Annotated in this window: 53 protein-coding genes and 4 pseudogenes (1 of these 57 only partly in view); 31 read left to right on the plus strand and 26 right to left on the minus strand. The window is 73.0% G+C overall.

Annotated features, from left to right (window positions below; all coding sequences use genetic code 11):
* Positions 1-398: 398 nt before the first annotated feature.
* From BN2279_RS02300 to BN2279_RS02315, 4 genes are all read left to right on the plus strand, one after another.
* Positions 399-635: an MbtH family protein gene (locus tag BN2279_RS02300; protein WP_059006019.1), complete on the plus strand. Its 237-nt coding sequence runs from the start codon at positions 399-401 to the stop codon at positions 633-635.
* A 280-nt stretch (positions 636-915) separates the two neighbouring features.
* Complete coding sequence (locus BN2279_RS02305) at positions 916-2151, plus strand: cysteate synthase (protein ID WP_059006020.1); 1236 nt, start codon at positions 916-918, stop codon at positions 2149-2151.
* A 143-nt stretch (positions 2152-2294) separates the two neighbouring features.
* Positions 2295-3167: an ATP-binding cassette domain-containing protein gene (locus tag BN2279_RS02310; protein WP_059006021.1), complete on the plus strand. Its 873-nt coding sequence runs from the start codon at positions 2295-2297 to the stop codon at positions 3165-3167.
* Complete coding sequence (locus tag BN2279_RS02315; protein ID WP_059006022.1) at positions 3164-3823, plus strand: hypothetical protein; 660 nt, start codon at positions 3164-3166, stop codon at positions 3821-3823. Before BN2279_RS02310 ends, BN2279_RS02315 begins: the two co-directional genes overlap by 4 nt.
* A gap of 63 nt (positions 3824-3886) precedes the next feature.
* Here BN2279_RS02315 and BN2279_RS02320 read toward each other — a convergent pair whose 3' ends face one another.
* The 5 genes from BN2279_RS02320 to BN2279_RS02335 all read right to left on the minus strand — a co-directional run bounded on the left by BN2279_RS02320 (position 3887) and on the right by BN2279_RS02335 (position 7533).
* The gene (locus BN2279_RS02320; RefSeq protein ID WP_159037021.1) at positions 3887-4408 is read right to left on the minus strand and encodes a hypothetical protein; all 522 of its coding nucleotides are present in this window, start codon (positions 4406-4408) and stop codon (positions 3887-3889) included.
* A gap of 174 nt (positions 4409-4582) precedes the next feature.
* Complete coding sequence (locus tag BN2279_RS02325; RefSeq protein WP_059006024.1) at positions 4583-5272, minus strand: pentapeptide repeat-containing protein; 690 nt, start codon at positions 5270-5272, stop codon at positions 4583-4585.
* 36 nt (positions 5273-5308) lie between these two features.
* Entirely contained in the window at positions 5309-5482 is a 174-nt protein-coding gene (gene amcA, locus BN2279_RS29010; protein WP_159037022.1) for a multiple cyclophane-containing RiPP AmcA, read from the minus strand.
* Complete coding sequence (gene amcB, locus BN2279_RS02330) at positions 5479-6630, minus strand: cyclophane-forming radical SAM peptide maturase AmcB (protein ID WP_059006025.1); 1152 nt, start codon at positions 6628-6630, stop codon at positions 5479-5481. The genes amcA and amcB overlap by 4 nt, the downstream gene beginning before the upstream one ends.
* A 237-nt stretch (positions 6631-6867) precedes the next feature.
* On the minus strand, positions 6868-7533 hold the full coding sequence (locus tag BN2279_RS02335; protein ID WP_059006026.1) for a hypothetical protein: 666 nt from the start codon (positions 7531-7533) through the stop codon (positions 6868-6870).
* Positions 7534-7712: 179 nt separating this feature from the next.
* Here BN2279_RS02335 and BN2279_RS02340 point away from each other — a divergent pair, with 179 nt between their 5' ends.
* The 6 genes from BN2279_RS02340 (at position 7713) to BN2279_RS02365 (ending at position 12990) form a co-directional block, all read left to right on the plus strand.
* The gene (locus BN2279_RS02340; RefSeq protein ID WP_234347310.1) at positions 7713-9158 is read left to right on the plus strand and encodes an NsdA family TPR-like regulatory protein; all 1446 of its coding nucleotides are present in this window, start codon (positions 7713-7715) and stop codon (positions 9156-9158) included.
* The gene (locus BN2279_RS02345) at positions 9155-9502 is read left to right on the plus strand and encodes an ASCH domain-containing protein (protein WP_059006027.1); all 348 of its coding nucleotides are present in this window, start codon (positions 9155-9157) and stop codon (positions 9500-9502) included. Before BN2279_RS02340 ends, BN2279_RS02345 begins: the two co-directional genes overlap by 4 nt.
* Positions 9503-9683: 181 nt before the next feature.
* On the plus strand, positions 9684-10205 hold the full coding sequence (locus BN2279_RS02350; protein ID WP_059006028.1) for an NUDIX domain-containing protein: 522 nt from the start codon (positions 9684-9686) through the stop codon (positions 10203-10205).
* Positions 10206-10260: 55 nt separating this feature from the next.
* Entirely contained in the window at positions 10261-11085 is an 825-nt protein-coding gene (locus tag BN2279_RS02355; RefSeq protein WP_234347312.1) for an aminoglycoside phosphotransferase family protein, read from the plus strand.
* A gap of 148 nt (positions 11086-11233) precedes the next feature.
* On the plus strand, positions 11234-12646 hold the full coding sequence (locus BN2279_RS02360) for an NsdA family TPR-like regulatory protein (protein WP_234347313.1): 1413 nt from the start codon (positions 11234-11236) through the stop codon (positions 12644-12646).
* Positions 12643-12990, plus strand: coding sequence for an ASCH domain-containing protein (locus BN2279_RS02365; RefSeq protein ID WP_059006030.1), 348 nt, complete (start codon positions 12643-12645; stop codon positions 12988-12990). The genes BN2279_RS02360 and BN2279_RS02365 overlap by 4 nt, the downstream gene beginning before the upstream one ends.
* A gap of 6 nt (positions 12991-12996) precedes the next feature.
* Here the strand turns inward: BN2279_RS02365 and BN2279_RS02370 are convergent, their stop codons facing one another.
* Together BN2279_RS02370 and BN2279_RS02375 are read right to left on the minus strand one after the other, a co-directional pair.
* Positions 12997-13284: a hypothetical protein gene (locus BN2279_RS02370; protein ID WP_059006031.1), complete on the minus strand. Its 288-nt coding sequence runs from the start codon at positions 13282-13284 to the stop codon at positions 12997-12999.
* Positions 13285-13397: 113 nt separating this feature from the next.
* The gene (locus BN2279_RS02375; protein ID WP_059006032.1) at positions 13398-15422 is read right to left on the minus strand and encodes a glycoside hydrolase family 31 protein; all 2025 of its coding nucleotides are present in this window, start codon (positions 15420-15422) and stop codon (positions 13398-13400) included.
* Positions 15423-15627: 205 nt separating this feature from the next.
* On the opposite strand from BN2279_RS02375, the gene BN2279_RS02380 reads away from it, so the two are divergent.
* The 4 genes from BN2279_RS02380 to BN2279_RS02395 all read left to right on the plus strand — a co-directional run bounded on the left by BN2279_RS02380 (position 15628) and on the right by BN2279_RS02395 (position 19064).
* Positions 15628-16980 (plus strand): hemolysin family protein, encoded by a 1353-nt coding sequence (locus BN2279_RS02380; RefSeq protein WP_079031768.1) that lies wholly within the window; start codon positions 15628-15630, stop codon positions 16978-16980.
* Positions 16977-18011, plus strand: a complete 1035-nt coding sequence (locus tag BN2279_RS02385; protein ID WP_059006033.1) for a hemolysin family protein — start codon at positions 16977-16979, stop codon at positions 18009-18011. The genes BN2279_RS02380 and BN2279_RS02385 overlap by 4 nt, the downstream gene beginning before the upstream one ends.
* Before the next feature lie 76 nt (positions 18012-18087).
* On the plus strand, positions 18088-18276 hold the full coding sequence (locus tag BN2279_RS02390) for a DUF2795 domain-containing protein (RefSeq protein ID WP_059006034.1): 189 nt from the start codon (positions 18088-18090) through the stop codon (positions 18274-18276).
* On the plus strand, positions 18273-19064 hold the full coding sequence (locus BN2279_RS02395) for an SDR family oxidoreductase (protein ID WP_059006035.1): 792 nt from the start codon (positions 18273-18275) through the stop codon (positions 19062-19064). The genes BN2279_RS02390 and BN2279_RS02395 overlap by 4 nt, the downstream gene beginning before the upstream one ends.
* 80 nt (positions 19065-19144) lie before the next feature.
* On the opposite strand, the gene BN2279_RS02400 is transcribed toward BN2279_RS02395, so the two are convergent.
* From BN2279_RS02400 to BN2279_RS02445, 10 genes and pseudogenes are all read right to left on the minus strand, one after another.
* Positions 19145-20323 carry a zinc-dependent alcohol dehydrogenase gene (locus tag BN2279_RS02400; protein ID WP_059006036.1) on the minus strand — a complete coding sequence of 393 codons (1179 nt, stop codon included), beginning with the start codon at positions 20321-20323 and terminating at the stop codon, positions 19145-19147.
* Positions 20324-20407: 84 nt separating this feature from the next.
* Positions 20408-20767, minus strand: coding sequence for a hypothetical protein (locus BN2279_RS02405; protein WP_199827605.1), 360 nt, complete (start codon positions 20765-20767; stop codon positions 20408-20410).
* Between the two features lies 1 nt (position 20768).
* Complete coding sequence (gene ctaD, locus BN2279_RS02410) at positions 20769-22487, minus strand: aa3-type cytochrome oxidase subunit I (protein ID WP_059006037.1); 1719 nt, start codon at positions 22485-22487, stop codon at positions 20769-20771.
* A gap of 133 nt (positions 22488-22620) precedes the next feature.
* Entirely contained in the window at positions 22621-23214 is a 594-nt protein-coding gene (locus tag BN2279_RS02415; protein ID WP_059006038.1) for a hemerythrin domain-containing protein, read from the minus strand.
* Positions 23215-23243: 29 nt separating this feature from the next.
* A complete protein-coding gene (locus tag BN2279_RS02420; RefSeq protein WP_059006039.1) occupies positions 23244-24443 on the minus strand; it encodes a hypothetical protein in 1200 nt (399 codons plus the stop codon).
* 73 nt (positions 24444-24516) lie between these two features.
* The gene (locus BN2279_RS02425) at positions 24517-24984 is read right to left on the minus strand and encodes an SRPBCC family protein (protein WP_059006040.1); all 468 of its coding nucleotides are present in this window, start codon (positions 24982-24984) and stop codon (positions 24517-24519) included.
* A pseudogene (locus BN2279_RS02430) lies at positions 24963-26584 on the minus strand (phytoene desaturase family protein). The gene BN2279_RS02425 and the pseudogene BN2279_RS02430 overlap by 22 nt, the downstream one beginning before the upstream one ends.
* A gap of 138 nt (positions 26585-26722) precedes the next feature.
* On the minus strand, positions 26723-27757 hold the full coding sequence (locus tag BN2279_RS02435; protein ID WP_324612806.1) for an NAD-dependent epimerase/dehydratase family protein: 1035 nt from the start codon (positions 27755-27757) through the stop codon (positions 26723-26725).
* A 41-nt stretch (positions 27758-27798) separates the two neighbouring features.
* Positions 27799-28182 carry a DUF2267 domain-containing protein gene (locus tag BN2279_RS02440; RefSeq protein WP_059006042.1) on the minus strand — a complete coding sequence of 128 codons (384 nt, stop codon included), beginning with the start codon at positions 28180-28182 and terminating at the stop codon, positions 27799-27801.
* A 26-nt stretch (positions 28183-28208) separates the two neighbouring features.
* A complete protein-coding gene (locus BN2279_RS02445) occupies positions 28209-28628 on the minus strand; it encodes a CBS domain-containing protein (RefSeq protein ID WP_059006043.1) in 420 nt (139 codons plus the stop codon).
* Between the two features lie 257 nt (positions 28629-28885).
* Between BN2279_RS02445 and BN2279_RS02450 the strand changes: the two genes are divergently transcribed.
* The 3 genes and pseudogenes from BN2279_RS02450 to BN2279_RS30110 form a co-directional block, all read left to right on the plus strand.
* A complete protein-coding gene (locus tag BN2279_RS02450) occupies positions 28886-29842 on the plus strand; it encodes a SigB/SigF/SigG family RNA polymerase sigma factor (RefSeq protein ID WP_079031757.1) in 957 nt (318 codons plus the stop codon).
* A 50-nt stretch (positions 29843-29892) separates the two neighbouring features.
* Complete coding sequence (locus BN2279_RS02455) at positions 29893-31263, plus strand: cytochrome P450 (RefSeq protein ID WP_079031758.1); 1371 nt, start codon at positions 29893-29895, stop codon at positions 31261-31263.
* A gap of 16 nt (positions 31264-31279) precedes the next feature.
* Positions 31280-31783: pseudogene (locus BN2279_RS30110) on the plus strand (DUF2165 domain-containing protein); the annotation flags it as partial.
* Between the two features lie 349 nt (positions 31784-32132).
* Here the strand turns inward: BN2279_RS30110 and BN2279_RS02465 are convergent.
* The 3 genes from BN2279_RS02465 to BN2279_RS02475 are packed head-to-tail and all read right to left on the minus strand — an operon-like array spanning position 32133 to position 36032.
* Positions 32133-33011, minus strand: coding sequence for an SDR family oxidoreductase (locus BN2279_RS02465; protein WP_079031760.1), 879 nt, complete (start codon positions 33009-33011; stop codon positions 32133-32135).
* Positions 33012-33043: 32 nt separating this feature from the next.
* Positions 33044-34882: a thiamine pyrophosphate-requiring protein gene (locus tag BN2279_RS02470; protein ID WP_059006045.1), complete on the minus strand. Its 1839-nt coding sequence runs from the start codon at positions 34880-34882 to the stop codon at positions 33044-33046.
* 40 nt (positions 34883-34922) lie between these two features.
* Positions 34923-36032 (minus strand): NAD-dependent epimerase/dehydratase family protein, encoded by a 1110-nt coding sequence (locus BN2279_RS02475; protein ID WP_079031761.1) that lies wholly within the window; start codon positions 36030-36032, stop codon positions 34923-34925.
* 174 nt (positions 36033-36206) lie between these two features.
* Between BN2279_RS02475 and BN2279_RS02480 the strand changes: the two genes are divergently transcribed.
* From BN2279_RS02480 to BN2279_RS02530, 11 genes and pseudogenes are all read left to right on the plus strand, one after another.
* The gene (locus tag BN2279_RS02480) at positions 36207-37151 is read left to right on the plus strand and encodes an NAD-dependent epimerase/dehydratase family protein (RefSeq protein WP_059006046.1); all 945 of its coding nucleotides are present in this window, start codon (positions 36207-36209) and stop codon (positions 37149-37151) included.
* A gap of 52 nt (positions 37152-37203) precedes the next feature.
* Positions 37204-38898, plus strand: coding sequence for a carbamoyltransferase family protein (locus BN2279_RS02485; protein ID WP_059006047.1), 1695 nt, complete (start codon positions 37204-37206; stop codon positions 38896-38898).
* On the plus strand, positions 38895-40013 hold the full coding sequence (locus BN2279_RS02490) for a glycosyltransferase family 2 protein (RefSeq protein ID WP_104530909.1): 1119 nt from the start codon (positions 38895-38897) through the stop codon (positions 40011-40013). The genes BN2279_RS02485 and BN2279_RS02490 overlap by 4 nt, the downstream gene beginning before the upstream one ends.
* Entirely contained in the window at positions 40006-40656 is a 651-nt protein-coding gene (locus BN2279_RS02495; RefSeq protein ID WP_079031763.1) for a D-glycero-alpha-D-manno-heptose-1,7-bisphosphate 7-phosphatase, read from the plus strand. The genes BN2279_RS02490 and BN2279_RS02495 overlap by 8 nt, the downstream gene beginning before the upstream one ends.
* Positions 40653-41705 carry a glycosyltransferase family 9 protein gene (locus BN2279_RS02500; protein WP_059006048.1) on the plus strand — a complete coding sequence of 351 codons (1053 nt, stop codon included), beginning with the start codon at positions 40653-40655 and terminating at the stop codon, positions 41703-41705. Before BN2279_RS02495 ends, BN2279_RS02500 begins: the two co-directional genes overlap by 4 nt.
* A complete protein-coding gene (locus BN2279_RS02505) occupies positions 41702-42667 on the plus strand; it encodes a glycosyltransferase (RefSeq protein ID WP_059006049.1) in 966 nt (321 codons plus the stop codon). Before BN2279_RS02500 ends, BN2279_RS02505 begins: the two co-directional genes overlap by 4 nt.
* The gene (locus BN2279_RS02510; protein WP_059006050.1) at positions 42667-43938 is read left to right on the plus strand and encodes a glycosyltransferase; all 1272 of its coding nucleotides are present in this window, start codon (positions 42667-42669) and stop codon (positions 43936-43938) included. The genes BN2279_RS02505 and BN2279_RS02510 overlap by 1 nt, the downstream gene beginning before the upstream one ends.
* 83 nt (positions 43939-44021) lie before the next feature.
* Positions 44022-44648 carry a D-sedoheptulose-7-phosphate isomerase gene (locus BN2279_RS02515; protein WP_059006051.1) on the plus strand — a complete coding sequence of 209 codons (627 nt, stop codon included), beginning with the start codon at positions 44022-44024 and terminating at the stop codon, positions 44646-44648.
* Positions 44645-46038 (plus strand): annotated as a pseudogene (gene rfaE2 / locus BN2279_RS02520) (D-glycero-beta-D-manno-heptose 1-phosphate adenylyltransferase). The gene BN2279_RS02515 and the pseudogene rfaE2 overlap by 4 nt, the downstream one beginning before the upstream one ends.
* Positions 46035-47123, plus strand: a complete 1089-nt coding sequence (locus BN2279_RS02525; RefSeq protein ID WP_059006052.1) for a glycosyltransferase family 9 protein — start codon at positions 46035-46037, stop codon at positions 47121-47123. The pseudogene rfaE2 and the gene BN2279_RS02525 overlap by 4 nt, the downstream one beginning before the upstream one ends.
* Before the next feature lie 167 nt (positions 47124-47290).
* Entirely contained in the window at positions 47291-48304 is a 1014-nt protein-coding gene (locus BN2279_RS02530) for a porin PorA family protein (RefSeq protein ID WP_059006053.1), read from the plus strand.
* A 53-nt stretch (positions 48305-48357) separates the two neighbouring features.
* On the opposite strand, the gene BN2279_RS02535 is transcribed toward BN2279_RS02530, so the two are convergent.
* The 3 genes from BN2279_RS02535 to BN2279_RS02545 all read right to left on the minus strand — a co-directional run bounded on the left by BN2279_RS02535 (position 48358) and on the right by BN2279_RS02545 (position 51261).
* Entirely contained in the window at positions 48358-48630 is a 273-nt protein-coding gene (locus tag BN2279_RS02535) for a hypothetical protein (protein WP_059006054.1), read from the minus strand.
* 72 nt (positions 48631-48702) lie between these two features.
* Complete coding sequence (locus BN2279_RS02540) at positions 48703-50148, minus strand: MFS transporter (RefSeq protein WP_059006055.1); 1446 nt, start codon at positions 50146-50148, stop codon at positions 48703-48705.
* A gap of 213 nt (positions 50149-50361) precedes the next feature.
* Positions 50362-51261, minus strand: coding sequence for a class I SAM-dependent methyltransferase (locus BN2279_RS02545; protein WP_059006056.1), 900 nt, complete (start codon positions 51259-51261; stop codon positions 50362-50364).
* A 79-nt stretch (positions 51262-51340) separates the two neighbouring features.
* Between BN2279_RS02545 and BN2279_RS02550 the strand changes: the two genes are divergently transcribed.
* Positions 51341-51925, plus strand: coding sequence for a helix-turn-helix domain-containing protein (locus tag BN2279_RS02550; RefSeq protein ID WP_059006057.1), 585 nt, complete (start codon positions 51341-51343; stop codon positions 51923-51925).
* A gap of 195 nt (positions 51926-52120) precedes the next feature.
* Here BN2279_RS02550 and BN2279_RS30115 read toward each other — a convergent pair.
* A pseudogene (locus BN2279_RS30115) lies at positions 52121-52534 on the minus strand (hypothetical protein); the annotation flags it as partial.
* Positions 52456-53691: a DUF418 domain-containing protein gene (locus tag BN2279_RS02560; RefSeq protein ID WP_059006059.1), complete on the minus strand. Its 1236-nt coding sequence runs from the start codon at positions 53689-53691 to the stop codon at positions 52456-52458. The gene BN2279_RS02560 and the pseudogene BN2279_RS30115, both read right to left, overlap by 79 nt.
* 151 nt (positions 53692-53842) lie before the next feature.
* Between BN2279_RS02560 and BN2279_RS02565 the strand changes: the two genes are divergently transcribed.
* Both BN2279_RS02565 and BN2279_RS02570 read left to right on the plus strand, forming a co-directional pair.
* Positions 53843-54541, plus strand: a complete 699-nt coding sequence (locus BN2279_RS02565) for a response regulator (protein WP_059006060.1) — start codon at positions 53843-53845, stop codon at positions 54539-54541.
* Positions 54541-55641: a sensor histidine kinase gene (locus tag BN2279_RS02570; protein WP_059006061.1), complete on the plus strand. Its 1101-nt coding sequence runs from the start codon at positions 54541-54543 to the stop codon at positions 55639-55641. The genes BN2279_RS02565 and BN2279_RS02570 overlap by 1 nt, the downstream gene beginning before the upstream one ends.
* Before the next feature lie 125 nt (positions 55642-55766).
* Here the strand turns inward: BN2279_RS02570 and BN2279_RS02575 are convergent, their stop codons facing one another.
* A protein-coding gene (locus BN2279_RS02575) for an NAD(P)-dependent oxidoreductase (protein WP_324612807.1) crosses the window boundary here: on the minus strand, positions 55767-56067 show its final stretch. It continues 611 nt past the right edge of the window; 301 of the gene's 912 nt are visible here — the last part of the coding sequence; its start codon lies off the right edge, out of view — the gene reads right to left on this strand; its stop codon occupies positions 55767-55769.

The following is a 56067-nucleotide window of genomic DNA, read 5'->3' on the forward strand; positions in this document are numbered from 1 at the left end:
TCGTGGTTCCGGTCTGCCCGCAGTCTGCCCCCGAGCCGACAGCACAGCCGGACGACTTCCGTACCGGCTCGGGGGCAGACTGCGGGCAGACCGGAACCACGACGCTGACAGACAGCGCACCCCCCGTACGCGACCGGCCTGGCGCCCCGCGATCCGCGTGGCGCCAGTCGACCGCCGGAAATGCTTCCCCACGGTTCGGATCCGGGTCAACCGCATTTTTCGAGCCGAGAGATCAATTCCGGCCAGACCTGTGGGGGCTGTACCGAGCCCCCGCCCGGCAGGGCAGTATGGGGTACGCGCGCCACACGTCGCGGCCCGGAGCGGGCGGTCGGCGATCCCCGCGCGGAGGGAACAGTCGGGCCGCCTCGCAGCGCGCCCGGTCACCGGGAGGAAAAGCGATGACCAACCCGTTCGATGACGTTGACGGACGCTTTCTGGTGCTGGTGAACGACGAGCGCCAGTACTCGCTCTGGCCGAGCTTCGCCGAGGTGCCCGAGGGCTGGTCGGTCGAACTCGAAGAGAGCGATCACCAGACCTGCGTCGATTACATTGAGCGAAACTGGACAGACATGCGACCGCAAAGCCTGGTGGACGCCATGGAGGCGGACGCCGCCGCCCGGTCCACCACCACCTGACCTCGGCCATCGCTCCGAGGCCGCCCCCCGGGCGCCCCGGAGCGGGACACGCCGACCTCATGGCGGCGGCACACGGTCCGCGAGCGGAGCTGCCCGCGGACCGGTACGGCGGTCGCCGAACGTCGGCGCCGGGCTCTCTCCTCGGCCGCCGTGAGCCGGCCGCGCGACATCCGGACCCTTCGTCCGGCATGCCCTGACACGTGGCGCCATCACACCGCGGGGGAACCCTGTGCCCAGTGAGGCACTTCTGAACACACCACACCACAGCCTGATCTGTCCGGTGTGCGCTTGGCGGACCGACGATGACGGCCTGCTGCTCGACTGTCCGGGCGCGCATGAGCGGGCACTCCTGCAAGTCGAGTACAGGGCACGGAGATTCACACCCGACCCGGCCCGGACGGGCCTCTTCCGCTATCGCGACTGGCTGCCGGTGCGGCGGGAGTTCCCCGAGGCGGGGGGAACGGTCACCTACCGCAGTACCGGACTCGCCGGATCTCTCCGCCTGCGCGACCTGTGGATCGCGTTCAACGGCTACTGGCCGGAACGGGCCTGCGCCCTGGAGACGGGAACGTTCAAGGAGCTGGAGGCGTTCTGCGTGCTGGCCCGGCTGCCGGACGACCCGCCGCCCCTGGTCCTGTCCTCGGCCGGCAACACCGCGGCGGCCTTCGCCGTTCTCGCCTCCCGCTACCGTGTGCCGTGCGTCATCGTCGTCCCCGCGTCCGGTCTCGGCACGCTCGCGCTGCGCGAGCCGCTGGCGCCGTGCGTGCGGCTGGTCGCGCTCGAACAGGCCGACTACTCCGACGCGATCCTGTTCGCCGACGCGCTCTCCGGCGCGCTCGGCGGCGCGCTCGAAGGCGGCACCAGGAACGTCGCCCGGCGGGCCGGACTCGCCACGGTGCTGCTGTCGGCGATCGAGGCCATGCCGGGGATGCCCGACTTCTACTTCCAGGCGGTCGGCAGCGGCGCGGGCGCGATCGGCGTCCACGAGGCGGCGCGCAGACTGGTGGACGCCGGTACCGGTCAGGTCCCGCCACGGCTGATGCTATGCCAGAACGCGTTCCCGGCGCCGCTGTACGACGCCTGGCGGGGCAACCGGCCCCGGCAGGCCGCCCCGTCCGCCCCGCTGAGGGCGTTCGCGCCCGAACTGACCAACCGGCACCCGCCGTACGCGGCGTCCGGCGGGGTGCGCGACTGCCTCGTCGAGAGCGGCGGGGACCTGATGATCGCCGATCACGCGGCTGCCGACGCGGCCAGGGACCTGTTCGCCGACGTCGAGCACATCGACATCGAACCGGCCGCCGCCGTCGCCGTCGCCTGCCTGCGCGAGGCGGTGGGCGACGGGACCGTGCCCCGCGACGCGACGGTGCTCCTCAACATCACCGGAGGCGGCCGACGCAGGATCGCGCAGCACGCCGCGCTGTCCCCGGCCGATCCGGTGACCGTCGTCCCGGCCGCCGACTGGCACGCCGGTGAACTCCCGACCGACCTGCTGCGCACCTGCGCGGTGCTGCGGTGAACGTCAACCGGCGCACCGGGGAACCGCCCCCGGTCACACGCTGACATGTGGCTAGACTGAGCGGCGCGTCACCGTACAGCTACCGCTCGACATCCTGCGCAGGACGCTTGACGCCCTGCGCTGACGAGGGGAGAGGACCGGGCGTGAGACTGCGCGGCATTGGCAAGCGCTACCAACGGCAGGCATGGGTCCTCGCCGATGTGGACGTGGATCTGCCCCCCGGCGAGCTGATCGCGTTCAGCGGCGGCAACGGATCGGGGAAGTCGACACTGCTGAGAATCCTCGTCGGTGTCACGCGGCCGACCACGGGCCAGGTGCTGGACCGCCCGGCCCGCGTCGGTTACGTTCCCGACCGCTTCCCGCCCGACGAGCGGATGTCGGCGCACAGCTACCTGACCCATATGGGGCGTGTCAGCGGCCTGCGGAGCGCGGCGGCGAGCCGACGCGCCGAGGAGCTGCTGGAGCGGCTCGCCCTCGTCGGCGGCGCCGACACGGCGCTGCGCACGCTGTCCAAGGGAAACGCGCAGAAGGTCGCCCTGGCCCAGGCGCTGATGATCCCGCCGCGACTGCTCGTCCTGGACGAGCCCTGGTCCGGGCTGGACAGCTCGGCGCACGGCGTCCTGGCGGAGATCATGGCCGAGACCACCAGGGCCGGCGGCACCGTCGTGTTCACCGACCACCGTGAGTCGGTGGTCCAGGCGAACGCGACACGGATCTACCGGGTCGCCCGGGGAAAGGTGACCGCCGACCCGGAGTCCGCGAGCGCGGCGCGGCCGGAGGAGACCCGGATCGTGTTCCGAGCACCGGTGAACGAGTACGGGATTCCCCGCACCGCGGACTGGCACGCGTTCGCCGGCGTCCTCACCGCGCGGGCCGACGGCGCGTCCGTGACGGTCCACGTCACCAGCGCACGCGCCGACGAGCTGGTCCTGGCGGCGCTGCACGACGGTTGGTCGCTGGTGGAAGCTGGCCAGGTGAACACTCCACGGGCCGCTGTCCTCGGTGGTGCCTCATGATCGCGCTGTTCCGCTACACCATGGCGGCCATGCTGCATTCGCAGCGCTACATCCCCCCGCTGCTGCTGTTCGTCGGCGTGGCGTTCGTCTTCACCGGGAGTTCCGGTTCATTGCCGGTGGCGGCGATCTACGGCCCCGTCTCGGGGGCGCTTTTCGTCTCCTCGGTCTGGCTGACCGTCACACTGGTCAACGCCGAGGACCCCGTACGGCGTGTCATCGCCGTGGTCCACGCCGGCCGGTCTCGTTCGGTGCTCGTCGCGACCGTACTGGCCGCCCTGGCCACGAGCCTGCTGGTCTCCGCCCTGATGCTCTTCCTGCCACTGGTGGTGGGCGACCACGCCATCACCCTCGACGACATCCTGGTCGGCGTCCTGGCCATGCTGACGGGCGCGAGCACCGGCGTGGCGATCGGCCTGATCGTCTCCCGCCTGGTGATCCGCCGCACCGGCCACGCGGTCATCGCGGCCCTGATCCTCATGTCGGTCGTGAGCTTCCCCCAGGACCTCCCCCCGATCAACCGGCTGATCCGCCTCCTGGCGCACACGCCGGACGCCCCCGACCTGCTCCTCGGCACGGCAGGCTGCGCGGCCGTCGCACTGGCGGCACTGACGGCGAGCACCCTGATCACCGACGCCGTAGCCGACCGCCGAGACTGACCACCGCCCCGGCAGGGCCGTCCATCCGGCAGATCCGCTGATCCGATGCGGTGCCCCAGGGGCTCATACGAGGGAGCGCAGGATCCCCCGTGGCCAGTGGCCGAGCCAGAAGGCGACAGTGGAGGGCTGGTCCTGGTGCTGGGTGGATCCGTCGTGGGGGTGGAGTTCGGTCGGTGCGAGGTAACCCTCGCCGGGGTCGAGGCGGATCCGGACGCAGCGCAGCGGATGATCGGCCGCGTAGGCGCGGAGGTCGTCGGTGTGAGGGTGGCGGGCGCGGGCGATGGTACGTATATCGGCGTCGCCGAGGATCAGGTAGCGGGCCCCTGGGCCGAGGTTGTAGCAGAGGCGCCGCCGGGCCTGATGCCGGGTGGAGCAGGGAAGTTTGTCCCAGTTGTCGATGTGAAGGCCGATACGGCGACCGGTGGCACGGTTCAGCGTGGTGGTCAGCGCGCCGGGCGGACTCTGGGCATGGCCGAGGTACTGGGCATGCGAGTCCCCAAGGGACTCAGGCAGCCCGGCGAGGGCAGCGGGGGCCGGTGCGTCGGGAAGGGCGACGAGTTCGGTGAGGGTACCGACGGGCCCCATGCCATCCGCTGCGAAAGCTTCGGCATGATCTCCCGTGAGGGGCTGCCAGGGCTCGGTGGGGATGACGGCCCCGTCTTCGTATTCGGGGTGGCCCCATACTGGTCGGGCGATGGCGGTTTCGCAGCGTTGCCTCAGAGCGGTGAAGCGCGTGAACGCGATTCTCAGACCCATGGGCTACTCCGGATCGTCAAGGGTGTCGGCGAAGACGATGCCCAGTTCGGCGGTCAAAGCGTGGGCGAGTTCCGCCTGCTGGGGGCGGTCGATGATGACCTCCTTCAGGGCGGGAATCCCACGGAGGGCGGACAGATCGTTCCCGCGCAGGTCCGTGTCGCGGTAGGTACCCGCGTCGAACTCGGTCAGGTGCAGCCCGCATCCCTCGAAGTGGCTGCCGGAAAGATCGCATCGGTGGAACGCGGCTTCGGTGAGGGTGCACTTGACGAAGGCCAGGGGGCCCGACGCCCGCACCTGATCGAAGGTGGCGTAGTCGAGCCTGCACCCTTCGAAGAGAACGTTGTCGAGGGTGAGTTGTTCGAGCGCGGCGCCCATGAGCCGACAGTTGCGGAAGACGATGCGGGACAGCTTGCTCCCGGACCAGTGCAGAGAGCCGAGATCACAGCCGTCGAACTCGACGGAGTCCACCCGCAAGCCGTCGAGGCGGACGCGCTGCGCGGAGAGGCCGCTGATGCGGCCGGTGACGAGATGGGCCTGGGTGAGGTCGAGTTCACGCAGACTGGCGTCGGCGTACCGGAAGTCCTGAACGGTTCCCCTGCCGCCTTCGAGGGAAGCGACGTTGGACAGATACAGGTCCGGGTCGTCCAGGGCAGGCAGGGAGACTGTGATGCGGCCGAGAGTGCGGCTGTCCATGCGGGGTGCACGCTTCCTGACGGTGTGGGTGGTCGGTCACTTGGTTTTGTTCCAGTTGTCCCAGGTGGGGCGGTTGTCGAAGCCGATCCCGATGTTGTCCCACGTGGGCCGATTGTCGAACGAGTTCCCGGCGATCCGGTCGTGGCTGTGGGCGGTGAGATGGTCGATGACCGGGGCATCGGCGGTCGCGAGGAGTTCCAGCAGGTTCATGGTGTTTCTTCCTTCCGGACGGTATCGGACAGTGCCGTGATGAGGGCTTGCCGTGAGGTACGGCAGTAATCGGTTTCGGTGGTGTCGAGGCGACCGTTCTCGAAGTAGCGGTTGCCGGCCTGTGCCCCCCGGCAGAAGTCGAAGAACTGGCAGGTCGCTTCGCAGGCTTGCAGGCCCGTGACGAACTCCCGGACGTACCGCAAGCGGTGAGCACCGGCGAGGATCGCGGTCAACGACTCGTCAAGGATGTTCCCGGCTTTGAAGTCGCCGTAGGGCGGGGCTTCGGTGCCCGCCAGCTCCGGGGAAAGGAGGGTGACGTCGCCGGTAACGGAGATCGTGGGGATGGGGTCGATGAGCCGGGCGGCCCACCGTTCGCCTTGCCCGGTGCGTGTGAGGTGGAGGTAGTCACCGAGGCGAGCCAGCTCGCGGATGGAGACCTCGGGATTTCGGCGGCTCCAGGCGAGAGTGCGCCGCCAGAACGTCACGGAGCGGGTCATGACCGGAGTCACCCGGTGGACGTTGACTCCCTCGGCCTCCTCGACGTTCAGGCCGATGGTGCGGCAGCCGAGACCGGCGAGGAAGTCGAGTAACGCTTCGGGCTGCTCGATGCTTTCCGCGGTCACCACGGCGATGACGGAGAAGGGGATCCCGGCATGCCGGAGCCGGGCGATACCCCGGGTGATCCGTGTGAAGGCCGGATGTCCCTTCCGGTCGATCCGTTGCGCGTTCAGCGTGGCCGGGCCGTCGATGCTCACGCCCACGCGGAACCCGTAGCGGTTGAGGAACGCGCACCAGGCGTCGGTGATGAGCGTGGCGTTGGTCTGCACATAGTGGTGCAGCCGCTCTTGGCGCCTCAAGTCCTCGAAGGGCACGACCAGTTCGGTGAACCGGCGCAAACCGACCGCCAGGGGTTCCCCCGCGTGCCACACGAGATCCAGCCGATGTCCCGGGGAGCTTCCCGTCAACTCCACGGCCGATTTTTCCAGGGCCGTGATCACCTCGCCGGGCATGTGAGTCCTGCGGTCCCGGTTCGGGAGATAACAGTAAGTGCAATCCAGATTGCAGAAGCTGGTGGGCTGGACGACCACCGTCCGCGGCAAGGCCGCGATCCAGCGGTCGTGGGCCGATTTCGTGCTCGACCGACGCACGTCGTTCAATTCCTCACACCTCCACAGATCTCGCAGGCCAGTACCCGGAACCGCCACGGGCGGGCGTAGATGTGGCTGGAGACGATGGTTCCCGCCTCCACCGGGGAAGATCGACCCGTGGCGAACGGGCGGTGGCAGTATCGGCACGCCAGGCCGAGGAGAACCTCGGGCGGTGTACGGCTGGTGGTCCCCACCGAGTCCTCCGGACAGCGGTGTCCTGCCGCGACTGAGCGGGGCTTACCGGGCGAGTTCTGCATCGAGATCGACCACCGTGCAACGGCGTAGTTCAACGACGAGTTGGGACGCGAGGAACCACGGCCTGTCCCGGTGTCCGTAGGGGATGCAGCCGTCCGACCGGGCGACCAGTGACCCGGTGGCGTCCGGACTGTAGAAGTCCCCGAAGACACCGCGCGGCCGGGGCTTGCGGGACCTGACGGCAACCGTCCGCGTCAGATGCGGACAGTGCCGCAACGCGATGGCCGCGCACCCGAGGCAGACCGGCGGCTTCATGCAGTGCACGCCCTCGGGCCAGTCCCACGCCTCGACAACCGGGGTGGGCCGCCGAAAGAGAAAGAGCCATCCCCGGTCGGTACGACTGGCCGGGCCCGCGCACACCTGGCACAGCTTCTCCAGAAGGGCCCGGCGCTGACGGAGAGGATGGACCGAGCGGAAGTTCGGCGTGCCCCGCCCAGGTGCTTCGTCCAGCCGACTCCACAGCACGCCGTGAGCGTCGCGGTCGGCCGGTGTCTCGTCGCTGTAGCACAGTCCCGTTCCGTCACGGCGCACGGTGAGGGTGCGGACGGAGATCCGTTCCCCGCTCCAGGGCGTGATGTACGGGACGGGAATGCCCTTGGATCCCCACGCCAATGGCGGCGCCAGGAGCTTGGGGCTGTGGCCATACACGTCGTCAACCTCCGAGGGACGCTCACGTCGCACGCGAGTCCGTGCCGTCTCAGAAGCTTCGAACGCGGCGTGGCGTGGTGGAGCGGCGGATGGGGATCCCCGTTCGCCGTTCGGGGAACCTTGCCCCCTCGCGCGGACTACGCTGAGCGTGATCACTTTCCGTGCCTGCGAGGTTGCTGATGGACGATCGCCAACGCCTGCGGCGTGGTTACCCACTCACGATCCCCGACACGTTGCTGCACAGCCCCGCCATGCGGCACGCCTGCGCCGCACGCGACTTCCGCGAGATCTTCCGTCTCGTCAACCGGCGGACAGGCTCCAGCCACGCCGACATGGCAGCCGCCATCGGCAAGATGACCAGTTCACGCATCAGCGACGTCATCCGCGGCGCCCGTGGCATTCGCGGTCAGAATGTGATCGAACGTATCGCGGACGGTTTCGGTATTCCCGGCGACATGCTCGACCTGCCGCCACGACCTTGGGAGCGCTCCCCGGACAGCGTGAACCAACCGGGTGGTTCGGCTTACGCTGAAGAGAGTGAAGACACGGAAGCCATCGCGTCTTTCGCGCCAGCAACTGGCGAGGAGGTGGAGACGACGAAGCGTCGCAGCGCCGTGAGGCTCGCCGGACTGGCCTTTGCCACTCCCGCCGCAGCGGCACAAATCCTGGAGCAGGCTGCCACCGAGGCGGCCGAGTTCACCCGGCAGGCCGAGGCGAGCGCGCTGGTCCCCGAGACGCTCAGCCACCTCGATCTAGCGGTCACCGAGTTCGACCGTGCCTACTCGCTCAAACCGCCGCAGCAGGTCTTCGAGGCTGTGCTCGACTACCGACGCAAGGTGGGCGCCCTGCTCGCGACCCGGCACACTCACCGGCAGGGCCGGGAACTGTTCGTCTACGCCGCTTGGTTGTCGGAACTGCTGGCCTGGCTCGCCCATGACCTCGGCCACGCACGCACCGGCCTCGCGTTCGCCACGGATGCCTTTGTCCACGGTCGGGAGGCTGGACACGGACAGCTTTGCGCCTGGGCCATGGACGCCGCCGCGTCGATCAACCTCTACGAGCACCGCCCTGCCGACGCTCTGGCCGCCGCACACAAGGGCCTTGCCGAGGCCCCGCCCGACCATCCCCTGAGCGTGCGCCTGCACGCCCAGGCCGCCCGCGCCTGCGCGGCGGACGGGGACGCCGAGGGCTTCTCGGCCGCCTTCCGTGCTGCGGAAGACGCCTATGACCGGCTCCCCCCGCGTCCGCCATACCGGTTCGGCATGGACGTACTGCCGTTGGCGGAGTATGCGCTCACGTCCTATCCGGCGACCTCATGCGTCTGGCTTGGCCGAGCCGACCAGGCCCGGCAGTACGCCGAACGCGCCCTCGCCACTTACCAGGCAGCCCCGGAAGCCTCCCGATCACCAAGTAGGGAGGCCATCGCGCGGATCGACTTGGCTCTCGCCCACGCCCAACTCGGCGACCCCGACGATGCAGTGGCCCTTGGCCACCAGGCCCTCGGCTCCGCCCGCGTAGTCGACTCCGTACGCAACCGCGCCGGTGACCTCACCGGCTACCTCGCCCGCCGCTATCCCGGCAACGCGGCGGCCGACGGTCTGCGTGAACGGCTGGCCGCCGCGTGAGCGACGACCGCCGCGAACACAGCCTGAACATCCGCAAGCCCTACCTGGACCTCATCACGCGGGGCACCAAGACCGTCGAGGTCCGCGTCGGTTACCCCAAGATCCGCCGGATGGCCGCCGGCGACCTGCTGCGCTTCACCTCCGGCGACACCACCCTCCTCACCCGCGTCACCAAGATCGTGGAATACGACTCGTTCGAGGCGATGCTCGACGCCGAGGACAACGACGCGATCGGCGACGAGTCCATGACCCGCAACGAACTCCTCACCGCCATCCGCGACATCTACCCGGCGGACAAGGAAGCACTGGGCGTCTTCGCGATCCACACCGAACTCACCGCCTGAGCGACGACCAGCATCCCGGCCTCCGGTACCCGAAGCCGCACCCCGCCGAAGACCTTCCTCACCCTGTCAGGTGCGCGGTGCCGCCGGGCGCGTCCGGTGTGCCTTCGCTCTTCGACGCGGCGAGGACCAGAATGCTGTTGCTCGCCGACGTCATCAGCACGCCTTCGGAAGGATCCTGCCGATGAGGCCCAGCCCCTCCGACCCGGCCGCGTGGCACGCCCACCTCGCCGAGGGCAACGCCAAGCAGGCACGCAAGCGCGTCGCCGCCGATGTTCTCCTGCGCGACGCGACCGGCCGGGTTCTTCTGGTCAACCCCACCTACAAGCCTGGCTGGGACCTCCCCGGCGGCATGGCCGAGGCCAATGAGGCGCCGCACGAGGCGGCGATACGTGAACTGCGGGAAGAACTCGGGCTCACCGTCACGCTCGGCTCGCTCCTCGTCATCGACTGGGTGCCGGCACACGGCCCCTGGGACGACCTCCTCGCCTTCATCTTCGACGGCGGCACCCTCACCGACATCGAGACCGCCGACCTGATGCCCCGCGACACCGAACTCTCCGAGGCGGCCTTCCTGCCACCGGACACCGCCCGCGCCCTGCTCCCCCCAAGACTCCGCCACAGACTCGCCGCCGCCCTCCACGCGACCGAAACCGGACACCCGGCCTACCTCCACGACGGCGCGACCAACTGGGACCCCCTCTGAGCCCCCGGTTCCGGCTGCCGTCGAATCACCCACCGTGCGGCCCGGGATATGTCCCGTGAACGACATCGCCGAGGCGGACCGCCGCTTCCGTGTCTGGATGTGCGGGAATCTGGAGCGCGCCGCCGAGCATTTCGGGCTGACCGTCGTCGCCGAGCCCGTGCACGGTTGGCGTGACCGGTCCATCGGGGCCGCCGCCCAGGGACCGGACGGTTCGCGCTGGCTCCGGGTCGTCTCCGAGCAGACCCGGTGGGCCCAGGGTCATGCCTGGACCGGGAACGCGGACGCCAACCAGATCCACGGGCTGTCCAAGCCGCGCGTGCTCGGGGTCCACGAGTGGGCCGAAGGCGACTGGCGCCGGCAGCGCGCCGAGGTCATGACCTCTCTGCCCGGAGCGCCGTGCTCACCCACCGACACGGCCCGGTCGGACCCCCGCCTGTCCGAGGATTGGTGGAACGGTCTCCACCACAGCCTGCGGCGTCTGGCCGCCACGCCCACCCGGCGCGTCAGCACCGACCAGGACAAAGTCGACCGCCGTGTGCGTGCCGCCTTCGGCGACCAGGCCGAGGTCCGCATCCAGCGGTGGGAGACCGTGCACGGTGACCTTCACTGGTCGAACCTCCTCAGCCCACTCGGCTTCCTGGACTGGGAGTTGTGGGGCCGTGGTCCCGCCGGCACCGACGCGGCCACCCTCTACTGCTACAGCCTGCCCGTCCCCGGCCTGGCCCGGAAGGTGCGCGACCACTTCCCTGTTCTCGGCACCCCCGACGGACGCCGCGCCCAACTCTACGTCGCGGCCCGTCTGCTGCACCGCGCCGAACTCGGCGATCACCCTGATCTCGTCGGGCCCCTCCGCGACCTGGCCGCGAAGCTCCTGCGCTGAGGCACGGCACCGCCTGGGCGCGCAGATCCGTTCCGGGCGTGGCGTGGTGGAGTGGCGGATGGGGATCCCCGTTCGCCGTTCGGGGAACCTTGCCCCCTCGCGCGGACTACGCTGAGCGTGATCACTTTCCGTGCCTGCGAGGTTGCTGATGGACGATCGCCAACGCCTGCGGCGTGGTTACCCACTCACGATCCCCGATACGCTGCTGCACAGTCCCGCCATGCGGCACGCCTGCGCCGCACGCGACTTCCGCGAGATCTTCCGTCTCGTCAACCGGCGGACAGGCTCCAGCCACGCCGACATGGCAGCCGCCATCGGCAAGATGACCAGTTCACGCATCAGCGACGTCATCCGTGGCGCCCGTGGCATTCGCGGTCAGAATGTGATCGAACGTATCGCGGACGGTTTCGGTATTCCCGGCGACATGCTCGACCTGCCGCCACGACCTTGGGAGGTCCCGCCGACGAGCGGCGACCTTTCGGGGAATCCGGCTTACGCTGGAGACAGCGGCAGCGGTGGGGAGGTGGACAGGACGAAGCGTCGGAGCGCGGTGGCACTCGGTGGGTTGGCGCTGGCCACTCCGGGTGTCGCCGCACAGATTCTGGAACAGGCCGCCGCCGAGGCGGCCGAGTTCACCCGGCAGGCCGAGGCGAGCATGCTCGCGTCCGACACCCTGGCCCATCTGGACCTGGCGGTCGCGGAGTTGGATCGTGCCTACTCCCAGGCGCCGCCGCGAAGGCTGTTCGACGCCGTACTCGACTACCGACGCAAGGTCGGCGCGCTGCTCAGGGCGAGGCACACTCACCGGCAGGGCCGGGAGTTGCTCGCCTCCGCCGGGCGGCTGTCCCAGATGCTGGCCTGGCTAGCCCACGACCTCGGCGACGCCCGTACCGGCCTGGCCTTCGCCGACGACGCCTTCGTGCACAGCAGGCAGGCCGGGCACGGCCTGCTCTGTGCGACGTCGATGTACGCCGCCGCCTCGATCAACCTCTACGAGCACCGTCCCGCCGACGCCCTGGCCGCCGCGCGCCGGGGACTTGCCGAGGCCCCTATCGATCACCCGTGGACCGTGCGTCTGCACGCCCAGGCCGCACGCGCCTGCGCGGCCGACAGGGACATCGAGGGCTTCGAGGCGACCTTCCGCGCCGCGCGGGACACGTACGACCGGCTTCCGTCACGCCCGCCCCGCCTGTTCGGCGTGGATGTCCTCCGGCTGGCGGACTACACGCTCACGTCCTACCCGGCGACCGCGTACATCTGGCTCGGCCGCCCGGACCGGGCCCGTGAGTACGCCGAACGGACTCTCGCCACCTACCGAGCGGCGCCGGAAGCGACCCGGTCACCCAGCCGCGAGGCCATCGCCCGTATCGACTTGGCTCTCGCCCATGCCCAACTCGGCGACCCCGACGACGCGGTGGCCCTCGGGCACCAGGCCCTCGGCTCCGCCCGCGTGGTCAACTCCGTGCGTAACCGCGCCGGTGACCTCACCGGCTACCTCGCCCGCCGTTACCCCGGCAACGCGGCGGTGGACGGTCTGCGTGAACGGCTGGCCGCCGCGTGACCGACGACCGCCGTGAACACAGCCTGAACATCCGCAAGCCGTATCTGGACCTCATCGCGCGGGGCACCAAGACCGTCGAGGTCCGCGTCGGTTACCCCAAGATCCGCCGGATGGCCGCCGGCGACCTGCTGCGCTTCACCTCCGGCGACACCACCCTCCTCACCCGCGTCATCCGAATCGTGGAGTACGACTCGTTCGAAGCGATGCTCGACGCCGAGGACAACGACGCGATCGGCGCCGAATCCATGACCCACGACGAACTCCTCACCGCCATCCGCGACATCTACCCGGCGGACAAGGAAGCACTGGGCGTGTTCGCGATCCACATCGAACTCACCGTCTGAGCGCTCTCAGTCCGCGCGGGCCCGGCCGCAGGCCGCGACGGCGTCGCCGGAGATCACGCCGAGCCCGCCCAGGAGACTCACGCAAGGGCCCTGGTAGGCCGCTCCCTTGGCGCCGATCTCACACGCCTGGGTCACCCTCGGACCGACGTCGTAGCCCCTGGACTCCAGATACTGCTGACAGTCGTACACCCCGGCCTGCGCCGGGGCGGCGACGACCACCGACCCCGCCACCAGCGCACCGGCCCCCACGCACGAGGCCGCGACCCCGGCGAACAACGTCCTCAACCCCGTCATGACCGTTCCCTTTTCGTGAACCCCGCATCCGACACCCCCACCCTGCCTCGCCCCGCGCCCGGGGGCGCTGACCAAGAGTCCACAGATGCCCGACGTTCCGTCCCCGGCCGGTGTCAGTCCCGCAGGACCGATTCCGGGCCGTGGTCCGCTCGGACGTAGGCGGGGAACTCGGCCGGGGTGCAGTGGACTTCGTGCCAGCCGGGGCCGGTCAGGGGTGGGGGGCCGAGGAGGGGGGTCCACTCTCCGGCGGGGACGTAGAGCGTGCGGTGGCCGGAGGGTTCGAGGATCGGGGCCACCAGGATGTCGTCGCCGAACATGTACTGGAGGTCGGCGTCGCGGGCCGCCCGGTCGCCGGGGAAGGCCAGGGGCATCGGCCGCATCAGCGGCAGTCCCCCGGCGGCGGACTCCGCGACGTAGCCGCGCAACCGGGTGCGCAGGCGGCAGGCCGCGATGGCGGCGCCGCGGAACGGTTCGGGGTAGGCGGTGGGTTCGCGGCGGCCCACGCCGTGGAACCTCATGATCGGGGTGAACGCGGCCCACTGCGCCCACCGGCCGTACAACTCCGGATCGACGTCCGCGAAAACGGCGTCCGGCGTCATGGACGAGCGGAGCTTGGTGGCCAGTTGGTACGACTCCGGCGTCCAGTAGCCGCCCGCGTCGTGCGTCACGATCGACACGCCGCTGAGCGACATCGACAGCACGCCGCGCAGCGTGGAGACCATGCCGCTCCAGGTGGACGGCAGGTCGCCGGCCCAGTGGGCCGGGTCGCGCTGCGAGCCGGCCGTGCCGGAGCGCGAGATGGAGACGAAGTCGCCCTCGCGGGCGCGGAGTCCGGCCGCCCGTACGGCGTCCTGGTAGATCAGGCCGTAGCTGTTGCGGCGTTCGACGCCGCGGCTGCCGTCGGAGAAGACGGCGTGGTCGGGGATCTCCTCGCCGAAGTCGGCGAGGACCGCCGCGTTGCCCTCCTGCCGGAGGGTTGCGGTCAGGCGGTCGCTCCACCACGCCCGCGCCTGGGGGCTGGTGAAGTCCACGACGTACGTGTCGGGGTTGTCGGCGGTGGCGATGGGGCCGCCGTCGGGGTCGCGCACCAGGTAGCCGCGCTCGGCCAGGTCTTCCGCCAGCGGGGTGCCGGCCTTGATGTAGGGGTTGATCCACAGGCTGGCCCGTACGCCGCGCTCGGTGAGCGCGCGGGTCCACCCCTCGGGGAAACGGGTCCGGTCAGGTCCGGCCGTCCACGCCGCGTCGTCGAGCACGGATTCGGCCATCCACTCGTCCACGTGGATCACGTCCACCGGGCAGCCGGCTTCCTGGAGCTCGTCCACCGTGCGCACCACCTCGTCGGCGGTGAAGTAGGACGAACGGCTCATCCAGACCCCGTACGCCCATTCGGGCAGGGTGCGGGGGCGGCCGGTCAGCGCCTGGTAGCGGTGCAGGACCGTCATCGCGTCGCCGGAGATGAGGAACAGGTCCAGGCTCTCGCCGCCGATCCGCACGCACGCCGCCTCGGAGTGGGTGGCGCCCAGGTCGGCGACCACCGTGCCGCCGGTGTGCGCGAAGAGTCCCCAGCCCGCGTCGGACCACAGCAGCGGCACGTTGAGGTAGGCGGAGTCGCGCCCGGCGTCGCGGCTCTCCTCGGTGTTGCGCAGCCTGCGGCGCCGCCCGCGCAGGTTGATGCCCTGGTAGCTCTCGCCGCCGCCGTAGACGGCCGCGTCGGGGGCGAGGTGGATCGTCTCCACCCAGCATCCGCCGGGGTGGCCGGGTGACGGCGCCTCGAAGCCCGCGCGGAAGGGCACGGTGTCGGCCTCGGGGTCGGGGAAGCGGCGGTAGGCGCCGAACCGCAGGCCCTGACCGCTGCCCTTCGCGCCGTCCGAGTCCCACACGGCCCGCACGCCGGGCCCGCTGATCTCGGTGCCGCCGGGCACCCGGGCCAGCCGGGCGGGGCGGTGTTCCAGGCCGAGCAGCACGGGCGAGTCGTTGTCGGGCGTACCGGCCGGGGACTCCTGCCGCAGCCGCAGCACGCCCTCCACGGGCACGGTGCACGACAGCCGGATCGTCCGGCCGGACGCGAGCGTGACCCGCAGGTACTCGCTGTCGCCCTCCGGGTCCGCCGCCACGTACGGATCGAAGTCCGCCGCCATCCGTCTCTCCCTGTCCACCTGCTGGCCGGCCAGTCGAACCCGCCCCGGGTACCCGTCGCCCCGGCGGGGAAAACGGCGGACCCGGACGTTCTCAAGCCACGCCCGGCCGCCGCCGATGAGTGGGGCGGGTCGCGGGCACGACCGCACGCACATCCACAGGAATGCCGGCCGATCGCCGGGATAGGGGTGACAGAGGGGTGACATGGTGACCGAACTGCTGCTTCTGCTGCTGGCGCTGCTGCTGACACTGGCCTGCGCGGTGTTCGTGGCCGCCGAGTTCTCGCTGACCACGGTGGAGCGCGGCCAACTGGAACGGGCCGCCGCCGCGGGCGAGAAGGGGGCCGGCGGGGCGCTGCGCGCCGCGCGGGCGCTGACGTTCCAGCTCTCCGGCGCGCAGTTGGGGATCACGGTGACGTCGCTGGTGATCGGCATGCTGGCCGAGCCGTCGCTGGCGGAGCTGCTGCGCGGCCCGCTGCGCTCGGCGGGGCTGCCGGAGGGCGTGGCGTCGTCGCTGGCGGTGGCGCTGGGGGTGGCGGCGTCCACGGTGGTGCTGATGGTGGTCGGCGAGCTGGTCCCGAAGAACTGGGCGATCTCCCGGCCACTGGTCGTGGCGCGGACGGTCGCGGGGCCGCTGCGCACGTTCACCGCCGCGTTCGCGCCGTTCATCCGGCACCTCAACGAGACGGCCAACCGGCTGGTGCGCCTCCTGGGCCTCGAACCGACCGAGGAACTGGCCTCGGCCCGCACCCCGCAGGAGCTGATGGCCCTGGCGCAGCACTCGGCGGCCGAGGGCGTGCTGCCGCCGGACTCCGCCGAGCTGTTCGTGCGGACCCTGCACCTGGGGGAGCTGACGGCGGAGAACGTGATGACGCCGCGCGTGGACGTGCACGCGCTGGCGGCGGACGCGACGGCCGCCGACGCGGCGAACCTGACGCTGGCGACCGGCCTGTCCCGGTTCCCGGTGTACCGCGACGGGCTGGACGACGTGATCGGCGTCGTCCACATCAAGGCGGTGCTCGCCCTGGACGAGTCGGCGCGGCCGGACACGCCGGTGGCGTCGCTGGCGGCGGAGCCGCTGCTGGTGCCGGACAGCCTGCCGGTGGACCGGCTGCTGGAGCGGCGGCGGGGCACCGGGTCGCTGGCGGTGGTCGTGGACGAGTACGGCGGGACCGCCGGGGTGGTGACGCTGGAGGACATCGTGGAGGAGGTCGTCGGCGAGGTCCGCGACGAGCACGATCCGGCCGAGCAGCCGGGCCTGGCGAGGACCGGGGCGCGGACGTGGGAGGCCGACGGCAGCCTGCGGGTGGACCGGCTCGCGGCGGTCGGCATGCCGGTGCCGGAGGGCCCGTACGAGACGGTGGCCGGGCTGGTGGCGGCGGAGCTGGCGCGCATCCCGCTGGCCGGTGACCGGATCCGTGTGGCGGACTGGGGGCTGACGGTGCTGCTGACCGCCCGGCACCGCGCGGAGCGGGTACGGATCACCGCCCCCGGCAACGGCAACGGCAACGGCAACGGCAATCATGGCGGTCACGGCGGTCACGGGGAGGGCGCGTCGTGACCGTCGCGCAGCTCGCCCTCGGGGTGCTGACCCTGTTCACCAACGCGTTCTTCGTCGGCGCCGAGTTCGCGCTGATCTCCGTGCGCCGGGACCAGATCGAGCCGCGGGCGGAGGCCGGGGAGCGTTCCGCCCGTACCGTGCTGTGGGCGCTGCGCCACCTGTCGCCGATGATGGCCACCGCGCAGCTCGGCGTCACCGCCTCCTCGCTGGTGCTGGGCGCGGTGGCGGAGCCGGCCATCGCGCACCTGCTGGAGCCCGTGCTGCACCGGGCCGGGATGCCGGGGGCGCTGGTGCACCCGATCGCGTTCGCGGTCGCGCTGTCGCTGGCGACCTATCTGCACATGCTGATCGGCGAGATGGTGCCCAAGAATCTCGCCCTGGCCGCGCCCGACCGGGCGGCGCTGCTGCTGGGCCCGGCGCTGGTGGGGGTGACCCGGGCGCTGCGGCCGGTGATCTTCGGCATCAACGCGATAGCCAACGGTCTGCTGCGGCTGCTGCGCGTGGAGACGAGGGACGAGGTGCCGTCGGTCTTCACCGACGATGAGCTGGTGCGGCTGGTGCAGGACTCCAGCGACGCGGGGCTGCTGGAGGCGGGTGAGAGCGAGCGGCTGCGGGACGCGCTGGAGCTGGGCACCCGGACGGTCGCGGAGATCGTGGTGCCGGTCGCCCGCATGGTGACGGTGGACCACCGGATCACCCCGAGGCAGTTGGAACGGGTGTCGGCGGTCTCCGGCTACTCCCGCTTCCCCGTGACCGGCCCCGGCGGGACCGTGCTGGGCTTCCTGCACGTGAAGGACGCGCTGGACCTGGTGGACCGCGACCGGCCGTTCCCCCGCGAGGCCGCGCACCCGGTGGTGCGGGTGCGGCTGGAGACGCTGCTGGACGACGCGCTGACCGCCATGCGGCGCGCCCACACCCATCTGGCGGCCGTGACGAGCGCCAGGGGAACGCTGCTCGGCTTCGTCGCCATGGAGGACGTCCTGGCGGAGCTGGTCGGCCCCACGGCGCCCGATTCCTCCCGTACCTCCTGATTGCCCCGACCGGTCGTCGGGTACGCGGAGGCGGACAGCGGAACGATCGAGAACCGAGCACGATCGGAGGACCGTCATGGGCAAGCCGAACCCCATCGAGGTGCAGAAAGCCCTCAAGAACATCAACTACCCGACCGACAAGGACACGGTGGTCGAGCAGGCCAAGAAGAACGGCGCCGACAAGGAGCTGGTGGACAAGTTCGCCGGCCTGAAGAAGGACAGCTTCGACGGGCCGAACGACGTCGAGAAGGCGATCTTCAGGTGACCGCTCCCGTCGCCGTGGTGACGGGATCCGACTCCGGCATCGGCCGGGCCACCGCCGCGCGGCTGGCCCGGCTCGGCATGGATGTCGGCGTCACCTGGAACACCGACCGGGCCGGGGCGGAGGCCACCGCCGCCGAGGTGGAGAAGGCGGGCGGGCGCGCCGCGGTCGAGCACGTGGACCTGACGCGGCTGCCAGAGGCGGCCGACGCGGTGGACCGCCTCGCCGAGCGCCTCGGCGGCATCGACGTGCTGGTCAACAACGCCGGCACGGGCACCGCGACCCCGTTCACCGACATCGGCCTGGACACCTTCCGGCAGGTGCTGGACGTGGACCTGACCGGCCCGTTCCTGTGCGGGCAGCACGCGGCTCGGCGCATGATCGCCCAGGGCCGCGGCGGGCGCATCGTGAACGTGACCAGCGTCCACGAGCACCAGCCGAAGGTCGGCGCCGCGCCGTACTGCGCGGCCAAGGGCGGTCTGGGGCTGCTCACGCAGGTGATGGCGCTGGAGCTGGCCGAGCACGGCATCCTGGTGAACTCGGTGGCTCCCGGCGAGATCGCCACCCCCATGACCGGCCAGGAGGACACCGACGTGACGGACGAGTCCCGCCCCGGTGTCCCCCTGGGCCGGCCCGGGGACGCCCGGGAGGTCGCCGAGGTGATCGCGTTCCTGGCGGGCGGCACCGGCTCGTACGTCACCGGCGCCTCATGGACGGTGGACGGCGGGATGACCCGGATGGGCCCGATGGCCGACTCCCACCTGCGCGACGGGTCCTGGCGCCGCGTCTGACCGCGCCGCGAGCAGAAGAAAGCGGCCCCCGCCGGGGACGAACACCGGCGGGGGCCGCTTGTGCTCTTCTCAGGCTCCGCTCACGGCCGCAGGACGACCTTGCCCGTCTCCTTCTCCTGGAACATCTTGTACGCGTCGGCCGCCTCCGCCAGCGGCAGGTGGTGGGTGGCGAAGCCGTCCACGCCCAGTGGGTCGTCGTCGCCCGCCAGCAGCGGCAGGATGTCCGGCACCCAGCGCCGTACGTTGGCCTGGCCCATGCGGAGCTGGACCTGCTTGTCGAACATGGTCAGCATCGGCATCGGGTCGGCCATGCCGCCGTAGACGCCGCTGAGGGAGATCGTGCCGCCGCGCCGGACCAGGTCGATCGCGGTGTACAGGGCGGACAGCCGGTCCACGCCGGCCCGGGAGGCGATCTTCTCGGCGAGCTTCCCCGGCATCAGGCCGGCGAGGTCCTGGAGCACCTTGTTGGCGGTGCTGCCGTGCGCCTCCATGCCGACCGCGTCGATCACGGAGTCCGCGCCGCGCCCGGCCGTACGGTCCCGGACGGCGGTGGCGATGTCGTCGTGCTCGGTCAGGTCCAGCGTCGTCACGCCCCGGGAACGGGCGCGGGCGAGCCGTTCGGGCACCAGATCGATGCCGATGACCTGCGCGGCGCCCTGGTGCAGCGCGATGCGGCAGCACATGTCGCCGATCGGGCCGAGGCCCAGGACGACGAGTGTCCCGTCCTTCGGGACGTCGGCGTAGGCGACGGCCTGCCACGCGGTGGGCAGCACGTCGGACAGGTACACGTACCGGTCGTCGGGAACGCCGTCGGGGACCTTGACCGGGCCGTAGTGGGCCTGCGGCACCCGCAGGTACTCGGCCTGGGCGCCGGGCACGGCCCCGTACAGCTTGGTGTAGCCGAACAGGCGGGCGCCCATGCCGTGCTCCCTGACCTGCGTCGTCTCGCACTGGGTCTGGAGCCCGCGCTCGCACATGAAGCACGAGCCGCAGGCGATCTGGAACGGCACGACGACGCGGTCGCCGGGCGCCAGGTCGGTCACCTCCGGGCCGACCTCCTCCACGACGCCCATCGGCTCGTGGCCGAGGATGTCGCCGGGTGTCATGAACGGTGACAGCACCTCGTACAGGTGCAGGTCGGAACCGCACAGACCGGTGGACGTGACGCGGATCACCGCGTCCGTGGGCTCCTGGATCACCGGGTCGGGCACGTCCTCGACCCGCACGTCACGCTTGCCGTGCCACACCACAGCCTTCATGGGGACTCACCTCCGGTTCGATAGGGACGCGGGTACCCGGCCGGCGCGGGTCACACCCCTTACGGTCGCGACGGACCGCCGCGTTCAGCCCCGGACGGCGAGCGACAGCAGCCCGGCGGTCAGGGCGGCGGCGGCCAGCAGCACGCAGCCGGTGGCGCACAGCAGGCGGTGCCGCAGCTCCCGGTAGCGCGCGGTGTACTCCGACTCCAGGGCACGGCAGCGGGCCGCGACGCCGGTGAGGACGCGGCGGGCGAGACGGACGCGTTCCTCGGCGTACCGGGCGGTCAGCTCGGCTCGCTGGCCGTCGGTGAGCCACGGCAGCGTGTCGGCGAACGCCTCTGCCTCGGCGCGGGCGGTGCTCAGCTCGGACTGCCAGAGCAGGTAGCCCTCCAGTTGGGCGATGCCCTCGGCGGCCTCGTCCCGGGGCGGGCGCACGGCACGCATATCAGCTCTCCCGGGGGCCGGGCGCGTCGGAAACGGACTCGGCGACGTCGCGGCGCCCGGTCTGCCGGGCCTGGTCCAGCGCGGCGACGCCCGGGTGGTGCAGGTCGAACGCGGGCGACTCGGAGCGGATCTTCGGCAGCGCGACGAAGTTGTGCCGGGGCGGCGGGCAGGAGGTGGCCCACTCCAGGGAGCGGCCGTAGCCCCACGGGTCGTCCACCTCGACCTTCGGCGCGTACCGGGCCGTTCGCCAGACGTTGTAGACGAACGGCAGCGTGGACAGGCCCAGCAGGAACGCCCCGATGCTGGAGACCATGTTCAGCGCGGTGAATCCGTCGGAGTCCAGGTAGTCGGCGTAGCGGCGGGGCATGCCCTCGGCGCCGAGCCAGTGGTGGACGAGGAAGGTGCCGTGGAAGCCGATGAACAGGGTCCAGAAGTGGATCTTCCCCAGGCGCTCGTCGAGCATGGTGCCGGTGAACTTGGGCCACCAGAAGTGGAATCCGGCGAACATCGCGAAGACGACCGTGCCGAAGACGACGTAGTGGAAGTGGGCCACGACGAAGTAGCTGTCGTGGACGTGGAAGTCCAGCGGCGGGGAGGCCAGGATGACGCCGGTCAGGCCGCCGAAGAGGAAGGTGACGAGGAAGCCGACGACCCACAGCATCGGCGTCTCGAAGGACAGCGAGCCCTTCCACATCGTGCCGATCCAGTTGAAGAACTTCACGCCCGTGGGGACGGCGATGAGGAACGACAGCAGGGAGAAGAACGGCAGCAGCACCGCGCCGGTGGCGAACATGTGGTGCGCCCACACGGTCACCGACAGACCGGTGATCGCGATGGTGGCGCCGACGAGACCGATGTAGCCGAAGATCGGCTTCCGCGCGAACACCGGGATGATCTCGGTGATCACGCCGAAGAACGGCAGCGCGATGATGTACACCTCGGGGTGACCGAAGAACCAGAACAGGTGCAGCCACAGCAGCGAACCGCCGCTGGACGCGTCGAAGATGTGCGCCCCGAAGGTGCGGTCCGCCTGGAGCGCGAAGAGCGCGGCGGCCAGCACCGGGAACGCGATCAGCACCAGCACGCTGGTCAGCAGCACGTTCCAGGTGAAGATCGGCATGCGGAACATCGTCATGCCGGGCGCGCGCATGCAGATGATGGTGGCGATGAAGTTGACCGCGCCGAGGATGGTCCCGAAGCCGCCGAGGGCCAGGCCCATGATCCACATGTCGTGGCCGATGCCCGGGGAGTACACCCGGCTGTTCAGCGGCGCGTCGGAGAACCAGCCGAAGTGGGCGGCGCCGCCGGGGATGATCAGCGAGGAGACGACGATGAGCCCGCCGAGCAGGTACAGCCAGTAGGCCAGCATGTTGAGCCGGGGGAACGCCACGTCCGGGGCGCCGATCTGGAGCGGCATGATCGCGTTGGCGAAACCGGCGAACAGCGGGGTGGCGAACAGCAGCATCATGATCGTGCCGTGCATCGTGAACGCCTGGTTGTACTGCTCGCTGGAGAGCAACTGCATGCCGGGACGCGCCAGTTCGATCCGCATGACCAGGGCGAGCCCACCGCCGACGATGAAGAAGAGGAAGGAGGTGATCAGGTACAGCGAGCCGATCTTCTTGTGGTCGGTGGTGGTCAGCCACGCGACGATGATCTGCCCGGTGGTCCTGGGCTCTTGAGGGGGCTTGAGGGCGCGCGGTGCGGTGAGGGTCGCCATGGTCGGTCCTTTCGGTGACTCGCGGCCCGTTGTACCGACGCGGACGCGCGGCGCGCGGTTATGACCCCTTCGTGGGCGTGTATCCGCGCGCCGCGCTCTCTTCCCTGTCCGCCTGTGGTGCCGGCCCTTCCGGTCAGCCCTTCTTGCCCATGGCCTTCCGCACGGCGTCCCGGGTGCGGTCCATGAGCGCGGCGACCGGACCGGCCGCCATGTTCGCGGCGGCGCCCTGCACGCCCGGGTGCGGGCGGGTCGGGGCCATCGACTCGGCGGCCCGCACGGCCTTGGCCATGGAGGCGAGCTTCTCCGGGTCGGCGCGGCGGCGGAGCTGGAGGAACTCGTAGCGCTCCTCGGCGCGGGCGTGCCGCTGGACGTCGGTGCGCAACTCCCGCAGGCGCGGCATGAATCCGGGGTCCTCCGGGTCCATGCCGTCGAGTTCGGCGAGCATCTCCTTGGCGGCCTTCTCCTCGGCGAGACGGTCGGCCACCATGTCCTTCGCGCCGTCGAACAGGCGCCCCGCGTACGGGTGCACGACCTCCTGCTCGGCCGTCTCGTGGACGGCGAGCAGCCGCACGAGGCTGCGGAACGCTTCGCGACGCTCGTCGCCCGAGGTGCGCTCGACCTCGTCGAAGAGGTTCCTGATGTCGCCGTGCTGGCGCATGAGGAGCGCGACGACATCGTCGTCACGCGCGTTCCCCGCGTCGTGGGCGGTCTGATCGGTCTGGGCCATCGGTGAGCCTCTCCTGGGCTGTGGACTCGTCATTGCTCGCGCAGCGCGGGGACGGGGTGCTCGCCCTCCGTCTGCAGCCGGTACTCACGGCCGAACATCTCGCGGTGCCGGTCGAGAACCTGGTCGCTGGGCGCCTTGCCGTCGCCGTTGAGCTGCTGCTGCATCCGCTCGAACCGCTCGTGCGCCTCCCGGACATAGCCGGTGCCGAGGGTCGTGAGGTCGAGCTGGTCGGCGATCAGCTCCCGCAGGTACTGCTTGTTGGGCTCGAAGGTGAGCACGTTGGGCAGCTCCGGCGCGAGAACCTGCTCCGGGTCGCGGCCGTCGTGGCGGCGCATCAAGTCGCAGGCGAGGTGGAGGTGTTCGAGCTCCATGTTGAGGTGCAGCTCCCAGATCCGCTTGATGCGGGGGTCGCTCTCCTGCTCCATGAACGAGTGGTACAGGTAGCATTCGTTGTACTCGTGGTGGACGAGCTGCTCCCACCAGGTCTCGCCGGGATCGACCAGCGATTCGTAGTGGGTGACGTGCTCCTCCTCGATCAGGCCGATTTCCTGGTAGAGGTCCCGCGCGATGGGCTCCATGTACGTCGGGCCGACGTTCATGTAGAAATTCATCGTCTGCTGTTCGGCCGACATGATGGTCAGCGCGTGCAGTTTCGACAGCGGACTCGCGGTCTGCCGGTCGTACGGGTCACGGACATTGTCCATGGGGTCGCGGTGGTGCAGCGGGGTGGGCCGGCCGGGCATCACCTCGGTGAGATTGTCGACGATCTCCTCCGCCTTGCGGTGCTCGATCATCTCGTAGAGATTCGCGTACCGGTAGAGGTGGTCGAAGTCCTCCAGCACACCGAATTGGTACGCCTGCTTGAGATACGGGTCGGGCTCCATCCGGGCCACCCAGGCGGTCAGGTCCACGGCCACCTGCTCGTAGCCGATCGTCGTCTCCAGGACCGAGGAGACGCCCGGGAGCAGCCAGTTCACGGCCTTCTGCTGCTGCGCCTCGATGTAGCGGACCTCGGCGAGCTGCCGCTTGACGTCCATGTCGGGACAGTGGCGGGCGAATTGGTGGCTGAAGAGGATCGCCTCGACCTCGATGCCGTTCATGGTGATGATCCGGCAGCGGGTGTAGGGGTCGCAGCGGTCGGGGTCGATCGGCATGACGGACAGTTCCCGCCAATTGCGCCGCTGCCGGTCGAGGGGAATGCCCCGCTGTTCCAGCGGATTGAACGCCATGTGGCCTCCAGGGTCAGGATGAGGGTTTCCATTGGTACCCGTGGCGCGCGGAAGCATTCCGCTGACCCGCCGTTCATTCCGGCGACGATGCCCGTTCGGACTCCGGCTCGGTGGCGGATTCCACGACGTGGGCAAGTTTTCTCAACATGCGCCGGTGCCGCAATTGGATCAGGGCATCCGAGGCCATGTTGTGGAGCGTCCCGCCGGGCCCGGTGAGCGGGTGCTCGTCCACCGTGACCAGGGTGTGCTCGCCCCACGGCCGGGTCTGGATGCCGATGCGGGCGGTGCCCAACGGCCCGCTCTTCGCCTCCAGTTCGAGGCGCCGTCCGGGCTCGGCGTCGCGGACCACGGTCCGGCCGCTCAGGCTCCAGGGGCCGGCCTTCACCGTGTACCTGATGGCCGAGCCGACCTCGGGCCAGGCGCCGTCGAGCGGCTCGGAGGAGTGAGTGCCCACCACCCAGTCGCCGTAGCGGCGGCCGTCGCACAGGACGGCCCACACGGCGTGGGGTGGGCGCTTGATCAGGACTGATCTGATGGCCATGTCCGGGTCCTTTCCCGTGGGTTCGGCTCGGTGCGGAACGCGGCCCCGGCGCGGCGGAGGTGCCGTACCACGGGCCACTGGCTTCTGAGGGCGGCGCGGGCCGCGTTGGCCCCGCAGGCGCCGTGCACCCCGCCGCCCGGGTGGGCCGAGGAGGACGCCAGGAACAGCCCGGCGACGGGGGTGTCGGGGCGGCCGGTGCCGGGCACGGGCCGGAAGAAGAGCTGCTGGTGGGGGGCCGCGGTGCCGCCGTTCAGCGCGCCGCCGACCAAGCCCCGGTCGAGCCGTTCCAGGTCGGTGGGGGCCAGGACGCGCCGGTCGAGGATCGTGTCGCGGAAGCCGGGCGCGACCCGTTCCACCGACGCCTCCAGACGGTCGGCCATCGTTCCGCGCAGCACGGCCGGCGGGATGCCCCGGGGCACGTGGACGTACGCCCAGGCCGATTCGGTGCCGGCCGGGGAACGGGTCGGGTCGGCGGTGGTCATCTGCCCCAGCACGGCGGCGGGGTGCTCGGGGAGGACACCGGTGGTCAGGTCGGCGGAGTGGCGCGTCAGGTGGTCCACGCTGTCGGCGATGTGCACGGTGCCGCCGTGGGCGGCCTCGGGAGCCGCCCACGGGATCGGGCGGGACAGGGCCCAGTCGACCTTGAGGGTGGCGTGGTCCCAGTGGAAGCGGCGGATGTCCTCGCGCAGTCGCGCCGGCAGGTGGTCCCAGCCGACGAGGCCGCCGTACAGGGCGGGCGCGGGCACGTCGGCCAGGACGGCGCGGGCGGCGAGCAGCGGCTCGCCCTCGGCGGGGCGCACGCCCCGGCCGCGGCCGTCGCGGACCATGACCTGGCTCACCGGCGTGCCCAGCCGCAGCGTGCCGCCGCGCGCTTCGAGGCGGCGGACCAGCGCGGCCGTGAGCTGCCCGGCGCCCCCGACCGGCACGGGCCAGCCGTGGCGCTGGCCGAGCATGACCAGCAGCCAGCCGAAGAGGCCGCTGCCGAACGACTCGGGGAAGAAGTCGGCGTGCAGCGCGCAGCCGGTGAGCAGCAGCGGGGCGCCGGGCCCGTTGAACTCCTCCTCGCCGAGGCGGCGGGCCGACAGGGTCAGGGACCGCAGCAGCCGCAGGCCGCCCGCCGCGGGAGCCGGCGCAGCAGGCCGGCGGCGGGGCGGACCGGCGGGAACGGGCCGAGGAGGGTGTGCAGCAGGTCGGGATCGAGCCGGTCCCAGCGGTCCAGCAGCCGCAGGTACGCGTCGCCGTCGCCGGGCGCGAACGTCTCCAGGTTGGCGGCGGTCCGCTCCGCGTCGCGGTACAGGACGGCGCAGCGGCCGTCGGGCAGCGGGTTGGCGAGCACGGCGGGGGCGTGGCTCCAGGCCAGGCCCCAGCGTTCGAGCTGGAGCCCGGCGAGGGCCGGGGAGGCGACGGCCAGCGGGTAGAAGGCGCTGAACATGTCACTGACGAAGTCCGGGTGAACGCCCCGGTCGCTGCGGACCGCGCCGCCCGGCTCGTCCTCGGCCTCCAGCACGAGCACCTGCCACCCCGCGTCGGCCAGCAGATTGGCGGCCACCAGCCCATTGGGCCCGGCCCCCACCACGATGGCATCAGGCGCACCGCTCACTGGATCCCCCTCCCGTTCACTCTTCCGCCGCCCGCCGCCCGCCGCCCACCGGGCGGAGCTTCCGCCGTTCGCTTGACCGCTTATCGGCGGGCGAACCCTCCGCCGTGCGGTTTTCCGCCCGCGCCGAGGCGGTGGTGCTCACTGGCGTTCTCCTGTTCCGGTCGCCGCCTCGCGGAGGCGGCCGCCGTGAGGGATGGTGCGGCGCAGGGGTGGGGTGTCGGTGCCGCCGCCCTGGCGCAGGCCCGCGAGGAACTCCGTGATGGCGTCGCTCGCCGAGTGGCGCGGGGTCCAGCCCAGTTCCAGACGGGCGCGGCTGGTGTCCATCAGCGGCAGGGCCAGGACCGCGTCGAACATGTCGGCCGACGTGGCGAGCAGCCGCGCGCGCCACGCGAGATCGACGGCGGCGCGGGCGGCGCGGTAGGGCAGGGGGAACGTGCGGGCGCCGGTCAGTTCGGCGACGAGCCCGGCGTCCACGACGGGGTCGGCCGCCAGGTTGAACGGCCCGTGGACCGGCCGCAGCACCGCGCGGTGGAACGCGTCGGCCGCGTCGTCCCGGTGCAGGGCCTGGAACCGCATCCGGGGCACCGACGGCACCAGGCGCAGCGCCCCGGGCGGGCGGCGGCCGGGCAGGTACGGGCCGACGAACACGCGGCGTTGCTGCGGCGCCGACTCGGCGGCGATGACGATGCCGGGGCGGAGCCGGACCACGCGGACGCCCGGGTGGCGGTGCTCGAAGATGTCGAGGAGCCGTTCGAGGTACGCCTTCTCGCGCGGGTAGGGCGCGGTGGGCCAGCCGTCGGTCGGCCAGTTCTCGTCCACCGGCCGGTCCTTGGGGCCGGGCCCGTAGGCGACGACGGACGAGGCGTGGACCAGCGCGGGGACGCCCGCCTCGGCGACGGCGCGGAACACGCGCTCGCCACCGATGACGTTGGTGCGCCACGTGATGTCGGGGTGGCGGGAGGGCTGGAACAGGACCGCCAGGTTCACCACCACGTCGGCGCCCGCGAAGAGCGCGGCCAGCCCCGGGTCCTTCGTGATGTCGGCGCGGACCCATGTCGTCCTGGGCAGGGTCCACCGGGGCGGCCTGCGGGCCACCCCCACGACGGAGCCGACGCGTTCGTCAGCGGCGAGCAGCCGCACGAGGCGGCTGCCGATGTTGCCGGTCGCGCCCACGACCACCACGCGGCGTGGCGCGGTGGCGTGGGCGGGGGTGTTCAGGTCAGCTCCGAGTAGCCGAAGAGCTCGGCGTAGCCGGTGGGGAGCTGGCTGAGCAGTTTGTTCATCTCTCCCCCGGCGACCTGCTCGGAGATGACGGAGAACACGATGCGCGTGTCCATTTCCGCGGTCTCCTCGTCCTCGTCGGCCTTCTCGGCGACGTGGGTGATGAATTCACGCACCCCCCAGCTCCGGCCGTTCTCGTCGGCCTCCTCCAGAATGTCGGCCAGCGGGGTGGGGAGCTGATCGGCGAGGTGTTCGGCGGAACCGGCGGGGAGGCGTTCGCTCAGCGTTTCGAAAACTGCCCGCACGATCTGCTCGGCCTCGTCGGCGGCGTATTCACCTCGGTCTCTCACGTTCGAGAGAAAAGTTCCGTAGGTCACGATGGGGCTCTTTCCGGTTGGTTCGGTCAGGCGTTGGGCTCGGCCGCCGAGACGTCGGCCAGGCCGGATTCCGAGTCCTTCTCGATGGCGAGGTCGCCCAGGCTGATGATGCCTACGAGCTTGTCGTCGCGCACCACGGGAAGCCGCCGGACGGACTTCTCCCGCATCACGGCGGCGGCCTGCCGGAGCGTGGTCCTGGGGTCGATCGTGACCAGCCGTTCGTGGCTGGCGGCCTCGGCGACGGGGGTGGAGGCGGGCCGGTCGGCGGCGACGACGCGGACCGCGATGTCACGGTCGGTGATGATGCCGACCAGGCGGCCGTTCTCGACGACCGCCACGTTCCCGGTGTCGTTGTCCTTCATGAGCTGGGCGGCCCTGGCCACCGTGTCCTGCTCGCCGACCGTCGCGGGCTCGCGGGTCATCAGCTCGGCTACCGTGCGTGCCATGGGTTTCGGCTCCTCGATGCTGGTCGATTCTGCTTGTCGCTGGATGCTGGGTCGATCTCACCTGGGACGAGTGCGGGTAACCCGGGCCGGGCGCGGAAAACCTCCTGTCCGGCGTTCCGTCCGGCGTTGTTTCCCGGCCCGAGATGTCCCGAGATGTGCGGTGACCGGTTAACGGGCAGACTTGTCGCAGCGGCCTCTTCCCGTGGCGAGCACAGAGCGGAAACGCGCGCCCACCCTCACCTGGGAGAGCACGAACGATGAATACACCCGCACAGCCCCACCCCCAGCATCAGCCCCCGGCGCCTTCCCGGTCGCAGCCGAGAAAGCGGCGCCACCCGCACGACGACGCGCCGGACACGAGCCGCCAATTCCAGCGGATCGCGGAATTGCCGCCGTGCCCGGAGCGGGAGCAACTGCGGCGCGATGTCATCTGCGCCTGGATTCCGATGGCGGACCGGCTGGCCCGGACATTCCGTGACCGGGGGGAGGCGCTGGAGGATCTGGAGCAGGTCGCCGCGCTCGGTCTGGTGAAGGCCGTTCACCGGTACGACCCCAGCCGGGGGCGGCCGTTCGAGAGTTACGCGGTGCCGACGATCGTCGGCGAGGTGAAGCGGCACTTCCGCGACCACATGTGGGGGCTGCACGTGCCCAGGCGCACCCAGGAGTTGCGCAACCGGGTACGGGCGGCGAGTCGGCAGCTCACCTACCGGCTCGACGACCGGGGGCCGAGCGTGGAGCAGATCGCGCAGCACAGCGGGCTGACCGAGGACGAGGTCAGGACCGGTCTGGAGGCGCTGGAGAGCTTCAGCACGCTCTCGTTGAACGCCGAACTGCCGGGGGCGGACGGCGACTACTCGCTGATGGACACGCTCGGCGCGCCCGAGCCCGGCTTCGACCGGGTGGTGGACCGCGAGTCGGTGAAGAGCCCGCTGCGCGCGCTGCCGGAGCGGGAGCGGGAGATCCTCTACCTGCGGTACTTCCACGGCATGACGCAGAGCCGGATCGCCCGGCAGCTCGGCATCTCGCAGATGCACGTCTCGCGGCTGCTGAGCCGGGCGTGCGAACGCATCCGGGCCGAGGTGGAGGGCTGCCCGGACGACGGCGCCACCGCGGACGGCGGCCCGGACGGCGGAATCGGGGGCGTGGGACGGATCGATCGTTTGGACGGCGGTGATCAGGGGACCCGGCCCGCCGCCCGACGCACGGCCGCCTGACCGCACGGCCGCCCGACGACACAGCCGCCGAACAAGGGGGAACCCACTCCATGCCGCCCCACCACATCGCGCCGCCGGACCATCGCACCGCCGGGACCACCGGGGACCTGCCCCGGGTGAGGACCGCCGACGAGGCGCGCGCCGCGGTCAGGATCCTGCTGCCCGCCCTCGCCGAAGGGGTGATCCGGCGCCGCCGCTGGGCGATGGCCACCGCCGAACGGCTCCAGGCGGACCGCGGCGCGATCGACACGCTGCGGGACCTGCGCGCCCGGTACGGCGCGGGGCCGCTGTGGCTGCCCGCCGGCGGCCGGTCCCTCGTGCTGCTGCTGGACAGCGGCGATCTGGCGCGGGGGCTGCGCGAGACGCCGGAGCCGTTCAGCCCCGCCACTCCGGAGAAACGGCGGGCCCTGGAGCAGTTCCAGCCGCACGGCTCGCTGATCTCCCGGGGCGCGCCGCGCGCGGTGCGGCGGCGGCTGAACGAGCTGGCGCTCGACACGCCGCACCCCCTGCACCGGGTGGCGCCCGCTGTCGCGGGGCGGGTCCGCGAGGAGGCGGCGGAGGTGGCGGCGCGCGCCACCCGCGACGGCCTCGACTGGGACCTGTTCGCGCGGGGATGGTGGCGGTCGGTGCGGCGGATCGTGCTCGGTGACGCGGCGCGCGACGCCCACGACCTGACGCGGCGGCTGGCCGGGCTGCGCGCGGCGGGGAACTGGTCGCTGCTGCACCCCCGGCGCCGGCTGGCGCGGGCCGAGTTCCTGGTGCGGCTCCAGCGGTACGCGTTCCAGGCCGGGGCGGACACCCTGGCCGGGCAGCTCCATCTGGGGGACACCGGCCCGGAGGCCGATCCGGTCGGGCAGGTTCCGCACTGGTTGTTCGCCTTCGACGCGGCGGGGATGGCCACGCTGCGGGCGCTGGCGCTGCTGGCCGGTCATCCGGAGGCCGCCGCCCGTGCCAGGGCGGAGCTGACGGGCGCGGACCTGGCCGCCCCCGCGCCGCTGCCGTTCCTGCGGGCCTGTGTGCTGGAGTCGGTGCGGCTGTGGCCGACGACCCCGGTGCTGCTGCGCGAGAGCACCGAGCCGACGCGATGGGGGGACGCGACGGTGTCGCGGGGCACGGCGTTCGCGGCGTTCACCCCGTACTTCCACCGCGCCGAGCCGGGCGGCTCGTACGGGGACCGGTTCGAACCCGACATCTGGCTGGACGGCCGGGCGGCGGAAAACCCGGCGCTGGTCCCGTTCAGCGCCGGTCCCGGGGTGTGTCCCGGGGAGAACGTGGTGCTGCTGACCGCGAGCACCTGGCTGGGGGTGCTGCTGTCGGGCCGGACGTTCACCCTCGACTCCCCTGTGCGCCCGCACCCGCGTGCGCCGATCCCGGCGACGCTGAACCACTTCGGTCTGCGCTTCACGGCCCGGCGCGGCTGAGCCGCCCGGCGGTACGATCGCCACCGTGAGCGGACAACCTCGTGGGAGTGCCCTGTCGTTGGCCCGGTTCGCCCTGACGGGCACCGTCGCGGTCTACATGGCGCTGGTCGCGTTCGGGAACATCACGGACTTCGGCACCAACCAGGAGTTCGTCCGGCACGTGCTGGCGATGGACACCACGTTCCAGGACGAGGACCTGATGTGGCGCGCGGTCGAGTCGCGGACGCTCCAGGACATCGCGTATGTCGCGATCATCGTCTGGGAGACGGCGACGGCCCTGGTGCTGCTGGCGGCGAGCTGGCTCTGGGTCCCCGTTCTGCGGCGCCGCACGCCGCCGGGCCGCGCCCTCCGGGCCGGCTCGCTGGGGCTGGTGATGGTGCTGCTGCTGTTCGGGCTGGGCTTCATGGCCATCGGCGGCGAGTGGTTCGCGATGTGGCAGTCCGACGCCTGGAACGGCCTGGACGCCGCCGCCCGCAACGTTCTCCTGGCGGGCGTCGCCCTGGTGGTGCTCCACCTCCCGGACGGCGCCCACCCCGTCTCTTTTACACATCTCCCAGCCCCCGAGACAGGCAGAAAACTCGTATGCCGTCTTCTGCTTGGAAAAAAAAAAAAAAAAAAAACACCCACTATCTGTATCCATCGCCCGACACACACACAACACAGACCAGTTCTTGAGCGCCTCGCGGCGGGTGTCGATCGCGCGGGTGATCGCCGGGCGGTCGGCGTGCGTGTGTTCGTAGCGCAGGAGCTTGTCCAGCTCGGGCGGTGACAGCGACTTGATGCGGTGTTCGATCTCGCCGGCGGGCAGGCCGTCGTAGTTCTCGATCGGGGGGTTCTCGTGGTCGCTCATGGGGTGCTCCTCGGGTGCGTCAGGGCAGTTGCTGGCCGCCGGTGGCGTTCATGATCTCGGCCGTCACGTAACTCGCGTCCTGGGAGGCGAGGAAGACGTACGCCGGGGCCATCTCCGCGGGCTGGGCGGCGCGGCCCAGGGGGGAGGAGGCGCCGAACTCGCTGGTGTCCGGCATCGTGGCCGGGATCAGCGGGGTCCAGACCGGGCCGGGCGCCACGGCGTTGACGCGGATGCCGTGCTGCGCGACGTGCGCCGCCAGGCCCTTGGTGAACGTGACGATCGCGCCCTTCGTCATGGCGTAGTCCAGCAGGTGCGGGCTGGGCTGGTACGCCTGGACCGATGTCGTGTTGATGATGCTGCCGCCGGCCGGGATGTGCGGCAGCGCCATGCGGGTCAGCCAAAACATCCCGTAGAGGTTGGTGCGCATCACGCGATCGAACTGCTCGGTGGTGATCTTCTCGATGCTCTCCGGCTGCGACATCTGGTAGGCCGCGTTGTTGACGAGGATGTCGATCCGGCCGCCGAACTCGGAGACCGCGCGCTCCACCAGGCGGCGGCACTGGTCCTCCTCGCGGATGTCGCACGGCAGCGCGACGGCGCGGCGGCCCGCCTCCGTCACCAGGCGGCACGTCTCCTCCGCCTCGGACTCCTCCTCCGGCAGATGGCTGAACACCACATCGGCGCCCTCGCGGGCGTAGGCCAGCGCGACGGCGCGGCCGATGCCGGAATCGCCGCCGGTGATCAGCGCGTTGCGGTCCCGGAGCCGGTCACAGCCCCGGTACGTCTCCTCCCCGTGGTCGGGGCGCGGCGCCATCTCCTCGGTGTCCCCCGGGGGTTCCTGCGACTGCTGGGGGAACTCCGGCTGGGGGTGGCGTCGCGTCGGGTCGTCGGTGGTCATCGACATTCCTTCTGGTCCCTTCGGTGGATGGTTCAGTGCCTGCGGTGCTTCGCCGGGCGGCGGGCGTCGCGCTCCGCCGACTCGTCGCCGCCCGCCAGGAGTTCCTGGAGCTTCGACTTGATGCCCTTCTTCACGACCGAGCCCCGGTCCGAGTCGCCCTTGAGCAACGCCTTGGCCGTGGACTCCAGTTGCTCCCACGTCGCGGAGGGCGGGATCGGCGGTACCGCCGGATCGGTCACGAACTCCACGACCGCGGGTCCTGGCGCGGCCAGCGCCTCGGACCAGGCCGCCTCCACGTCCTCCGGCCGCTCGACCCGGACGCCGGACAGCCCGATCATCCGCGCGAACGCCGCCACCGACACGTCGGGCAGCTCCTGCGACGGCAGGAACTGCGGGGCGCCGGACATCGCGCGCATCTCCCAGGTGACCTGGTTCAGGTCGTGGTTGTTCCAGACCCCGACGACCAGCCGCGGATCCTGCCACGTGTGCTGGTACTTGGCGGCCGTGATCAGCTCGGCCATGCCGTTCATCTGCATCGCGCCGTCCCCGGCGAGCGCGACCACCGGCCGGTCGGGGTGGGCGAACTTGGCGCCGATCGCGTACGGCACCGCGCAGCCCATGGTGGCCAGCGTCCCGGAGAGCGAGCCGCGCATCGTGCCGCGCATGGTGATGTGGCGGGCGGACCAGTTGGGCACGGAGGCGGAGTCGACGGTGAGGATCGCGTTGTCCGGCAGCATCGGGTCCAGGCAGTGCGCCACGTACGGCGGGTTGATCGGGTGGGCCGACACCAGCTCCGCCTGCCGGGCCAGCGCGTCGCGCCAGCGTTCCATGGCGGCGGCGACGCGTTCGTGCCGTTCCCGGGCGTCGGACCTCTGGCGCAGCAGCGGCAGCAGGCGGCGCAGGGTGGCGCGGGCGTCGCCGACGAGGTTCACCTCGAACGGGTAGCGCATGCCGATCCTGCCGGGGTCCACGTCGATCTGCACGGCCCTGGCCTTGCCGAACTCCGGCAGGAACTGGCTGTAGGGGAAGCTCGACCCGATCACGATCAGCGTGTCGCAGTCCCGCATCAACTCGTAGGAGGGGCGGGTGCCGAGCAGGCCGATCGTGCCGGTGACGAACGGCAGCGTGTCGGGCAGAACGTCCTTGCCGAGGAGGGCCTTGGCGACGCCGGCGCCCAGGGTGTCGGCGAGTTCCTCGATCTCGGCGCGGGCCCCGGCCGCGCCCTGCCCGATGAGGATCGCGGTGTCCGTACCGGAGTTGATGACCTCGGCGGCCCGCTCCAGGGCGTCGTCGGCGGGGGTGGTGGTCCAGCCGCTGAACTCCCGGCTGGAGGGCACCATTTTGAACGCGTGGTCCGGCGGCTCGTAGGTGAGGGTCTGCACGTCGGCCGGGACCACCACGACGGCCGGGGCGCGGCGGGCGGTGGCGGTGCGGATCGCGCGGTCCAGCACGTTGGGCAACTGCTCGGGGACGTTGACGGTCTCCAGGTAGGCGGCGACGTCCTTGAACAGGGCGTGCAGGTCCACCTCCTGCTGGTAGGAGCCGCCCATGGCGCTGCGGTTGGTCTGCCCGACGATCGCGAGAACGGGAACGTGGTCGAGGGCCGCGTCGTAGAGCCCGTTGAGGAGGTGGATGGCGCCGGGTCCCGAGGTGGCGGCGCAGACGCCGAGCTTTCCGCTGAACTTGGCGTAGCCGACGGCCTGGAACGCGGCCATCTCCTCGTGCCGGGCCTGCACGAACCGGGGTTCGTTGTCCGCCTCGCCCCAAGCGGCGAGGATGCCGTTGATGCCGTCGCCGGGGTATCCGTAGACGACTTCGACGTCCCACTCGCGCAGCCGGGCGAGGATGTGGTCGGCGACTGTCTGGCTCATCTCGCTTCCCTTCCGGGGGCATTCACATCAGGGGTGCGGGTCAGGGGCGCCGGCCGACGCCCGTGGCGAACTCGGAGAAGCGGCCGTGCCGCAAACGCGGGCGCAGCGGCGGGGTGTTCGCCCCGGCGTTGTGCCGCAGTCCGTCGATCAGGTCGCGGAGGGCGTCCTCCGCCGTGAACCGGGGCTTCCAGCCCAGCTCGTGCGCCGCGCGGGAGCAGTCCATGACGGGCAACCGCAGCAGCGCGTCGAAGAGTTGCGGCTGCGCGGGGGCCAGGCGCGCGTGCCAGGCGGCGGCCACGGCGCTCCGCAGGACACCGCGCGGCATCCGGACCACGCGGGCGTCGAACATGCGGGCCAGCAGGGCGGCGTCCACCACCGGATCGGCGGCCAGGTTGAACGCGCCGCGCACGTCGCGGACGACGGCCAGCCGGTACGCCTCGGCCACGTCGCTGGTCCGCAGCACCTGGAACCGCAGCCCGGGCACGTCGGGCACCACCGGGGTCAGCCCGGGGCGGACGAGGGGGCCGAAGAGCAGCGGGCCGAGGAAGAGGCGGCGCTGTTCGGCGGCGGACTCGCGGGCGAAGAGGAAACCCGGCCGCATGCGGACCACCCGGGTGTCGGGCCGCTCGTGCTCGAAGATGTCGAGCAGCCGTTCGACGTACGCCTTCTCGCGGCTGTAGGGCGCGTCGGGCCAGCCGTGGGTGGGCCAGCTCTCGTCCACCGCGCGGTCCTGCGGGCCGGGCGAGTAGGCGCCGACGGAGGACGCGACGACGAGCGCCGGGACGCGGGCCTCGGCGACGGCGTCGAGGAGGTGGCGGGTGCCCAGCGCGTTGGCGCGCCAGGTCATCAGGGGGTCGCGGGTGGGCTGGATCAGCCAGGCCAGGTGCACCACGGCGTCGGCGTCGCGGAAGTGCCCGGTCAGCTCGGCGCGCGCGGTCTCGCCGTGCCGCAGGTCCACCGCCGCCCAGGCGGTCTTCTCGACCGGCCAGTCCGGGACGCGGCGGGCGAGCCCCACGACGGAGGAGACGGCCGGGTCGCCGGCGAGTGCTCTGACGACGTGGCTCCCGACGTTGCCCGTCGCGCCGACCACGACGACGCGCAGCCCCTCGGCGCGGCGGGCCTGGGCCCGTTCGGCGTTCTCCGTTGACATCGCAACCGGTCCTCTCGTCCGCACATCCCCGGCGATCGCTCGGGATCACGCGGGAATCATTCGGCAAACCACACGCGGAACTGGCCGGGTACCCACCGCTCCCGGGCAGAACACCCCGTTTGCCCGAATTCCCGGGGGGTACTTGGAGGCGGTCGTTGACGAAAGGAACCTGACATGCGCTTCCGACACGCTGTCGTCACCGGCGGAGCCGGATTCCTGGGTTCGCATCTGTGCACCGCGCTGCTCGATCGGGGAGTGGCTGTCACCTGCATCGATGACATGTGCACCGCCGCCCCGGACAACATCGCCCATCTCACCGACCGGCCCGGTTTCACGGTGCGGCACGCCGATGTCGTGCGGCCGTTCGCCGTCGGCGCCCCGGTCGATCTCGTCCTGCACTTCGCCTCCCCCGCCTCCCCGGCCGACTACCTGCGGCTGCCGATCCACACCCTGGAGACGGGCAGCCTCGGCACCCGCAACGCCCTGGCCCTGGCGCGCGAGCACGGGGCCCGTTTCGTGCTGGCGTCCACGTCCGAGGTGTACGGCGACCCGCGGCAGCACCCGCAGCCCGAGACCTACTGGGGGCATGTGAACCCGGTCGGGCCGCGCAGCGTGTACGACGAGGCGAAACGGTTCGGCGAGGCGCTGACCATGGCCGAGGCCGAGGTCAACGGCACCGACACCGGCATCGTGCGGCTGTTCAACACGTACGGGCCGCGGATGCGCGGCCACGACGGGCGGGCCGTGCCGACGTTCATCCGGCAGGCGCTGGACGGCGAGCCGCTGACCGTGACCGGCGACGGGCGGCAGACCCGTTCCCTCACCTATGTGGACGACACCGTGCGCGGGGTGCTGGCGATGGCCGCGTCCGACCTGCGCGGGCCCGTCAACATCGGCAACCCCGTCGAGATCACCATGGGGGACCTGGCACGCCTGGTGATCCGGCTGACCGGCTCCTCCTCCACGGTCCGCATGATCGAACGCCCCACCGACGACCCGACCGTGCGCTGCCCCGACATCACCCTGGCCCGCGGCAAGCTCCAGTGGGAGCCGGAGGTCGCCGCCGAGGAGGGTTTGGCCCGCACCATCGCCTGGTACCGGGCACCCGTCGCCGCCTGACCACCGGCCCGGCCGCACCGACCCCCACGAACTCCCAGCCCGGAGGGCCTTCATGCGCGTACTCGGAATCAACGCCCTGTTCCACGATCCGGCCGCGGCTCTCGTCATCGACGGACGCACGGTCGCGGCGGCCGAGGAGGAACGCTTCTCCCGCCGCAAACACGGCAAGCGGCCCGTCCCGTTCGCCGCCTGGGAACTGCCGGAGCGGGCGGCGGCCTGGTGCCTGACCCAGGCCGGGCTCCGGCCGGAGGACCTGGATGCCGTCACCTACGCGTTCGACCCGGCGCTGGCCCGGCCCGCCGAGGCGATGGGCCTGCACGACCCGTGGGATCACCTGCGGCTGACCTACGCCCAGGAGGCGCCGAACTTCCTCGCCACCGCCCTGCCGGGTCTCGACCCGCGACAGGTGCGGTTCGTTCCGCACCACATGGCGCACGCCGCGTCGTCGGCGTTCGCCGCGCCGTTCGCGGAGAACGCCTCGGTGCTGGTCCTCGACGGGCGCGGCGAGGCCGCCTCGCACCTGGCCGCGCGGCGCGTCGGGGAGCGGCTGGAGCCGCTGCGCAGCCAGGCGCTGCCGCCCTCGCTGGGCCTGGTCTACGAGGAGCTGACGGAACACCTCGGCTTCCTGCGGTCCAGCGACGAGTACAAGGTGATGGCGCTCGCCTCCTACGGCAGCCCGCGCTACCTGCCCGAGCTGCGCAAGCACATCCACGCCACCGGCGACGGCGGCTTCGTGGCGTCGGGCGTGCCGTGGGCGGAGTTCACCGCGCCGCGCCGCCCGGACGAGGCGTGGACGCGGGAGCACGCCGATCTGGCGGCCAGCGCGCAGGAGTGCCTGGAGGAGACGCTGCTGGACCTGGTGCGCTGGATCCACGGCCGGACCGGTGACGAGGTGCTGACGATGGCGGGCGGCGTGGCGCTGAACTGCGTCGCGAACTCCCGCATCGCCCGCGAGGGCCCGTTCCGCCGGGTGTGGGTGCAGCCGGCGGCGGGCGACGCGGGCACCGCGCTGGGCGGCGCGCTGCTGCACGCGGCCATCGCGGACCCGGCGGCGGTCGAGCCGATGCCGGGCGCCGACCTGGGGCGCGGCTGGTCGGACGCGGAGCTGGAGGCGTGGCTGAAGACGGCGGGCGTGCCGTTCGAACGGCCGCAGGACGTGGCGGCGAGCGTGGCGCGGGCGCTGGCGGAGAACCAGGTGGTGGCCTGGTTCCAGGGCCGGTCGGAGTTCGGGCCCAGGGCGCTGGGCCACCGGTCGCTGCTGGCCCACCCGGGCAGGTCGGGGAATCTGGAACGGCTCAACGACATCAAGGGCCGCGAGCAGTTCCGGCCGGTCGCGCCGATGGTGCTGGCGCAGCGGGCGGCGGAGGTCTTCGACGGGCCGCTGCCCAGCCCGTACATGCTGTTCGTGCACGAGGTGCGCCCGGCGTGGCGGGACCGGATCCCGGCCGTCACGCACGTGGACGGCACGGCGCGCGTCCAGACCGTGGATCCGGCCGCCGAACCGCTGGTGGCGCGGATGCTGGCCGCGTTCGAGGAGCTGACGGGGCTGCCCGTCGTCGTCAACACCAGCCTCAACACGGCGGGCCGCCCGATGGTGGACGACCCCAGGGACGCGCTGGAGTGCTTCGGGTCGGCGCCGGTGGACCTGCTGGCGATCGGGCCGTTCGTGGTGCGGCGCGGCGCGTTCTTCGCGGGCGCGGGCACGGGCGCCGGTACGGCCGCGGACGCCGGGGAGGGCGGCCGGTGAGCGGCCCGGAGCCCGGGACGGGAGCGGGAACGGCGGCCGGGCCGCTCGCGGACTACGCGATCGTGATCCCGACGCTGGGACGGCCGAGTCTGGGGCGGGTCCTGGCGGCGCTGGCGGGCGGCGAGGGGCCGCCACCGGCCCGGATCGTCCTGGTGGACGACCGGCCGCCGCACGACCCGACGCCGCTGCCGGTCGCCGTCCCGTTCGCGCTGCGGCATCTGGTGGAGACCGTGCCGGGCCGGGGCGCCGGGCCGGCCGCCGCGCGGAACGCCGGCTGGCGGCGGGCCCCCGAGCCGTGGATCGCGTTCCTCGACGACGATGTGGTGCCGGAGCCCGGCTGGGCCGCCGCGCTCGCCGCCGACCTGGCCGTCGCGGACCCCGACATCGCGGGTGTGCAGGGCCGGATCACGGTGCCGCTGCCCGGCGGGCGCCGCCCCACGGACGGGGAGCGGAACACGGGGGGTCGGGCGCCGGCCCGCGGGATCACCGCCGACATGGCCTACCGCCGGGAGGCGCTGGAGGCGGCGGGCGGCTTCGACGAACGGTTCCCCCGGGCGTTCCGGGAGGACGCGGATCTGGCGCTGCGGCTGCTGGCGGCGGGCTGGATCCTGGCGGTGGGCGAACGGCGGACCACGCACCCGGTCCGCCCCGCCGACGCGGGGGTGTCGTTGCGCACCCAGGCGGGGAACGCGGACGACGTGCTGATGCGCCGCCTCCACGGCCGCGACTGGTGGGTGCGGGCCGAGGCGCCGCGCGGCCGGCTGCGCCGCCATCTGGCGATCACGGCCGCCGGGGCGGCGGCGCTGGCCGCCGCCGCCGGGCGGCGGCCGGGGCCGGCGGCCTGGTGCGCCGCGGCGTGGCCGGCGGGGGCCGCCGAGTTCGCCGCGGCCCGGGTACTGCCGGGGCGGCGCACCGCCGAGGAGATCCGCCGCATGGCGCTGACCGGCGTGGCGATTCCCCCGGCCGCCGTGTGGCACTGGCTGGCCGGCCAGGTGCGGCACCGGAACGTGCGGCCGGCGCCGGCCGCGCGGCGGACCGTTCCGCCTGGTGGGGGCAGTACGTGGCCCCCACCGTTTGAGATGGTCAATTCGGGCAACTCAGTCGTTCATGACTAAAACCTCGATACCCGTGACAGGGCGGCCGGGGCCCGGCGGGGCCGTGGACGGCCCGTGGCTGCTGCCCGCCGAGCCGGGCGGACCGCCGCGTCGCCCCAGGGCGTCGGGGCTGGCCGCGGTGCTGTTCGACCGCGACGGCACGCTGATCGAGGACGTGCCCTACAACGCCGACCCCGCCCTCGTCCGCCCGTTCCCCCGCGCCCGCGAGGCCCTCGACGTCCTGCGGGCGCGGGGCGTCGCCCTCGGCGTGGTCAGCAACCAGTCGGGCGCGGCGCGCGGCTACTTCGGCCGCGACGGGGTCGAGGCCGTCCGGCGGCGCGTCGAGCAGCTCCTCGGCCCGTTCGACGTGTGGGCGGTCTGCCCGCACGCCCCGTGGAACCGTTGCGCCTGCCGCAAACCGGCCCCCGGGCTGATCGTCGCGGCGTGCGCGCGGCTGGGCGTCCGGCCCGCGCGTGTCGCGGTCGTCGGCGACATCGGCGGCGACATGGCGGCGGCGCGGGCCGCCGGGGCGCGCGGGGTGCTGGTCCCGACGCCGGTCACCCGGCGCGAGGAGATCGTCGCCGCCCCCGAGTGGGCCCCCGACGTGCTGACGGCCGTCCGCCTGCTGCTCGACGGCGACCCGGGTGGGGAGCGTGACGCGTGAACGCGAGCCCCCGCACCCTGGTCGTCCGCCTCGGCCGCGCGGGCGACGTCCTGCTGGCCGGTCCCGCGCTCCGCGCCGCCGCGGCCGGCTCGCCCGCCGTGACGCTGCTGTGCGGGCCGCAGGGCGAGGCCGCCGGGCGGCTCCTGCCGGGCGTGGACGACCTGATCGTGTACGACGCGCCGTGGGTCAGCCTGTCCCCTCCCCCGCTGCGGCGCGAGGACGTGGCGGCGCTGGTGGAACGGCTGGCCGCCGGGCGGTTCGACCGGGCGCTGATCTTCACCTCCTTCCACCAGAGCCCGCTGCCCGCCGCGCTGCTGCTGAAGATGGCGGGCGTGCCGTGGACCGGCGCCGACAGCGAGGACTACCCCGGCTCGCTGCTCCAGCTCCGCCACCGGCGCGCCCCGCACCGGCACGAGGCCGCCGCCGCGCTGGAGCTCACCGAGGCCGCCGGTTTCTCGCTGCCGCCGGGCGACGACGGCGCGCTGCGCGCCCGCCCGCCCCCCGACCCCGCGCACCTGCCCGGCGCCGCGCCGTACGTCGTGCTCCCCCCCGGTGCCGCCGTGCCCGCCAGGACCTGGTCGCCCGCCCGTTCCGAGCGGGCCGCCGCCGCGCTCGCCGCCGCGGGTCACCGGGTCGTGGTGACCGGCAGCCCCGGCGAGGAGGCGCTGACCCGGCGCGTCGCCGGGCACCACGCGCTGGACCTCGGCGGGCGCACCACCCCGCCGGAGCTGGCCGGGGGGCTGGCCAGGGCCAAGGTCGTCATCGCGGGCAACACCGGCCCCGCCCACCTGGCGGCGGCCGTGCGGACCCCGATCGTCAGCCTCTTCTCGCCCGTCGTCAGCGCCGACCGCTGGCTGCCCTACCGGGTGCCGCACCTGCGGCTGGGCCGCCAGGACACCGCGTGCGCGGGCACCCGGGCCCGGCTGTGCCCGGTCGCGGGCCACCCGTGTCTGGACTCCATCACCGACGACGAGGTTCTCAGCGCGGTCGCGGCCCTCACCGTGGGCGGTTCGCGCCGGGACCGCGCCGGACGGAAGGCCCCCGCATGAACATCCTCCTGTGGCACGTGCACGGCTCCTGGACGACCGCGTTCGTCCAGGGCACCCACTCCTACCTCGTCCCCGTGCTGCCCGGCCGGGGCCCCGACGGGCGCGGCCGGGCCAGGACCTGGACCTGGCCCGACTCCGTCACCGAGCTGCCGCCCGAGCGGCTGCGGGACGCAGCCGTGGACCTGGTGGTCCTCCAGCGCCCCCACGAGGCCGCGCTCGCCGAGCGCTGGCTCGGCGGCCGTCGCCCCGGCCGCGACGTGCCGGCCGTGTACGTCGAGCACAACGCCCCCGACGGCGACGTGCCGCACACCCGCCACCCGTACGCCGACCGGGACGACCTGACGCTGGTCCACGTCACCCACTTCAACAAGCTGTTCTGGGACAACGGCGGCACCCGCACCACCGTCGTCGAGCACGGCGTGGTGGACCCGGGTCACCGCTGGACCGGCGAACTGGCCCGCGCCGCCGTCGTCGTCAACGAGCCGCTGCGGCGCGGCCGGACCACCGGCACCGACCTGCTGCCCGGCCTGGCGGCGGCGGCGCCGCTGGACGTGTTCGGCATGGGCACCGAGGAGCTGGCCCGGAGCCTGGGGCTGTCCTGGGACCGCTGCCGCTCCTACGACCTGCCGCAGAGCAAGCTCCACGACGAGATCGCCAGGCGCCGCCTCTACCTGCACCCCGTGCGCTGGACGTCGCTGGGCCTGTCCCTCATCGAGGCCATGCACCTCGGGATGCCGATCGTCGGCCTGGCCACCACCGAGGCCGTGGACGCGGTGCCGCCCGACGCCGGGACGCTCTCCACGCGCCCGGAGGTGCTGGCGCGGGCCGCCGCCGAGTACCTGCGCGACCCGGACGCGGCGGCGGCGGCCGGGAACGCCGCCCGGCACGCCGCGCTGGAGCGGTACGGGCTGAAGAGGTTCCTGGACGACTGGGATCTGCTGATGGAGGAGGTGATCCGCTGATGAGGCGACCCACCGAGCGACCCCCCGCCGGAGCTCCCCCCGCCGGGGAAGGGCTCACGATCGCCCTCGTCTCCGAGCACGCCAGCCCGCTCGCCGCCCTGGGCGGCGAGGACGCGGGCGGCCAGAACGTGCACGTGGCGCAGTTGGCCGGTGAACTCGCCGACCGCGGCCACACGGTGACGGTCTACACCCGGCGCGACTCCACCTCGCTGCCGGCGGCCGTGCCGCTGCGGCCCGGCGTGACTGTGCGGAACGTGCCGGCCGGGCCCGCCGAGCCCGTGGCCAAGGACCGGCTGCTGCCGTTCATGCCGCAGTTCGGGGCCGTGCTGGAACGGGAGTGGGCGGCGGCGCCCCCGGACGTGGTGCACTCGCACTTCTGGATGTCGGGCGTGGCCACCCTCCAGGCGGCCCAGCCGCTGGGCATCCCGTTCGCCCACACGTTCCACGCGCTGGGCACCGTCAAGCGGCGGCACCAGGGCGCGGCCGACACCAGCCCGTCCGACCGGATCACCTGGGAGCGGTACGTCGGGCTGAGCTGCGACCGGACGATCGCCACCTGCCGGGACGAGGTGGCGGAGCTGATCGCGATGGGCCTGCCCGCCGAGCGGATCGGCGTGGGGCCGTGCGGCGTGGACCCCGAGCGGTTCACGCCGGACGGGCCGGCCGCGCCGCGCGGCGGGCAGCCGTTCCGGCTCCTCCAGTTGGGGCGGCTGGTGCCGCGCAAGGGCGCCCGGTTGTCCATCGAGGCGCTGGCCAAGATCCCGGACGCGGAGCTGGTCGTCGCGGGCGGCCCCACGCCCGACCAGGGGCCGCTGGACGCGGACCCGGAGGTGCGGCGGCTGCGGGACGTCGCCCGCTCGTTCGGGGTGGCGGACCGGGTCACGTTCACCGGCGGCGTGGCGCGGGCGGACGTTCCGGCGCTGCTGCGGAGCGCCGATCTGGTGCTGTGCCCCGCCGACTACGAACCGTTCGGCATCGTGCCGCTGGAGGCCATGGCCTGCGGTGTGCCGGTGGTGGCGAGCGCGGTCGGCGGGCAGCGGGACACGGTCGCCGACCCCGCCACCGGGCGGCTGGTGCCGCCGGGCGACCCGGCCGCGCTGGCCGACGCGGTCGCGGCGCTGCTGGCCGCCCCCGCCGAGCGGGCCGCGCGCGGCGCGGCGGGGCGGCGGCGGGTCCTGACCCGTTACCGCTGGGCCGCCGTGGCGGCGGCCACCGAGGACGTGTACCGGGAGATCGCCGCCCGCCGCCCGGCGCCCGTGAGCGGCGGCTGACCGCGCCGCCCTTCCCGCACCGACCCGTTTCCGTCTCCCGACCCACGCACGTGAACGACCTGAACCATCGGAGGAGTTCGCCCATGCACGCATCGCGCGCCGCGCACGACCACTGCGTGTCCCTCCAGGACGCCCTGCGGGACTTCCGCGACGACGCCGACGGGCTCGACCGGGCCGTCGAGTGGGGCCGCCACCTGGCCGGTGTCCTGCCGTTCGGCGGGCGGCTGCTGGCCGCCGGGAACGGCGGCAGCGCCGCCCAGGCCCAGCACCTGACGGCCGAACTGGTCGGCCGTTACGCCGAGGGCCGGCCCCCGTACTCCGCCATCTCCCTGCACGCCGAGACGTCGAGCGTCACCGCGATCGGCAACGACTACGGCTTCGACGAGGTCTTCGCCCGGCAGGTCGCCGCCCACGGCAGGCCCGGCGACGTGCTGGTCCTGATGTCCACCTCGGGCCGCAGCGACAACCTCCTCAGCGCCGCCACCGCCGGGCGGGCCGCGGGCCTGCGGGTGTGGGCCATGACCGGGCCCGCTCCCAACCCGCTGGCCGCCCAGGCCGACGCGGTGCTCAGCATCTCCTCCCCCAGCTCCGCCACCGTCCAGGAGGCGCATCTGGTCGCCCTGCACGTGCTGTGCGAGGCGTTCGACGAGGCGCTGGCCGAGACGGTGGCGCCCGCCCGGGTCGTCCTCACCCGGCGGGAGGTGTCATGACCGGGCCCCGTCCCGGGCCGCTCGTCGTCGTCGGCGACGTGCTGCTCGACCGCGACGTCGAGGGCGACGCCACGCGGCTCGCGCCCGACGCGCCCGTGCCCGTCGTGGAGGTCGCGGCCGACCGCCGCCGCCCCGGCGGCGCCGGGCTCGCCGCCGCGCTGGCCGCGCGGGACGGGCGCGATGTGGTGCTCGTCGCCGCGCTGGGCGCCGACGAGGCGAGCGCCGCGGTCCGCGCGATGCTGCCGCCGGGCGTGCGGCTCGCGGAGCTGCCGCTCGACGGGTCGCTGCCGGTCAAGGCGCGCGTCCTGGCCCGAGGCCGGCCGCTGTCGACAGCGGCGGCGGCACGCCGGGGCCGCCGGGCCACGCGGCCCGCGAGGCGCTGCGGAACGCCGGGGCGGTGCTCGTCGCCGACTACGGGCAGGGCGTGGCGGCGGCCGTCCGCGACCTGCTCGGTGAGGCGGCGCGGCGCGTCCCGGTGGTGTGGGACCCGCACCCGCGCGGCCTGCCGCCGGTGCCGGGCGCCCGGCTGGTCACCCCGAACGAACGCGAGGCGAAGCTGTTCTGCGGCGGCGCGCTGAGCGACCTGGACGACGACTCGCCGCACACGCACAGCAGGCGCGGCGCGCTGCTGGCCGAACGCTGGGGCGCCGCGTCGGTCGCGGTGACGCTCGGCGGCCGGGGCGCGGTGCTGGCGCGCGCCCACTGCGACGACCCGCTGTATGTGCCGGCCGCCGCGGGCCACGACGGGGACCCGTGCGGCGCGGGCGACTGCTTCGCCGCGACGGCGGCCACGGTGCTGGCCGACGGGGGGCTGCCGTCCGACGCGGTCGGCCGGGCCACCGAGGCGGCGACTTGCTTCGTCGGCGACGGCGGCCTCGCGGCGCTCGCCCCCTGGCGCGAGCCGCCGCGGGTGACGGCGGCGCCGCCGCCCGCCGGTGACGCGCGGACGCTGATCGAGGCCGTCAGGTCGCGGGGCGGCACGGTGGTGGCGGCGGGCGGCTGCTTCGACCTGCTGCACGCCGGGCACGTGCAGTTCCTGGAGAACGCGCGGCGCACCGGCGACTGCCTGATCGTGTGCGTCAACTCCGACGCCTCGGTGCGGCGCCTGAAGGGCCGGGGCCGGCCGTTCAACACGGCCGCCGACCGCATCCGGGTGCTGTCCGGCCTCGGCTGTGTGGACGCGGTGGTCGAGTTCGACGAGGACACGCCCGAGGCGCTGCTGCGGCGGCTGCGGCCCGATGTGTGGGTCAAGGGCGGCGACTACAGCGTGCGTGACCTGCCGGAGGCGGCGGCGCTGCGCGAGTGGGGCGGGCAGACGCTGGTGCTGCCGTATCTCGACGGCCGTTCCACGACCGAACTGGCCCGCCGGGCCGCCTATGTGACGTCGTGAAACGGCTGGTGGTCCTGCGGGCCCTCGGCCTGGGCGACCTGCTGACGGGCGTGCCCGCGCTGCGCGGCCTGCGCCGGGCGTTTCCCGGGCACCGGCTGCTGCTGGCCGCGCCCGGCTCCCTCGCCGACGCCGTGGCCGCGACCGGCGCGGTGGACGAGCTGATCCCGTCCGCCGCGCCCGGGCGGGCCGTGCCGTCCGCCGTGCCGTGGTCGGGCCCGGCGCCGGAGCTGGCGGTCGACCTGCACGGCAGCGGCCCGGAGAGCCTGCGCCCGCTGTCGGCGCTCCGCCCGGGACGGCTGTGGGGCTTCGCCCACGCCTCCGGACCGGAGTGGCGCGCCGACGAGCACGAACGAGACCGCTGGTGCCGGTTCCTGGCCTGGTACGGCGTCCCGGCGGACCCGGCGGACGTGCGGATCACCGCGCCGCCCTGGCCCTCCCCTGCGCCCGGCGCGGTCGTGCTGCACCCGGGCGCGGCCGCGGGCGCCCGCCGCGGGCCGGCGGAACGGTTCGCCGCCGTGGGCCGCGCCCTGGCCCGCGCCGGGCACCGGGTCGTCGTGACCGGCGGCCCGGACGAGGGCCGCCTCGCGGCCTCGGTCGCGGAGGCCGCCGGCGTCTCCCCCGGCGACCCTGCCGAGGTGTTCGCCGGGCCGGCCGCGCTGCCGTTCCCCGCGCTGGCCGCGCTGATCGCCGCCGCGCGGGCGGTGGTGGTCGGCGACACGGGCGTCGCCCACCTCGCCACGGCGCTGGGCACCCCCTCGGTCTGTCTCTCATACACACCTCACGCTGCCGACGAAGCGGACAGTGCAGGCATCCGGCGGCCCCGCCGCCTTCAAACAAAGACAGACCGGCACACCACGACACCTCATCTAGCACACCACCTCACACCGGGCGCTGTGGCACCCCGGCATCCCGCACCACGCCGACCCGCACGCCACGGCCCCGGACGAACGGCTGCTGGCCATCACCCCGGACGAGGTCCGCGAAGCGCTCGGAACACTCGGCCTGTTCTCCCCGGCGAAATGAACGACGCTTTTTCCGGGAATGGGCGATTGTCACGCCGAGAAAGCCCAGAAAAGCGCCGCTGACCTGCGCGGAAAACAGACAGTGAGCGTGACAGCGGAAATCCTGCGCGGAATTCCCCGCCGCCCCGGCCTTATTGACGCCGCTCGCCGCTCGCCATAAATTGAGCCGTCGATCCGGTATTCCGCTCATCGCGCTCGCATCCCGTACGCGTCCCCACCGGGAGACCCCCATGCGAAGATCGACCTGGATTCTGTCCGGAATCGCCGCCGCGCTCCTCGTTCTCGCGGCGGTGACCCGTTTCGCCCTTCTTCCGGCCATGCACAAGGTCCCGGACGACGTGGACGAGAATCCGCAATACGAGGGCACCGCCACCGTCCTGAACCAGCAGGCGCTCGCCTCCGGCGACCTGGCCGACGCGTTTCTGGTGGACGTCCCCGTCCTCATGGACCGCCACATCGAGGTCGTCGACACCAGTGGCGACACGGCGGTCTTCTCCGACAGCCGGGTCCTGCTCGGCCCCGATGACATCGAACTGACCCGCTCCGAGGAACGCTGGGCCGTGGACCGCGTCACCCTGGAGGACCGCCCGGCCCCCGAGGGCAGCGGGGCCGCCCCGCACGAGGGCCTGGTCATCGGCTTCCCGCTGGAGCCGGAGCGGCGCGACTACCGGTGGTGGGACCACACGACCGGCACCGAGGTCGCCGCCGTCCACACCGGGACGGAGAAGCGCGAGGGCCGCACCGTCTACGGCTACACGATCCACGCCGAGGGAGCGATGGCCGACCGCGGCGACCTCCCGCCGGCCCTGCCGCGCGAGGCCGTGGGCGCCATCCTCGCCTCCGTCCCGGGCGGCACCGTCGATCCGGCGACGCTCCCGGAGACGGTGCCGCTGGCGTACACGGCCACGACCGATCTGGTGCTGTGGATCGACTCCGGCACCGGCACGATCATGGACGGCTCCCACGGCCAGACCATCACGGCCACCACCCAGGACGGCACGGCCCTGTTCCCCGTCGCCGACGTGCGGGTGACGGCGACTGAGGAGACCCGGCAGCACCAGGCCGACACGGCGAAGTCGATCGCCCTGGCGCTGACCCTGCTCGGCGTCGTGGCCCCGCTGTCGCTGATCGCCGTCGCCGTGGTGCTGCTGGCCCTGGCCGCGTGGGGCGTCCGCCGCCGCGCCCCCGCGCCTCCCGCCGCCCCGGACGAACCGACGCCGCTGCCGGAACGCGCGACGGCCTGACCACCCGGACCGTCACCGCGTCCGCCGCACCCGGTGCGGTGGGCGCGGGTGCGTCAGGCGGCGGCTCGGCGGCAGGCTCCCTCGGCGTCGCCGTACCGTACGCCGATGTCCCGCAGGAGGTCGATGCACTCCTGGGTGTGGGACGGGCCCTCGGCGCCGGTCCGGCACGCCGCCGACTCCTCCGGGCCCACGGTGTAGCCCTGTCCGATCAGGTGTTGCTCGCACTCGGCGACCGTGGCCTGGGCCGGGCTGGTCAGCGCCAGGGCTCCGGCGGCCACGCACGCGGTCGCGGCGGCGGTCATCAGCACGTTCCTCAGCATCCGCATACGAGGAGCCTGCCCGCGCCGCCCCGGGAACACCGGGATTCCGACGACCCCCGCGCACCGGACACAGGTCTCTCACACCGGCCCGCCCGGGGTGGGGCGCGTGGGGCGGCGGGTGCGCAAGGCGATCGTCAGCGCGGCGGCGATCAGGAGCACCGCGACGGCGAAGGTGACGCGCGTGCCGGTGGCGACCGCCTCGGGGGGTGCCGTGGTGACGTCGGTCGTCGCGGAGGCGAGGGCGAAGACCGCGCCCATGACGGACGCGCCGGTGATGAGCCCGAGGTTGCGCGACAGGTTGAGCATGCCGGAGGTGACGCCCCGCCGGTCGGCGGGGACGTCCGCCATCACGGCGGTGTTGTTGGCCGTCTGGAACACCGCGTAGCCGGCCGTGGTGACGACGATGGGGACGACGTAGCCGGGGACGCCGAGCTCCGTCGGTGTCAGGGACAGGGCGAGCGCGCCGGCCGCCATCGCGGCGAGACCGGCGACGGTCATGCGGTGCGCGCCGAAGCGGTCCGCGACACGGCCCGCCGGCACGCCGGTGAGGGCGGTGACGACCGGGCCGGCCGACAGGGCGAGCCCGGTCATGGCCGCGTCGAGCCCCAGCGCGCGGGAGAGATGGAACGGTCCGACGACCAGCGTCGCCATCATCACCGTCATGACGAGCGCGCTCATGGCGAGCCCGGCGCCGAGCCCCCGGTCGCGGAACACCGCCAGGCGGATCAACGGGGACGCCGCGCGGGCCTCGGTGCGGACGAAGAGGCCGGCTCCCAGGGCGGCGGCCAGCAGCAGAGCCGCGTTGAGCGGGCCGGGATCGCCGCGCCCCACCGTCATGGCGAGCGCGTACGCCGCCAGCGTCGCGGCGAGCAGCGCGGTGCCCGCGTGGTCGAACGCGGCCCGGCCGGTCCCGGGCGCCCGCCGGTCGGCGGGCAGGTGGCGGCGTGCGAGGAAGTGGGCGAGGACGCCCAGCGGCACGTTGACGAGGAAGATCGCCCGCCAGCCGGGGCCGGAGATCAGCGCGCCGCCCAGCGACGGGCCGAGCGCGGTGCCGAGCGCGGACATCGTGCCGAGCAGCCCCATGGCGCTGCCGGTCCTCGCCTTGGGCACCGTCTCGCCGACGAACGCCATGGTGAGGGCCATCAGCACGGCCGCGCCGAAGCCCTGCGCGGCACGGGCCGCGATCAGCAGCCCGAGCGTGGGCGCGACGCCGCACAGTGCCGAGGCGGCCGTGAACAGCGCGATCCCGGCCAGGAGCAGCCGCCGGCGGCCGACGAGGTCGCCGAGCCGCCCCACGCCGACGATCACGGTGGTGATGGCGAGGAGGTACGCCAGGACGACCCACTGCACCTCCTGGAAGGAGGCGGTGAACGCCCCCGCCATGGTCGGCAGGGCGACGTTGGCGATGCTGATGCCGAGCGAGGACAGCAGCATGGACAGGGCGAGGGCGGCGAGCGCCCAGCGGACCGCCGGTGTCGGCTCGGCGTGTCCGGTCGCCGTCTCCTCCTGCCGCCTTATACACATCTGACGCTTCCCCCGAAGAGGATAGGGTAGGTGTTGTTAGTAGGTGGTCTGATTGATAAAGAAACCAGGTGTCAGTATCTACTAACCCTCCGCACGACGCAACACTTCTCACCTACTCCCACGAGTGGGCACCTCAGGACATCGACTGTACCCCCTTCGTCGGCGGCGTCAGATGTGTTTAAGCGGCGGCGCCCCACCCGGTGACCGGCGCGGTCACCGGGTGGGGCGCACGCCCGTGAAGACCGTGGTGGCGGAGAGGAGGAAGGCGTCGGGCCGCCGCAGGATGCCGCCGGGCGCCTCCGGATCGACCAGCACGTCGAGCGCGGCGCGGTCCTCCGCGTCCAGGAAGTCGCCCACGGTGTCCCGCAGCCGCGTGAGGTGGGCGCGCAGGTGGGCGCGGGCCGGCTCGTCCAGCGGCGCCGGGAGGTCGAGCAGCAGGGTGAACGCGCCGACGCCGGTGAGCCCGGCGCGGCGCAGCATCGCGGGCCAGTCCTCGACGACGCGGACGCTGCCGGGGAGTTCGGCCCGCATGGTCGCGAACCAGTCCTCCTGGGCGGCGTCGAGCCGGGCCTGGAGCCCCGGCCTGCCGAGGCCCGGGTCGCGCGGCAGGAAACGTGTCGGCAGGCCGCCCGCCGCCCCGGCGCACAGCCCGCCCGGCCTCAGCGCGCGGGCGAGCCCGTCCAGCGCCCCCTGCTGATCGCCGAGGTGGTGCACGGCCTTGCTGCTCCAGACCAGGTCGGCCGTGCCGGGGCCGCCGTCGAGGTCGCCGGGCAGCTCCGCGTGCCGGACGGTCACCCGGCCGCCGAGGCCGAGCCGCCCGGCACGGACGAGGGCGCGGTCCAGCAGTGCGGGGGTGCCGTCCACGGCGACCGCCTCCGCGTCCGGGAACGTCTCGGCGAACACGCAGGTCATGACGCCCGGCCCGCTGCCGACGTCGAGGACGCGCCGCACGTCCGCCGCCGGGCCGAGCGCCGTGCGGAGGCGGTCCGCCGCCCGGCGCAGGAGTGGCAGGTGCAGTTCGCCGTTGGTTTCCAGGTGGGTGGCCAGGGCCTCCCAGTCGAGGTCGGTGGAGTGGTGTCCGTGCGCGTGACCGGATGCGGGGTGTGGGTTCATGCGGGGGAGCGTGCGGCGCGTCGCGCGGATCCGGCAACTTTTGTTGCCGATTCCGGGACGCGCGGGGTGGAATGCCCGTATGGACGAACCACCGCGCTACCGGGCGGTCCTGGAGGAGGTCGCGCCCCGGCTCCGGCGGCTGCGAGCGGAGCACGGCCTCACCCTGGCCGCGCTCTCCGAGGCCACCGGCATCTCCCGGAGCACCCTGTCCCGGCTGGAGTCGGGACAGCGCCGCCCCAGTCTGGAACTGCTGCTGCCGCTCGCCGACGCGTACGACGTTCCGCTGGACGATCTGGTCGGCGCGCCCGAGGTCGGGGATCCCCGGGTGCGGATGAAGCCCCGCACGCTGCCGAGCGGCGACACGTTCGTGCCCCTGACCCGGAGCCCGGGCCCCCTCCAGGCGTACAAGTTCATCATCACGGACCGGGGTTCCGAGCCGCAGTTCCGTACGCACGAGGGCTACGAGTGGCTGTACGTGCTGGACGGCCGGCTGCGGCTGCTCCTCGCCGACCACGATCTCGTCCTCGGGCCGGGCGAGGCCGCCGAGTGGGACACCCGGCTGCCGCACTGGTTCACCAGCGCGGACGGGCGGCCCGTGGAGGTCCTCAGCCTCTTCGGCAGGCAGGGCGAACGCATGCACGTCCGGGCGAAGCCGCGCTCCTGACGGCGGTTCAGGCGGGCGGGAACGGGAGGCGTCCGGCGATGACGGCCTCCGTGCGGCCGTCGCCGAGGACGTCACCGGGCTCCCCGGTGTGCTCCAAGCCGTGGCGCCGGCGTGGGAGTTGTGAGGCATGACCGCCAGGCGCGCGGCCCGTCGTTCCACCGCCTGGACGAGCCGGTCCGCCACGCCGTGGCCGCGTGGCGTGGCGGCGACCCACAGGGAGATCAGCTCGGCGTCGCCGCTCCGGGGGCCGGGAACGCCACTGGCGATCCCGGCCGGTTCGCCGTCGAGCAGGGCGAGCAGGGGGGACGAGCCGGGGATGGCGAGCCGGGCGCGTCGGCGTTCCTCCCGGTCGCCGTCGCCCTGCCACTCGGCGAGCGCGGAGCCGAAGGCGTCGGGCGCCCCGGCGAGCGCGGCCAGTCCCAACGCCCGCCACCGCGGCCGGTCGTCCGCCGTCAGGACGCGCGACCCGACCGCGCCCGGGATCCGTTCCGCCAGCGCCGCCGGCGTGGCGGCGGGTCCGGCCCGCCGGGTCAGCGGAGGTGACGGGCGGGCGCGGTCGCCGCGTTGACCAGGTACTCCAGCGGGCCGCGCCGGAAGAACCGCAGCCACACCGTCGCCACCAGCGCCGCCACGCCGACGAAGCCCAGCCACATGGACAGCGGCGCGCCCGTCAGGTCCAGGTCCAGCCACCAGACCGCCACCACGTGCCCGACGTACGCGGTCAGCGACATGGTGCCGACCGCGATCACCGGCCGGGCCAGGCGGCGGGCGGGCGCGAAGCGGTCCACCAGGATCAGCGCCCCGGCGATCACGGCGAGCGCCACGCCGGTGTTCGCGATCAGCGACGGCGTCGTCTGGCTGTGCGGGGCGGCGACCAGCAGCCACCACCACGTGTCCCAGTCCGCGTCCACGTCCACGTCCGACCACCAGGCGTGCGGTGCCCCGGTCGCCTCCACCGCCTGCGGGAAGAGCCGGAGCGCCAGCCACGAACCGCCGTACCCCAGCACCGCCATCGCCGCGCCCAGCCGGGCCAGCCGCACGCGCACCGCCGGGGCGGCCAGGTCGAGGCGGCCCAGCGCCATGCCCGCCAGCACGTACGGCATCCACGTCAGCGCCGGGTAGCCGCCCGCGCACAGCAGGGCGACGACGCCCTCCCCGCTCCACGCGGCGAGCGGGTCGTGACCGTCGATGGTCGCCGCCCAGCCCCGGTAGGACCAGTCCTCGGTGTACATGGCCTCGGCGTAGATGACCTCGGACAGCGCGTGCAGCAGCGGCGGTCCCAGCAGCGCCCAGACCACGGCGGCCAGGGCGAGCGTCCGGGCCGGGAGCCGCCGGAAGGGCAGCGCGAGCAGGAAGTACACGCCGTAGTAGGCGAGGATCACCTCGACCACCGTGCCCGACGCGGTCAGCGCGGAGCCCAGCGCGAGCAGCACGACCGCGCGGATCGCGATCCGCGCCGCCGCCCGGCGGCCGTCCCGGCCGGTTCGCGGGACGCGGCGCCCGGCGATCAGCACCAGCGCGAGGCCGGCCAGCACCGCGAACAGTGCCGAGGAACGGCCGTGGAACAGCTCCATCACCCAGCCGGTCACCCCGCCCTCGGTGGGCATCGGGCCGACGTGGGCGGCGTACATCCCGAACACCGCGAGTCCGCGTGCCAGGTCGAGCCCGATCAGCCGCCCCACCCCGGCGGCTGATCGGGCCGACGGCGTACCGGCGGGGGCGATGGGCCCGGCCGGTACGCGGACTCCCCCCAAGTCCTGTGTCATGCCCCCACATTCGGGCACGCGGCGGGCGCGGGACATCCGGCAGACTGCCGCTGGCACCCCGCCGACCGGCCGGAGCCACCCCCGCCGACCGGCCGGGGCGGGCGGCCGGAGACGGCGGGCGGACGGGGACGACGCGAAGGGGCGAACGCGCGTGATACGCGTACTGGTGGTCGACGACGAGGCACTGATCCGCACCGGGTTCCGGCTCATCCTGGACGCCGCCGGGGGCATCGAGGTGGTGGGCGCGGTCTCCGGCGGCGAGGCGCTGGACGCGGTACGGCGGCACCGCCCGGACGTGGTGCTGCTGGACATCCGGATGCCGGACGTGGACGGGCTGACCGTGCTGGCCGCGATCCGCGCCCTGACGAGCCCGCCGGTCGTCGCGATGCTCACCACCTTCGACACCGACGAGTACATCGCCGCCGCGCTGCGCGCGGGCGCGTCCGGGTTCCTGCTGAAGGACACCGACCCGGAGGAGATCGGGGCGCTGGTGCGGACCCTGGCCGAGGGGGGAACGGTGCTGTCCTCCAAGGTGATTCGCACCGTGGTCGACGGCTATCTCGACGCGGGCCGCGACGCCGTCGAGGCGGACGCCGCCCGCCGGGTCGCCCGGCTGACCGGCCGGGAGCGGCACGTGCTGACGCTGCTGGCCACCGGCCTGTCCAACGGGGAGATCGGCGCCCGCCTGCATCTGGGGGTGGGCACGGTGAAGGACCACGTCAGCGCCATCCTCGGCAAGCTGGACGCCGGCGGCCGGGTGCAGGCGGCGCTGCTGGCCGAACGCGCCGGGCTGCTGCGCGCGGACGGCGGCGTGCCCGGCGCGGTGCCCGGTGGCCGGGGCGGCGCCTGATGGCCGCGCCGCCGCGCCTGTCCCCGCGCGCCCAGGACGCGCTGGTCGTGGCCGTCGCCCTGCTGGACACGTGGATCAGCAGCGACGGCGACCACCCGCTGGTCGTCGCGGGCACCGTCGCCGCCTCCCTGGCCCTGCTGCTGCGGCGGTGCCTGCCCGGCACGGTGCTGCTGATCACGCTGGTGCCCGCGCTGACCTCGTACGCCGTGGTCGTCTCCCTGACCGCGCTCTACACGTTCGCCTCGCTCAGCCGCAGCCGCGCCCGGATCCTCGCCGCGGCCGTGGCGTTCACCGCCTGTTACTCGGTGCCGTGGCCGCTGCCGCCGCTGCACCAGTTCGACGGCGTCAACGCGGCCATCGACATCGCCTACTCGCTGGCGCTGGCCGCCGCTCCTGTCTTCCTGGGCCAGCTCGTGCAGGCCCGCCGCGACCTGTCGCTCCGGCTGGCCGAGATCACCGAGGCCCGCGAACACGAACGGCTGCTGACCGCGCAGAGCGTGCTGGCCAAGGAACGCGCCCAGCTCGCCCGCGAGATGCACGACGTCGTCTCGCACCAGGTCAGCCTGATCGCGGTGCGCGCCGGGGCGTTGCAGGTGAGCGTCGAGGATCCGGCGGCGAAGGAGGCCGCGACGACCATCCGGCAGCTCAGTGTCCGTACCCTGGACGAACTGCGCCACATGGTGAGCGTGTTGCGCGCGGGCGACGGCCGGCCGGCCGACCTCACCCCGCAGCCGACCCTCGCGGAGCTGGCCCAACTCGTCGCCCACAGCGGCATCGACGCGGAGCTGACCGTCGAACTGCCCGACGATCCGCCGCTGCCCGTGCAGCGGGCGGTCTACCGCACGGTGCAGGAGGCGCTGACCAACGTCCGCAAACACGCGCCCGGCGCCCGCGCCACCGTGCGGGTCCGGCGCGACGGCGACGCCCTGCTGACCACCGTCACCAACACCGCCGCCACCCGCCCCACCCTCGCGCTCCCCAGCGCCCGGCACGGCCTGATCGGCCTGCGCCAACGCGCCGACCTCCTCGGCGGCACCCTCACCACAACACGACCGAGAGGCACCAGGCGACCCAGGCAGTCGGCAGCGTCAGAGGTGTAAAAGAGACAGCCCCCACCCCCGACGGCGGCCACCACCTGGAACTCCGCCTCCCGACACCGACCTCGGCCGCACCGGACGGCAAGGTCACGGAGGGGAGGAGCGAGCCACCTCCCGGAAAGGGGTTCTCACAAGGTGCGGTCGCGTTGGAGGGCGGCCAGGGATGACCAGTCCTGGTGGGAGCGGCCGGCGGCGATGGTCTCGGTGAGGAGGGTCGAGAGCAGGTCGGCGGTGGGCAGGCGCAGGTCGTGGTCGGCCGCGTGGGCGCGGGCCAGGTCGATGTCCTTGCGGCCCAGGGGGACGGTGAAGCCGGCCGGTTCGTACTGGGCGCGGGCGATCAGGTCGCCGTAGCTGGTGTAGACGGGTCCTGGCAGGATCGTGGAGGTCAGGATCTCGATGAGCCGGTCCGCCTCGACGCCGCCGCGTTCG

Origin of the sequence: Streptomyces specialis (assembly GCF_001493375.1) — a bacterium.
Classification (GTDB): Bacteria; Actinomycetota; Actinomycetes; order Streptomycetales; family Streptomycetaceae; genus Streptomyces; species Streptomyces specialis.

What these genes read in the sequence shown, in the direction of transcription:
- BN2279_RS02300 (WP_059006019.1), top strand. Translation starts at nt 399, where the DNA reads ATGACCAACCCGTTCGATGACGTTGACGGACGCTTTCTGGTGCTGGTG.
- BN2279_RS02315 (WP_059006022.1), top strand. Translation starts at nt 3,164, where the DNA reads ATGATCGCGCTGTTCCGCTACACCATGGCGGCCATGCTGCATTCGCAG.
- BN2279_RS02320 (WP_159037021.1), bottom strand. Translation starts at nt 4,408, where the DNA reads ATGGGGCCCGTCGGTACCCTCACCGAACTCGTCGCCCTTCCCGACGCA.
- BN2279_RS02325 (WP_059006024.1), bottom strand. Translation starts at nt 5,272, where the DNA reads ATGGACAGCCGCACTCTCGGCCGCATCACAGTCTCCCTGCCTGCCCTG.
- amcA (WP_159037022.1), bottom strand. Translation starts at nt 5,482, where the DNA reads ATGAACCTGCTGGAACTCCTCGCGACCGCCGATGCCCCGGTCATCGAC.
- BN2279_RS02340 (WP_234347310.1), top strand. Translation starts at nt 7,713, where the DNA reads ATGGACGATCGCCAACGCCTGCGGCGTGGTTACCCACTCACGATCCCC.
- BN2279_RS02350 (WP_059006028.1), top strand. Translation starts at nt 9,684, where the DNA reads ATGAGGCCCAGCCCCTCCGACCCGGCCGCGTGGCACGCCCACCTCGCC.
- BN2279_RS02360 (WP_234347313.1), top strand. Translation starts at nt 11,234, where the DNA reads ATGGACGATCGCCAACGCCTGCGGCGTGGTTACCCACTCACGATCCCC.
- BN2279_RS02370 (WP_059006031.1), bottom strand. Translation starts at nt 13,284, where the DNA reads ATGACGGGGTTGAGGACGTTGTTCGCCGGGGTCGCGGCCTCGTGCGTG.
- BN2279_RS02375 (WP_059006032.1), bottom strand. Translation starts at nt 15,422, where the DNA reads ATGGCGGCGGACTTCGATCCGTACGTGGCGGCGGACCCGGAGGGCGAC.
- BN2279_RS02390 (WP_059006034.1), top strand. Translation starts at nt 18,088, where the DNA reads ATGGGCAAGCCGAACCCCATCGAGGTGCAGAAAGCCCTCAAGAACATC.
- BN2279_RS02400 (WP_059006036.1), bottom strand. Translation starts at nt 20,323, where the DNA reads ATGAAGGCTGTGGTGTGGCACGGCAAGCGTGACGTGCGGGTCGAGGAC.
- BN2279_RS02405 (WP_199827605.1), bottom strand. Translation starts at nt 20,767, where the DNA reads ATGCGTGCCGTGCGCCCGCCCCGGGACGAGGCCGCCGAGGGCATCGCC.
- ctaD (WP_059006037.1), bottom strand. Translation starts at nt 22,487, where the DNA reads ATGGCGACCCTCACCGCACCGCGCGCCCTCAAGCCCCCTCAAGAGCCC.
- BN2279_RS02415 (WP_059006038.1), bottom strand. Translation starts at nt 23,214, where the DNA reads ATGGCCCAGACCGATCAGACCGCCCACGACGCGGGGAACGCGCGTGAC.
- BN2279_RS02420 (WP_059006039.1), bottom strand. Translation starts at nt 24,443, where the DNA reads ATGGCGTTCAATCCGCTGGAACAGCGGGGCATTCCCCTCGACCGGCAG.
- BN2279_RS02425 (WP_059006040.1), bottom strand. Translation starts at nt 24,984, where the DNA reads ATGGCCATCAGATCAGTCCTGATCAAGCGCCCACCCCACGCCGTGTGG.
- BN2279_RS02445 (WP_059006043.1), bottom strand. Translation starts at nt 28,628, where the DNA reads ATGGCACGCACGGTAGCCGAGCTGATGACCCGCGAGCCCGCGACGGTC.
- BN2279_RS02450 (WP_079031757.1), top strand. Translation starts at nt 28,886, where the DNA reads ATGAATACACCCGCACAGCCCCACCCCCAGCATCAGCCCCCGGCGCCT.
- BN2279_RS02455 (WP_079031758.1), top strand. Translation starts at nt 29,893, where the DNA reads ATGCCGCCCCACCACATCGCGCCGCCGGACCATCGCACCGCCGGGACC.
- BN2279_RS02465 (WP_079031760.1), bottom strand. Translation starts at nt 33,011, where the DNA reads ATGACCACCGACGACCCGACGCGACGCCACCCCCAGCCGGAGTTCCCC.
- BN2279_RS02470 (WP_059006045.1), bottom strand. Translation starts at nt 34,882, where the DNA reads ATGAGCCAGACAGTCGCCGACCACATCCTCGCCCGGCTGCGCGAGTGG.
- BN2279_RS02475 (WP_079031761.1), bottom strand. Translation starts at nt 36,032, where the DNA reads ATGTCAACGGAGAACGCCGAACGGGCCCAGGCCCGCCGCGCCGAGGGG.
- BN2279_RS02480 (WP_059006046.1), top strand. Translation starts at nt 36,207, where the DNA reads ATGCGCTTCCGACACGCTGTCGTCACCGGCGGAGCCGGATTCCTGGGT.
- BN2279_RS02485 (WP_059006047.1), top strand. Translation starts at nt 37,204, where the DNA reads ATGCGCGTACTCGGAATCAACGCCCTGTTCCACGATCCGGCCGCGGCT.
- BN2279_RS02495 (WP_079031763.1), top strand. Translation starts at nt 40,006, where the DNA reads ATGACTAAAACCTCGATACCCGTGACAGGGCGGCCGGGGCCCGGCGGG.
- BN2279_RS02505 (WP_059006049.1), top strand. Translation starts at nt 41,702, where the DNA reads ATGAACATCCTCCTGTGGCACGTGCACGGCTCCTGGACGACCGCGTTC.
- BN2279_RS02510 (WP_059006050.1), top strand. Translation starts at nt 42,667, where the DNA reads ATGAGGCGACCCACCGAGCGACCCCCCGCCGGAGCTCCCCCCGCCGGG.
- BN2279_RS02515 (WP_059006051.1), top strand. Translation starts at nt 44,022, where the DNA reads ATGCACGCATCGCGCGCCGCGCACGACCACTGCGTGTCCCTCCAGGAC.
- BN2279_RS02530 (WP_059006053.1), top strand. Translation starts at nt 47,291, where the DNA reads ATGCGAAGATCGACCTGGATTCTGTCCGGAATCGCCGCCGCGCTCCTC.
- BN2279_RS02535 (WP_059006054.1), bottom strand. Translation starts at nt 48,630, where the DNA reads ATGCGGATGCTGAGGAACGTGCTGATGACCGCCGCCGCGACCGCGTGC.
- BN2279_RS02540 (WP_059006055.1), bottom strand. Translation starts at nt 50,148, where the DNA reads ATGTGTATAAGGCGGCAGGAGGAGACGGCGACCGGACACGCCGAGCCG.
- BN2279_RS02545 (WP_059006056.1), bottom strand. Translation starts at nt 51,261, where the DNA reads ATGAACCCACACCCCGCATCCGGTCACGCGCACGGACACCACTCCACC.
- BN2279_RS02550 (WP_059006057.1), top strand. Translation starts at nt 51,341, where the DNA reads ATGGACGAACCACCGCGCTACCGGGCGGTCCTGGAGGAGGTCGCGCCC.
- BN2279_RS02560 (WP_059006059.1), bottom strand. Translation starts at nt 53,691, where the DNA reads ATGACACAGGACTTGGGGGGAGTCCGCGTACCGGCCGGGCCCATCGCC.
- BN2279_RS02570 (WP_059006061.1), top strand. Translation starts at nt 54,541, where the DNA reads ATGGCCGCGCCGCCGCGCCTGTCCCCGCGCGCCCAGGACGCGCTGGTC.